This is a genomic window from Dickeya sp. ws52, assembly GCF_007210685.1.
Taxonomy (GTDB): domain Bacteria; phylum Pseudomonadota; class Gammaproteobacteria; order Enterobacterales; family Enterobacteriaceae; genus Dickeya; species Dickeya chrysanthemi.
Genome location: NZ_SZVX01000004.1, coordinates 230687 through 272404 on the forward strand (window position 1 = coordinate 230687; position 41718 = coordinate 272404).

At 53.1% G+C, this 41718-nt stretch carries 33 protein-coding genes (1 of these 33 running past the window's edge); 4 read left to right on the forward strand and 29 right to left on the reverse strand.

The genetic code is table 11. From position 1 onward, the window contains the following. Nucleotides 1–785 carry the 5' portion of a hemin-degrading factor gene (locus tag FDP13_RS05710; RefSeq protein ID WP_143838976.1) on the reverse strand. The gene continues 247 nt to the left of window position 1, outside the view, so 785 of the gene's 1032 nt are visible here — the first part of the coding sequence; it begins with the start codon at nt 783–785; its stop codon lies beyond the left edge, outside the window. Nucleotides 786–1851: 1066 nt separating this feature from the next. Between FDP13_RS05710 and FDP13_RS05715 the strand changes: the two genes are divergently transcribed. Continuing rightward, the gene (locus FDP13_RS05715) at nt 1852–2802 is read left to right on the forward strand and encodes a VirK/YbjX family protein (protein WP_143838977.1); all 951 of its coding nucleotides are present in this window, start codon (nt 1852–1854) and stop codon (nt 2800–2802) included. A 37-nt stretch (nt 2803–2839) separates the two neighbouring features. On the opposite strand, the gene FDP13_RS05720 is transcribed toward FDP13_RS05715, so the two are convergent. Further along, nucleotides 2840–3601: an SDR family oxidoreductase gene (locus FDP13_RS05720; RefSeq protein ID WP_143838978.1), complete on the reverse strand. Its 762-nt coding sequence runs from the start codon at nt 3599–3601 to the stop codon at nt 2840–2842. A 167-nt stretch (nt 3602–3768) separates the two neighbouring features. Then, a complete protein-coding gene (locus FDP13_RS05725; RefSeq protein WP_231578144.1) occupies nt 3769–4230 on the reverse strand; it encodes a hypothetical protein in 462 nt (153 codons plus the stop codon). Between the two features lie 572 nt (nt 4231–4802). Between FDP13_RS05725 and FDP13_RS05730 the strand changes: the two genes are divergently transcribed. Then, a complete protein-coding gene (locus tag FDP13_RS05730) occupies nt 4803–5699 on the forward strand; it encodes a GntR family transcriptional regulator (RefSeq protein WP_143838979.1) in 897 nt (298 codons plus the stop codon). A gap of 25 nt (nt 5700–5724) precedes the next feature. Here the strand turns inward: FDP13_RS05730 and FDP13_RS05735 are convergent, their stop codons facing one another. After that, entirely contained in the window at nt 5725–7239 is a 1515-nt protein-coding gene (locus FDP13_RS05735) for a hypothetical protein (RefSeq protein WP_143838980.1), read from the reverse strand. A 551-nt stretch (nt 7240–7790) separates the two neighbouring features. Between FDP13_RS05735 and FDP13_RS05745 the strand changes: the two genes are divergently transcribed. Then, entirely contained in the window at nt 7791–8900 is a 1110-nt protein-coding gene (locus tag FDP13_RS05745) for a hypothetical protein (protein ID WP_234424386.1), read from the forward strand. Between the two features lie 103 nt (nt 8901–9003). Here FDP13_RS05745 and FDP13_RS05750 read toward each other — a convergent pair whose 3' ends face one another. From FDP13_RS05750 to FDP13_RS05870, 25 genes are all read right to left on the reverse strand, one after another. Next, nucleotides 9004–11148: a YjbH domain-containing protein gene (locus FDP13_RS05750; RefSeq protein WP_143838981.1), complete on the reverse strand. Its 2145-nt coding sequence runs from the start codon at nt 11146–11148 to the stop codon at nt 9004–9006. Further along, nucleotides 11148–11927: a capsule biosynthesis GfcC D2 domain-containing protein gene (locus FDP13_RS05755; protein WP_012770520.1), complete on the reverse strand. Its 780-nt coding sequence runs from the start codon at nt 11925–11927 to the stop codon at nt 11148–11150. The genes FDP13_RS05750 and FDP13_RS05755 overlap by 1 nt, the downstream gene beginning before the upstream one ends. A 9-nt stretch (nt 11928–11936) precedes the next feature. Beyond that, entirely contained in the window at nt 11937–12557 is a 621-nt protein-coding gene (locus FDP13_RS05760) for a YjbF family lipoprotein (RefSeq protein WP_304506123.1), read from the reverse strand. A 127-nt stretch (nt 12558–12684) separates the two neighbouring features. Then, nucleotides 12685–12930 carry a hypothetical protein gene (locus tag FDP13_RS05765; RefSeq protein WP_143838983.1) on the reverse strand — a complete coding sequence of 82 codons (246 nt, stop codon included), beginning with the start codon at nt 12928–12930 and terminating at the stop codon, nt 12685–12687. Between the two features lie 376 nt (nt 12931–13306). Then, nucleotides 13307–14713 (reverse strand): NADP-dependent phosphogluconate dehydrogenase, encoded by a 1407-nt coding sequence (gndA, locus tag FDP13_RS05770; RefSeq protein ID WP_027712663.1) that lies wholly within the window; start codon nt 14711–14713, stop codon nt 13307–13309. Between the two features lie 278 nt (nt 14714–14991). Beyond that, complete coding sequence (locus tag FDP13_RS05775; RefSeq protein ID WP_143838984.1) at nt 14992–15891, reverse strand: sugar phosphate nucleotidyltransferase; 900 nt, start codon at nt 15889–15891, stop codon at nt 14992–14994. Nucleotides 15892–15974: 83 nt separating this feature from the next. Continuing rightward, nucleotides 15975–17141, reverse strand: a complete 1167-nt coding sequence (locus tag FDP13_RS05780) for a nucleotide sugar dehydrogenase (protein WP_143839002.1) — start codon at nt 17139–17141, stop codon at nt 15975–15977. A gap of 196 nt (nt 17142–17337) precedes the next feature. Continuing rightward, the gene (locus tag FDP13_RS05785; RefSeq protein ID WP_143838985.1) at nt 17338–18345 is read right to left on the reverse strand and encodes an NAD-dependent epimerase; all 1008 of its coding nucleotides are present in this window, start codon (nt 18343–18345) and stop codon (nt 17338–17340) included. A 106-nt stretch (nt 18346–18451) separates the two neighbouring features. Continuing rightward, nucleotides 18452–19825 (reverse strand): phosphomannomutase CpsG, encoded by a 1374-nt coding sequence (gene cpsG, locus FDP13_RS05790; RefSeq protein ID WP_143838986.1) that lies wholly within the window; start codon nt 19823–19825, stop codon nt 18452–18454. A 14-nt stretch (nt 19826–19839) separates the two neighbouring features. After that, nucleotides 19840–21270, reverse strand: a complete 1431-nt coding sequence (locus tag FDP13_RS05795) for a mannose-1-phosphate guanylyltransferase/mannose-6-phosphate isomerase (RefSeq protein ID WP_143838987.1) — start codon at nt 21268–21270, stop codon at nt 19840–19842. A gap of 425 nt (nt 21271–21695) precedes the next feature. Next, complete coding sequence (locus FDP13_RS05800; RefSeq protein ID WP_012770529.1) at nt 21696–22532, reverse strand: glycosyltransferase family 2 protein; 837 nt, start codon at nt 22530–22532, stop codon at nt 21696–21698. A gap of 176 nt (nt 22533–22708) precedes the next feature. Beyond that, the gene (locus FDP13_RS05805; RefSeq protein ID WP_143838988.1) at nt 22709–23980 is read right to left on the reverse strand and encodes an oligosaccharide flippase family protein; all 1272 of its coding nucleotides are present in this window, start codon (nt 23978–23980) and stop codon (nt 22709–22711) included. Next, complete coding sequence (locus FDP13_RS05810; RefSeq protein ID WP_143839003.1) at nt 23977–24897, reverse strand: glycosyltransferase family 2 protein; 921 nt, start codon at nt 24895–24897, stop codon at nt 23977–23979. Before FDP13_RS05810 ends, FDP13_RS05805 begins: the two co-directional genes overlap by 4 nt. 79 nt (nt 24898–24976) lie before the next feature. Next, complete coding sequence (rfbD, locus tag FDP13_RS05815; RefSeq protein ID WP_143838989.1) at nt 24977–25834, reverse strand: dTDP-4-dehydrorhamnose reductase; 858 nt, start codon at nt 25832–25834, stop codon at nt 24977–24979. Continuing rightward, nucleotides 25831–26367 (reverse strand): dTDP-4-dehydrorhamnose 3,5-epimerase, encoded by a 537-nt coding sequence (rfbC, locus tag FDP13_RS05820; protein WP_012770533.1) that lies wholly within the window; start codon nt 26365–26367, stop codon nt 25831–25833. The genes rfbD and rfbC overlap by 4 nt, the downstream gene beginning before the upstream one ends. Nucleotide 26368: 1 nt before the next feature. Next, complete coding sequence (rfbA, locus tag FDP13_RS05825) at nt 26369–27238, reverse strand: glucose-1-phosphate thymidylyltransferase RfbA (protein WP_033577826.1); 870 nt, start codon at nt 27236–27238, stop codon at nt 26369–26371. A 25-nt stretch (nt 27239–27263) separates the two neighbouring features. Then, entirely contained in the window at nt 27264–28328 is a 1065-nt protein-coding gene (gene rffG, locus FDP13_RS05830; RefSeq protein ID WP_012770535.1) for a dTDP-glucose 4,6-dehydratase, read from the reverse strand. A gap of 24 nt (nt 28329–28352) precedes the next feature. After that, nucleotides 28353–29759 (reverse strand): undecaprenyl-phosphate glucose phosphotransferase, encoded by a 1407-nt coding sequence (gene wcaJ, locus FDP13_RS05835; protein WP_033577827.1) that lies wholly within the window; start codon nt 29757–29759, stop codon nt 28353–28355. A 25-nt stretch (nt 29760–29784) separates the two neighbouring features. Further along, nucleotides 29785–30702, reverse strand: a complete 918-nt coding sequence (locus FDP13_RS05840) for a glycosyltransferase family 2 protein (RefSeq protein ID WP_033577828.1) — start codon at nt 30700–30702, stop codon at nt 29785–29787. Between the two features lie 63 nt (nt 30703–30765). Beyond that, nucleotides 30766–31788 (reverse strand): glycosyltransferase family 1 protein, encoded by a 1023-nt coding sequence (locus FDP13_RS05845; RefSeq protein WP_143838990.1) that lies wholly within the window; start codon nt 31786–31788, stop codon nt 30766–30768. A 110-nt stretch (nt 31789–31898) separates the two neighbouring features. Beyond that, nucleotides 31899–33101 carry a glycosyltransferase gene (locus FDP13_RS05850; protein ID WP_143838991.1) on the reverse strand — a complete coding sequence of 401 codons (1203 nt, stop codon included), beginning with the start codon at nt 33099–33101 and terminating at the stop codon, nt 31899–31901. Nucleotides 33102–33402: 301 nt separating this feature from the next. Continuing rightward, complete coding sequence (locus tag FDP13_RS05855) at nt 33403–34551, reverse strand: glycosyltransferase family 4 protein (RefSeq protein WP_143838992.1); 1149 nt, start codon at nt 34549–34551, stop codon at nt 33403–33405. Nucleotides 34552–34735: 184 nt separating this feature from the next. After that, on the reverse strand, nt 34736–36907 hold the full coding sequence (gene wzc / locus FDP13_RS05860; protein WP_143838993.1) for a tyrosine-protein kinase Wzc: 2172 nt from the start codon (nt 36905–36907) through the stop codon (nt 34736–34738). 16 nt (nt 36908–36923) lie between these two features. Next, a complete protein-coding gene (locus FDP13_RS05865; RefSeq protein ID WP_012770542.1) occupies nt 36924–37358 on the reverse strand; it encodes a protein-tyrosine-phosphatase in 435 nt (144 codons plus the stop codon). 19 nt (nt 37359–37377) lie between these two features. Continuing rightward, entirely contained in the window at nt 37378–38514 is a 1137-nt protein-coding gene (locus tag FDP13_RS05870; RefSeq protein ID WP_012770543.1) for a polysaccharide export protein, read from the reverse strand. Between the two features lie 1372 nt (nt 38515–39886). Here FDP13_RS05870 and FDP13_RS05875 point away from each other — a divergent pair. After that, nucleotides 39887–41476 carry a TerC family protein gene (locus FDP13_RS05875; protein WP_033577833.1) on the forward strand — a complete coding sequence of 530 codons (1590 nt, stop codon included), beginning with the start codon at nt 39887–39889 and terminating at the stop codon, nt 41474–41476. Nucleotides 41477–41718 lie beyond the last annotated feature (242 nt).

Here is a 41718-nt window from a genome sequence, read left to right on the forward strand (position 1 = left end):
GTCACGTTTTCGATCACGCCGGTGAAGATCTGCACGCAACCGCGGTTGCCGACAAAAATCATAATCTCATTACCCGCCTGCTGGGCCTCGTTCAACAAGGTTCCCAGCGCCTGGTTACTGACCTGACAAGCCAGATCGTCGCTCACCGCACGAAACGCCTGCGGACGCGTAAGCCGATGCCGCTTGAGCAACGGGAAGAACTGGTGAACATCGGTCATCGCCCGCCACTCCTGCTCGAGCTGCGCCGTATCGAGTGCGTCAGCCGGCGTTTCAAGCGGCACAGGCTGTAGCGCCAACGGCGGATTGTCCGCCAGCGTGACGCGGTCAGTCAGCGCCTGCCAGACGGCCAGCTCGGTGTTGTCGGTGGCATAAACCTTCAGCACCGCATCGCCATGACGATCAAAAAACTGAATGCTATGACGTTCGCCGCGCGCGGTCTGTTCCGTCAACGCAAATGCGCTGTCCCACTGCTCGGGAAACAGGCGCAGGTCCAGCCCGCGGGGGTTGAGCACCAGACCGACGTGTTCGCCGATGCGCTGGTTATGGTAAACCCCAACCTGTTCATGCACCGCGTACTCATTGCGGGTGATGGATTTGGTTTCACCGACGGCCTCCAGCCCGGCCAGCAGTGAGCGCATGTCGCCGGATAAACGTCGGGCATCATGCCCGACGCGCAGCGATGCCAGTTCCGCTTCACGAAGCCCCATCATGTGGGCCAAATCACGGGCATACTTGCGTGGATGTTCAACTTTCAGTTGCAGGTAGTGTGTGTAGTGATGCTGCATATGCCAAAAACTCCCTCGACAGCGCCGTCCGCTGGCTACGGTATTGATGTGTGAATAGCTTACAAATATTAATAATAATTATTATCATTAACATCAAATGAAAACAAGACGTATTCGTAACAAAGGCATTACCAAATCATTACACTTAACAGGGATAAATCTGGGGTTACCCGGTTTCGGGATGGGAAATCAGCGAGGTGTGCAAAAAAAATATCTGCGGTTTTCAAATTGCGGTTTCATTATTATGGAATAATAGCATTCAGATACCCTAAATAATTCGAGTTGCAGGACAACGCGCATTGCGTGTTGAACAACGCAACGCGTTGGCCCGTCAGGGCAAGGTTCATAATGAGCCTTGTAACGCGGCAAGAGAGAGACAAATTCGTCGGGAACGAATTTGACCAGCCAAAGGCTGGCCTCTGGTGAGAGACAGGATGTCTCTCATTTCATCCCGGTGAGCTTACTCTGGTAACCATGAATACGGCACGCGAATTATTACAATCCGCCGATGCGCCGGGTGGAAAGCATTTTATTATTGTCGCCATGAATAATGAAAACAGGCTCCATCTCTGCACTATTTTTTATAAATAAGCTTTTTATAAATAAGCGCTGAGTTTATCAATAAGCACCGACAGAAAAATCGCCCTGATAATAAACGGCACGACCAGCAAGCACACTTGCCGACCTGCTTGCTGATGCCACCTTTCGAACGTCCACCATCATCCTGCAAGGCATCCGCTTCATCAGGCTCAAATGTACCATTTTTGTGCGATCCCTTATTATACCCCCCTCCCAGGGATGAATTCTAAATCAATCCAAAACAAAGCCGAGATATATCGGGGTTTATTATTTTTACTCAATCAATGCTCAACAACACAGGGGTTGTTATTTTTATTTTCCTTACCACCATTATAATCCGCAACCAGGTACATCACGAGACAGGAAATAACACCTTTCATCTGTTAGCGTGACGAGAATTTTCTAATCCGAGCTTTTCGGCAATACATTACTATCGAAAACCGCTCCCCTGCGGTTATTTTTCATCACTATACAACGGGGAATTAAAATGGAAAAAACATCTGCATTATCGCTTTTTTACCACCTGCTAAGAGACGATTTTTTCTCTGAAAAAATTTGGTGCCAGCACAATATAAAAACCAAGTTTTTATTGCGCTCACTGTTAATGCCATCAATTACCTTAGGTTATCTGAAGAGTATTATTGATATTCCCGCTATGCAGAAGGCGGTGAGAGTTTGCCCGATGCTACCGACCAAAATTCACCGCCCTTATCTGTCCGCCACACTGCGCGCGGCTGAACGCGCCGACGCCATCCGTACCCATTACACTTTCGTGGAGCAACTGGCCAACCCGTTTCTTAAGCAGGCGTTTCTCAGCCTGGACGACTATTGCCTGGCACGTTTTTCCGGCAAGAATGGCGAAAGCTTTTCACTGACTTGCAGCACCTCGCGTTATGACAAAGAGGGCGAAGCGACGTTACGTATTCGCTTCAACGATGTGGTGCTGGCATCGCTGACGTTTTCGGTGATACGCCACCAGCACCAACTCGCCATCATGATTGGCGGCTTGCAGGGAAAAGGCCGTGACCAGACGCGTGAGCTGACCAAAGACGCGTCGAAAGCCTGCTTTGGGCTGTTTCCCAAACGCCTGTTGTTGGAATGCCTGCTCACCCTCGCGGCTCTCACCGGAATCAACCGTATTTTGGCGGTTGGCGATGACAACCATGTTTATCAGTGCCTGCGCTACTGCTACCGTAAAAATAAGGTGCGTTTTTCCAGTTACAGCGAGTTTTGGCAGTCAATCAACGCAGACAAAAACGCGGAGGGGGTGTACCAACTCCCACGGACGATTACCCGTAAAACGCTGGATGAATTGCCGAGTCGAAAACGCGCTCAGTACCAGCGCCGTTACCAGCTACTTGACGACATCAACGCGCAGATTCGACACAATCTCGGGCACAACGCTTCATCCGACACGCTGCAACGTATCGCCGGTTAATACGGGGAAAGCCGCGTTCCCCGCTGCGCCGTTGCCATTACGCAAACCCGCCATTGCTGCGAACCACCTGACCATTGATCCAGCCCCCTTCCGGCCCGACCAGAAAAGCCACGACATTGGCGATATCCTCTGGTTCCCCCAGCCTTTCCAGCGGCGTCATAGCAGTAATGGCCGCCACCTGCGCATCCGTCTTACCGTTAAAAAACAGTTCGGTTGCCACGGGTCCCGGCGCGACGGCATTTACCGTAATCTCGCGGCCACTCAGCTCATTCGCCAGTACCCGCACCAGCCCTTCCACCCCGGCCTTCGACGCGATATAAGGGCCATAACTGGGCAGCGAACGGGCGATTACGCTGGTAGACAACGCAATAATTCGCCCACCCGTTTCCACCTGCCGGGCCGCTTCCCCCAGCACAATGAACGCACCACGCAGATTGGTCGCGATCAGCCTGTCAAACTGCGCCAGATCGCCATCGGCAATCGGTGTGTTCGCCATCACCCCGGCGCTGTTGATCACCGCGTCGATACGCCCGAATTGCGCTTTCGTCTGCAAAAACAGCGCCGCCACCTGCTCGGGCTCCTCTACCTGCGCCTGAATCGCCAGCGCACATCCTCCCAGCTCGTGAATGCGACTTACCACCTCGTCCGCCTGCTGACGTTGCCGGGCGAAGTTCACCACCACCCGCCATCCTTGTTGCGCCAGCTTGAGGGCAATCGCTCTGCCGATGCCCCGCGACGCGCCGGTGACTATCGCCACATGAGCATCCTGATCGCGCTCTTGTTTGGTGTGTTGCTGCATACGCTTCTCCTGTTGTATCGGAATGAAAACGGGCGGGTTTGCTGCGGCCTTGCCTGTTGCGGAAGATCCTATCCGGATGCAGATGAGGGATAAAGATGGATAAATGGATATGATTATTCCATTTTTACCAACAGTAATGCCGACACGGGCACTATAGCTATAGCCGCTTAACCATGCAGCGGATAGCGGTGAGCCACGGCAAATGTCGCCGGCAATTGCACAGGAAGATAATCGCAGGCAATCGTATCAGGCTGTAATGCCGCCTGGCTTATCGCTCGTTCAACCGAGGCGGCGACGCCGCGCCGCCATCCATGTCGACCGAGTACCGCAAACCGCAGCGTACAGCCTGAGCCGTCCGGTTGGCTGTCGATCACCACCAGTTGGCTGTGCTGCGCGCTTTCTCCGATATAGCGCGATAGCGCTGCCGCGCCAAAAATGCGAACCGTTTCCCATGTCCCCGGTGGTGCCTCGTCAGCCGGCACCCCCAGGTACGACAGCGCATCAGCGGATACCAACATGAGCGGCGGCTGGTGGCGCAGAAAAGTACAGGCGACCCGCCCCAGGCCGGGAATAGCCAACCATTCAAAAGGATGACCGGTAATCAGTAAAGGGTGTGCGGATGGCGTCACTGACCGTCTCTTCATATTTCAACTGGATGTTCACTATGCCGCCATATTGCATTTTATTGTCAAAAAATACAATTAATGAAATCGCATTACTTCACGTTATATACCCAAAATAATTCGAGTTGCAGGACAACACGCATTGCGTGTTGAACAACGCAACGCGTTGGCCCGTCAGGGCAAGGCTCGTTAGAGCCTTGTCACGCGGCAAGAGAGAGACAAATTCGTCGGGAACGAATTTGACCAGCCAACGGCTGGCCTCCGGTGAGAGACAGGATGTCTCTCATTTCATCCCGATGAGCTTACTCAGGTAAGTGATTCGGGTGAACGACAAATTGGCAAAGCCGATTTGAACGCTGCTTGCAGCGGCCCGAAGGGCGAGGCCCATGAAGTGGGCCGAGTAACGCAGCCAACGCACCTGCAGCTTGAAGTATGACGGGTATAAAGTTAAAAACGATCGTTTATGAATGCCATAGTCGCTTTTTACGTTGATAAAAGACAATTTTTGCGTACAACACTGCCAGCCCGACGGGTAACAGGTATAATCACCGACTGATTATTCAGGCAGGTAAGGAACCATGACGACCCTCACCCCCTTGCAGGCGCGTATCGTGCGCGATGTCATCAGCTATGTCAGACGCGAACAACTCGCGGTGGGGCATCATCTGGTCGAGTCGGCGCTGGCGCAGGCGCTTAGCACATCGCGCACACCGGTGAAACAAGCGATGCACTATCTGATGGATAAAGGCATGGTGACTTATGACCGCAATCGCGGTTTTTTTCTGGCGCAACATGCCTCTCAGTTGGGTGAACTGGTTGCAGAAGTCCTGGAGCAGGCGGAAGACCCGCTCTATCGCCAGTTGGCGGAGCGCCGCATCACCCGCCAACTGCCGGAACAATTTTCAGAAATGGAACTGATGCTCGAATTCGGCGTTACCCGCCCGGTGTTGCGCAAAGTGCTGCTGCGCTGCCAGCAGGAAGGTTGGCTGGAGCATATGGCGGGTCAGGGGTGGCGCACACTGCCGTTGATCGATTCCGTAGAAGCGTACGAAGAAAGCTACGCGCTGCGCGCTATCATCGAACCGGCGGGCTTGTTATCGACAACGTTTCATATTACGCCGCAGATGCTGGCACGTTGTCGCAAACAGCAGGAATATCTGGCCGAAGACGGCTACCTGACGATGACGGCAATGGAGATGTTTGATGTCAGTTCCGAATTCCACGACACGCTGGCCGTCTGCTCAGGCAACCGTTTCTTGCTGCAAACCATCCGCCATCTGGCGCGATTACGGCGGCTGGTGGAGTACCGTAAAGAGAGATTTCGCCCTCAGCGCAAACATCAGGCGGAGGAGCATCTGCAAATTATTCACTATCTGGAGCAAGGCGATCGGTTAAGCGCCGCCGACTTTATGCGCACGCATCTGGAACAAGCGCGGCGTCAGGCAGTCAACCCTACGCTGTTTACGCCGCTTTAGGCTACCCATGTCTGACTCCTGACGTTCAGCAACTGACCAGTTTCAACTCACGCATATCCAGATAATCGCCGACATTGGCCGTAGAAAGATTGAATGACAACGCAAACAGCCAGGCACTGCGCGGAATTTTCCAGATAGTGCCCGAGCTGCCCTTTTGCAATCGGTCACTGCTTTGAATGTAATCTTTGCCGTCACGAGTCAGGTCCATCATGACCGGCCCCGGACCGTTTTCGCCGTAAGCATGGAGTGTTTTGGTAATCGCCACCTTGCCGACGACGGAGGTTTGCGCCTGCCAGACAACCCCGATTTGGTCATGCCCGTTCACCGGTATCAGGAACTGCACCTGCACGTTATCGCCGGCGGCGATTTTCACAAATCGGCCGTTATCTTCTTTAATGTGCGCCGGATCGTAACGACAGGCGCAACCCGCAGCCCCAGGGTAAACCAGCGTACTCCCGCTGTCGTTTAGCGCTATCAGCTCTGCCATCTGATTGGTAAAGATGAGATTATTTTTCCAGCAAGGGCGATTGGAGATCACACAGGAGGTGACATTGATACCGTCGGTGGCAAAGCGAATGTTGGCCAGCGTGGTTTGATAATCGAACGCTTGATCAAAAATAAGGTAGGGTTGTTCCGGATTCTGGCGTACAAAAATCGCCCCGCCGTTGAATACAAAGCTGGCGTTTTTTTTCCTGAGCACCACCGCAGGCTGCTTACGCCTGACGTATTCGAAATGGCCGTTGATTTCGACATGTCCTTCGTTAATCAAGGCGATCCCTTCGCAATAATCAAAACTCCCCGCCTGCCAATACACCACGCCGTCCGGGTTATCGATCTCAAAAGCGTAGCCGCCGTTTTGCCAGATACAGCCGATAAACGTAAAACGCTCGTAGGAATCCGGCTGACGCGTCAGGTACAGCAAGCGATCACAGTTATTAAATCCACAGGAGAACCAGTTCCAGCCCCAGCCGCCGGCACCATTGGAAAATACCTTTCTGAACCCGGTAAAACGGCAGGAATAAATACTTAACAAACAGGACGCGTTACGGTTGGAATTATTTTCCGGGTTGTAGGCGAAAAACAGGTCTAAGGTTCTCTTTTCAGAAATAAAATGCACACCGGAAAAAAAACTGTCTACGATATTACTGTACGCCGCATCCACATCCGGATCCCCGGTCACGACAATCGCATAGTTATCAAAATTACCTTTTTTAGTAAAAATAATTGTCAGCGGACCATGAATAGACACTTTTGACGCATCTATTTTTATCGTAGAAGAGACCAACACCACACCCTGCAACATTAACCTGACTTTTTGCTGAGCATTTGATAAGGATTTAGATTGCCCCAGCATATCATTAAGAAGTGTCTGAAAAGATTCGGTAGAATCCGTCTTTCCGGAAAAATCGATATTGTAACGCGTAAGATCATTGGTAAACGAAATAGTATTATTATTCTGGGCGTTATTATCCTGCGGCGCAGCCGTAGAGTTCACTGCCAATGATGCCAGGCTGCCGGCCAGGAAATCTCTTCTGTTCATAGCAATCTCTCCGATATCAATATACCCGTCATACTTCAAGTTGCAGGTGCGTTGGCTTTATTACTCGGCCCCTCCCTGGGCCTCGCCCTACGGGCCGCAGCAAGCTGCGTTCAAATCTGCTCCCGGCAGATTTGTCGCTCACCCCAGTCACTTACTTGAGTAAGCTCCCGGGGATTCGCTGCGTCGCCGTCTTCCTGCAACTCGAATTATTTTGGGTATAAATTCATTACATTAAGAATAAAATCGGCATAATGGACGGTCGATGCTTGATAACAAGCAGGATAAACAACCTCATCAATAAATGTCATAAACTTTCTGAAAAAATAATTAAAAATTCAATTCAACCTGCTTTATCATCGCTCACAATAAACATCAACTGAGATAGGGAGAGTTGAAAATTGAAAGCCGCCATAAAGCATGAACCTCTTTACTGGACAATGCTTTGCATTTTCCTGATGCCACAGTTTGTGTTTGTATTTTTGCAACAATCTTCACTGGCGCCGGGTATGATGGTAGCAATCGTCCCCATTTATATTTACGGCCTTCGTCATATGAAAAAGTTGGCATTTTCCAGTGGAAAAATCTTACTTTTTTCGATGGCGATATTTATATTACTGGCACAATCCGGTTATATCGCTGCGATGTATGACAATTACAAACCACTATTTACGTTACCGGCGCTCACTATTATTTTCCTGGGCGCCATACTGTTATCTAATCGCCTGTTGACCGTTCCTCCCGCCAGGCTGGCTTCGGCTTTTCGCGCCGTGACTTATACCTTGCTGCTACTCGGCTGGATTTCGGTGATCCACCGCATTGATATCGGCAGCTATGCAGCCAGACCCAAAGCGGTATTCCCTTTCTCCGAAGAGAGCCATTACGCGTTGACCGTGGGGATCTTCGTCTGTGCCAGCGGCATTCTGATGAAAAACCGGGAGCGCGTGGTGTTGCTGGGCAACATGCTGCTGCAGGCGCTGATCTTCCCCAGCCTGACATTACTGGTGTTCTGCATGATGGCGATTTTCGTCTTCTGGATGGCGCGCCGCATCACGCTGATGCTGACCATCATCGTGATATTAATCGCGGCGGTCTACGTGATGCTGACCTATTTTTCCGACCTGCCGGCCATCGCCTATTTTGGGTCGCGGCTGGCTATCAGCGACGATACCGACAACCTCACGACACTGGTCTTCCTGCAGGGGTTGGACGATGCGAAAAACGCCTTGCTGGAGAGCCAGGGGATCGGGCTGGGGCTGCAAATGGCCGGAACCAACAGCGTCGGCAAATACGGTTATGTTATCCAGTCGCTTGCCGGCAGTGATTTCAACCGTAACGACGGCGGCTTTTTAGCATCGAAAATCGTCAGCGAATTCGGCGCCATAGGCTTGCTGCTGAGCACCGGCTATCTGTTGATACTGAAAAAGGCCGTCAGTACCATCAACCGCATCCGTGATAACACCGATACTGAATCGACGCTGCTGAAGATCGCCATGGCGGTGGTGATCGCCTACGCCGTCGAATTCTTCCTGCGTGGTTACGGGTACTTCTCGCCCGGTTTATTCCTGTTCGTCACCATGATGATGGTCAGCAGTACCTTGTATCGTCGGCAAAGCCGTGTAGCGCTCCCGCCGGCGTCATCTCCACTCCCGCATCAGCCCTGACTGAGCCGCGCCGCCGGCAAAATCGGCGGCGCGGCGTGTTAACGGGTGACGTTTATTACAGCGCTGATGCTGGCGTGGTCCGCCATTATTCCCGTTCAACCCATTATTCTCGTTCAACCATGTTGTACAGCACATCGCGCCGATCCAGCATCTGGCCGCCATCGCGGGTCAGCGGCACCCAGCCGATGGAACCGCGGCGAGTCGTCGGCGAACTGAACAGCACATCAAACGGAATGGTAAAGTAGATCCCTTTGGTGAAGCTGCCTTCACCGTACTCGCTGGCGCTGACATTGGTGACGGTGGCGAAAGCGCCGGCGACAATCCCACTGTCGAAGCGGCGCGACAGATCCAACGTAACGCCTTTATCGCCCGCCAGATAGCGCCCGACGCTGATTTTCGCCAGCCCGCCTTTGATAAACGGCAGCGACCAGTAAGTCGTGAGGTGGCCGGTGGTGACGCTGTAATCCCTCAGGCTCTGCGGGGAGTCCCAGTCTCGCTGCTTGACGTAGTTAACATCCATCCCCACCGCCCAATTGCTGCCGAACGGCCGATACAACACTTCGCCACCGACCCCGGCGTACATCATTTCCAGATACCCGCCATAGACCTGGGTATACCAGTCGCGCGCGGGGTGATCGTAACGAGACAATTGCAGATTGGTCAGCAAGACATCCGATGCCGTAACATACTCGCGAATATGGGTACGAACCCTCGGCAGCGCCGCGCCATCCTGCGGCGGCGATGTGAAGTTGAACCGATCATAGTTGTTGAGCAGGTTGACGTTCACCGTGCCGCCCAATCGCCAATTATCCGTAATGCGGTAATCCGCACTGGCGTTGGCCGACAACTGGTACATATAGAACGATTCCGGGCCGCCGAACGACTGCTGCAACGCAGGATCGATGCCGTAGGAGAGGCGCGGCGGTTCGGTATGCAGCACCTGACGACCGTGTGGTGCCGACAATGGCTCCGTACGATACGGATTCGGCTCATCCAGCCCCAACGGCGTGCCGCCGGATTCCAACTGGCGGAACCCTGCCGCATCGACATGGGTGCTGGCGGTCGTCAGCGGGCCGCTACGCGTCACGATATGGTAGTCGGTGACGTTGTCCGGCAGATTATTCGCCAGCACCGTCGCCGCCCGGCGGCTGGCGTCGGCGTCATCGGGGTATTTGTACTGATCGGCCACCACCGTGACTTGATTATCGTCCGCATAAATATCCGGCTGTGCAAAACCGGCTTTGTCATCCAGTTCGCGGGAAATGCGCTGCCAGTCTGTACCGCTCTGGCTATTGTTCGCCGGCAAGTACACCGGCGGCTCATCATCCGGGTGCTGTGGCCGGATATGATTGAAGTTGGTACGCAGTGTAAATCCCCACATCAGCGTATTGCCGCGTTCCCACGACAGCGAGGTATCCAGCCAATCGGTAGCGCGGTACACCAGCCCGACGTTAATCGGCGAATCCTGCTTGATACGCTGCGATACCGGTCGCGTCAGATCCGCCGCCTCCTGACTATAATCATTGCCGTCATACTCCAGCTTGACGCGTAACGGATCCCACGGCGTTTGGTATTCCAGCCCGGCAAACAGCGCCGCCGGCCCGTGGAAAAAGTTCTTCACCGCGAACTGTCCGGTGGTGGTCGAGGCCGTGCGGGTACAGAATCCCGACGCCAGCCGACAGGCCGGGTTGGTGATATTGCCGCTCTGCGCCATGTTGCCCCACCCCATACCCAGCGTGAAATCAAACGGCCCCCAGCGCTTGCTGGCTACCAGATATTCGCTGTCGAACAAGCCGGTACCGGCGATATCGCGCAAACCAAGCGACACCTGCGGTAGCCAGCGGCTTTCCTGCCACAGACGCGCTTTGACGTCAAAGCTCTTATCTTTGTAGGTCTGGTTGCCGCTGAAACCGGGCGAGTTGCTGTAAGGCCGGGTACGGATATCGGTATAACGCAGCGTCGCCTCCAGCCAGTCGAGCGGCTGCAACGAAATGGCATAACGGCGATACTCCTGATTATCACGATAGCTGGCGCTAAATTCGCCGTTATCCGCCATACGCGCCGTCGGCATCTGCCACAACCCGACGCCGCCAAAATCCATCTGCGATACGCCGGCGGGCTGATAATAACCGCTGCGATTCGCCGCATCCTGGTTATCCGCTTCAGCCGCCCATATCGGCGACGCCCCTAATGTGCCGCCAATCGCCAGCGACAGACAGCTCAGTTTAAACGTTCTGTTGTTAGCCATTAGTGTGGAATCCGGTTGGCAAGATAGTCGGCGATCTGCTCATTCAGAGAGGTGAAACCCTCAGGCAGAATGGAAGGGTCAAAACCGATAAACAGAGTTTCTCCCGCCGCCGGTTCATGGTGCCGGCTGTTCCAGACAGCCAGCGGGACTTTGCGCCAGTGACCCTCACCCGAGATGAGGTAACCGTCGCGGCTATCGCCGCCTGGCAAAAAACGCCGTCTGCCGATGTACTGTTCGACTGACCAGCCGGGTTGCAGATCAATATCCTTGAACACATGCGGCGTGCCGATATCGATACCTGTACTGATTAACCCAAACAGAAAAAACTGCTGACGGTAAGGGGACAGGTAGAGGGTATAATTCCCCACCAATGGGCGATTATCCCGCTGAGAAAGGCGCACGATCTCCGGGTCGATACTGGCGCGGATCCGGCCGACGGTGTTCACCTGTTTCAGTGCCTGCGCCATATACCAGGCCGCGATCGCCCAGTCGCCATCGCCCTCGACCTGCCAGACCAGTTGCAACTGATAGAGCCGGGCCTGCAATTTTTCGCCCTTTTCTCTGACTTTTTCCGTCACACGTTCGTTGGTGAGTAACGCAGTTTGCCAGTTAACCTTATCCGGAAAAGCCATCTGACCGTAGAACTGATCCAGACGGGTGCCGTCCTTCAGCACCACGGCAGGCAAGGTTTCGCCTGCATACTTTATCGTTAACTGCGCCGCCCCTGATGTTCCGGCCACCAGCAATAACAAGGCGGCCAATCGATTGAATGACAACATAAAATGACCTTATTGACTGTATGGCTTAAGAACAGTGAGCTGCACCAGAGCCATGTTTGGCCCCATATACTGATAGCTTTGGATGACCTGACCGGAAGTCGGGTCCAGCCAGTATTGATTGGTATAGCGTTTGCCCAGTGCCGGCACGGTTACCTGCTCGTCGAAACGTACGGCTTGTCTCGGCGTGTTCAGTATCGTTAGGGTCTCTGTGCCCTTATTCTCGAATACCGATTGCAGGTCATAGCCGCCGCGCAGTACTTGCGACCAACTGACGACGGTGCGCCATTGCTTCGGGGTAGCGGGTTTCAGCAAACCGAGGCTGAGCGGGTCGGTGTCCAGTTGGGTGACCTGCTGAATGTCTTCACCCAACCCTTGCGTTTTCACCAGCCGGCCAAAATGGGTGGTCACGCTACTTTTATCCGCCGTCACCCACTGCAATTGCTGATTGTCGGCAAACGCCAGCACCACAAACACGCGCGGCGCCTTACCCACTTTTAGATACGCTGAAGCATAGGGAAGCTGCGCGACCTGTTGCGGCGTCATGCTGACGTCTTGCCTTCCCCACAACGCCAACCGAAAGTCCCGGCCCAGTTGACTGAGTTGCTGAGAACACCCTGTGAGCCCTGGCATACAGAAAACGACCACCAACATCCGAAACAAAGTTAACTCAAGGATTTTTTTCATTGTTCGGGTTCTCGCCTGAACATCCTGAAGCAGAAAAAAGGCCACCGGAGTGGCCTTGGTTATTAGCCCATCATTAACCGCGCGTTGACGTCACGGTTGAGGTGCCGGTTCCAGTGGTGCTAGTGGCAGTGCTGGTCACAGCAGAAACAAGGCCTGACACGATTGCACGACCAGACGTGTACCCATTGTGGCTTACCGACCCGCGAGCCGCGTTGAACGCCTCAACACCCGCAGTTTTGGCAGGCGGATCAGCGGCAAGCGCAGCCACAGGTAGCACGACAACAGCCAGCACCAGGGTTGCTAACGTTTTCTTCATCATTACCATTTCCTTTATTTCCCGTTAAGGACATCGGGCAAGGAGCCGCTGAGAATAAGCTCCTGCCCACGACTGGCTGAATTAATCAGCCAGGTTGGATCTTCCTCATCGCTTGTGAAGTAATTATTTCAATTTATCCTTTATGAAATAATCGCCAGCGAACAGGAAGGCTCCGAACCAAGATTCGGATAAAGAATAAGAAAAGCAAGATTGTGCGAGTAAGGAAATAAGACAAGTCGCAAGAGCGTTATATTTTCCTCATTAGTTATAATGAGATAAAATATTCTCGGAAAAGTCTTAGTTATTTACGGTGAGATATTGAGAAAGAAAAACCGGATATTTCCATCCGGTTTTGAGATAAGGAAAATATTTCAGAATATTATTCCATCCATTCGGTATGGAATACGCCTTCTTTATCAATACGTTTATAGGTATGCGCGCCGAAATAATCGCGCTGAGCCTGAATCAGATTAGCCGGTAATACCGCTGAACGATAGCTATCATAATAAGCAATCGCCGCCGAGAAGGTTGGCGTCGGGATCCCCTGTTGTACCGCATAGGACACCACATCACGCAACGCTTGCTGGTATTCGTCGGCGACCTGACGGAAGTACGGCGCCAGCAGCAGATTGGCGATGTCGGCATTTTCGGCGTAAGCATCGGTGATCGTCTGTAAGAACTGCGCACGAATAATACAACCGGCACGGAAGATCCTGGCGATTTCGCCGTAGTTCAGATTCCAGCTGTTTTCGTCAGACGCAGCTTTCAACTGAGAGAAACCCTGCGCGTAGGAGACGATTTTGCCCAGATACAGCGCGCGGCGCACTTTTTCGACGAACTCGGCTTTATCGCCGTTGAACGCCTGCGCGACCGGGCCGCTCAGCACTTTAGACGCTGCAACGCGCTGGTTTTTCAGCGAGGACAGGTAACGCGCAAATACCGACTCGGTAATCAGGGACAGCGGTTCGCCCAGATCCAGCGAGCTCTGGCTGGTCCATTTACCGGTGCCTTTGTTGGCGGCTTCATCCAGAATCACGTCGACCAGGTATTTCCCTTCTTCGTCTTTCTTGGTGAAGATATCGGCGGTGATTTCGATCAGGTAGCTGCTCAGCTCGCCCTTGTTCCACTCGGAGAAGGTGCTCGCCAGTTCTTCGTTGGAAAGCCCCAACGCCTGCTTCAGCAACGCGTAGGCTTCAGCGATCAACTGCATGTCGCCGTATTCGATGCCGTTATGCACCATTTTCACGTAGTGGCCGGCACCGTCTGCGCCAATATAGGCCACACAAGGTTCGCCTTCGGCGCGAGCAGCAATCTGCTGCAGGATAGGCGCCACCAGCTCATAGGCTTCTTTCTGGCCGCCCGGCATAATAGACGGGCCCTTCAGCGCGCCTTCCTCACCGCCGGACACGCCGGTGCCGATGAAGTTAAACCCTTCGGCAGACAGTTCACGGTTACGACGGATAGTGTCTTTATAGAACGTGTTACCGCCGTCGATCAGGATGTCGCCTTTTTCCAGATACGGTTTCAGTGACTCAATCGTTTTATCCGTCGCTTCACCCGCTTTAACCATCAACAGGATACGGCGCGGTTTTTCCAGAGATTCAACAAACTCTTCAACGGTGTAGCACGGCACCAGTTTTTTCCCCGGGTTCTCGGCAATCACCTCATCCGTTTTGTCTGCGGAACGGTTAAAGATGGAAACGGTATAGCCGCGGCTTTCAATATTGAGCGCCAGATTGCGCCCCATGACCGCCATACCGACAACGCCAATTTGCTGTTTGGACATTAAAACAACTCCTGTCTGAAGGTAACCTGCCTGCGGCTGCTTGCGCCCCAGGCAACAAAAAGCAGGCCGACATGGTAACCCAGCTAACGGCTGAGTGGGTAGTTATTGGTGCGACAAGGGATCTGGTAGGTGTTCGACCACAGAGGATAATTTTGCGCGAATCAAAAAAAACAAAAGCAATACAACAAATTATCTAACTATTAATGATTATGCTAACAATGTGCGGTAGTCAGAAAAAACCCGATAACACCAGCGTGTTATCGGGCATCAGGCACGGATTAATATTTCTCCAGCAATGCCTTGATTTTGGTTTTGAAGGCATCGCCCAGTTCCGGATTACGCAGGCCGTAGGAGACAAACGCCTGCACATAACCCATCTTCCGGCCGCAGTTGAAGCTGCGTCCCGCCATCTGAACCGCATCCACCTGCTGGGTTTTGATAAGCTCAGCGATAGCGTCGGTCAGTTGGATACGACCCCACGCGCCCGCCACGATGTTTTCCAAAATCGGCCAGGCTTCGGCAGTCAGCACATAACGGCCAACCGCCGACAAATCGGAGCCTTCCACCGGCGCCAGTTCCGGTTTCTCAATCATGGAGGTGATCGCCGACGCGTCGCCCGCCTGATTCAGCGGCTTCTCGCACTCCACGATGGAGTATTCCGGCAAGACTTCGTAAGGGCGGTGTTTTACCAGCACCTGGCTGTGGCCGGTTTCTTTAAAACGGGAAATCAGCAGCGCCAGATTGTCTTTCGACTGATCGGCGGAAGCGTCGTCCATCACCACATCCGGCAGCACCACCACAAACGGCGCGTTGCCGACAATCGGGTGAGCGCAGGACACCGCGTGCCCCAGACCCAGCGTCTGCCCCTGACGCACGTTCATGATGGTCACGCCCGGCGGGCAAATGGACTTAACTTCCGCCAGTAACTGACGTTTGGCGCGCTCTTCCAGCATCGACTCCAGCTCAAAAGAGGTATCAAAATGGTTTTCAATGGCGTTTTTAGAGGCGTGCGTCACCAGCACTATCTCTTTAATCCCCGCATTGACGCATTCGTTGACAATCTTTTCGATGACCGGCCGGTCAACCAACGGGAGCATCTCTTTTGGAATCGCTTTGGTAACCGGTAACAAGTTCATCCCTAAACCGGCAACGGGGATAATCGCTTTTAATGCTGTCATTTCGTGTTCTCTCAAAAACATGCTGCTGTTTAGCGCGACGACAAAGACCGCGTCACATTAATTTTTCTGGCGCCAGAATACACCTAATCGGCGCCGAAGAGATCGCGGGTATACACTTTTTCCATTACATCAGACAATTCCGGCGCCATTCGGTTCGACAGAATCACGTCGGACATCCGTTTAAATTCATCCAGATTATGAATCACGCGGGAGCGGAAGAATTCCGATTCTTTCAGCGCCGGCTCATACACCACCACATCGATACCTTTGGCCTTGATGCGCTTCATCACCCCCTGAATCGCGGAGGCGCGGAAATTGTCAGACCCGGTTTTCATCACCAGCCGGTAAATCCCCACCACCTTCGGATTACGCCTGATAACCGAATCGGCGATGAAATCCTTGCGGGTGGTATTGGCGTCGACAATCGCCCGAATCAGGTTGTTCGGCACCGATTCATAGTTAGCCAGCAGTTGCTTGGTATCTTTCGGCAGGCAGTAACCGCCATAACCGAACGACGGGTTGTTGTAATGCTGACCGATACGCGGATCCAACCCGACGCCTTCGATGATCTGCTTGCTATCCAGCCCCAGGGTCTGGGCATAGGTATCCAGTTCGTTAAAGTAGGCCACACGCATCGCCAGGTAGGTATTGGCGAACAGTTTGATCGCTTCGGCTTCGGTCAAACCGGTAAACAGCACCGGAATATTGGTTTTGATGGCGCCGTCCACCAACAGGCGAGCAAAACGCTCGGCACGTTCGGAACGCTCGCCCACCACGATGCGGGACGGATACAGATTGTCGTACAGCGCTCGGCCTTCACGCAGGAACTCCGGCGAGAAGATGATATTTTCGGTGCCGAACTGCTCGCGAACCTGAGCGGTATACCCCACCGGGATAGTAGATTTGATGATCATCACGGCGTCGGGATTGACCTCCAGCACCTTACCGATCACCGCTTCCACCGAGCGGGTGTTGAAGTAATTGGTTTTCGGATCGTAATCCGTCGGGGTGGCGATAATAACGAACTCCGCGCCCTGATAGGCGGACTCGGCATCCAGCGTGGCGCGAAAATTCAGCGCCGGGTTGCGCAGATAAGCTTCGATTTCCTTATCCACAATCGGGGAGATGCCTTTGTTCAGCATGTCCACTTTTTCGGCGACGATATCCACCGCGACCACTTCATTATGCTGCGCCAGCAGCATGGCGTTGGACAAGCCAACATAACCGGTACCCGCAATTGCAATTTTCATCATCTGTCCATCATCCTACCGGGTAACACACTGTACCCGTTCCAGAACACCGGCAAAGCCGCGAAGACGCCGGCCGCCTGATGCCGTCTTCCCCCTCAACCTTAGGTTGTGCACTTAGGTTGCAGATGCGTGGTTCAACATGCCGACGCAGCCCGGCACCCCGAACACGTGGGGGATTCTCTTTAATTTATTTCGTTCAGGCCTGATAGAAATCCCGATACCAGTCTACGAAAGCGCGCACCCCTTCATTCACACCGACCTGCGGCCGATAGCCTGTCACCGCAAACAAGTCGCTGGTATCGGCATAAGTCTGATAAACGTCGCCGGCCTGCATCGGCATGAAATTTTTCACCGCCTCACGCCCCAACGCCGACTCCAGCGCCGTGACAAAATCCATCAGCCGCACCGGGCTACCGTTACCGATATTGTAAAGGCGGTATGGCGCGGAACTGGTGGCCGGCGAGCCGCTTTCCACCGTCCAGTCGGCGTTACGCGTCGGGATTTGGTCCACCACACGCAGCACCCCTTCCACGATATCGGTGACATAGGTGAAATCACGCCACATGTCGCCCTGATTGTAGATATCGATCGGTTCACCAGCCAGAATGCGGCGGGTGAACTTGAACAGCGCCATATCCGGACGTCCCCACGGCCCATATACCGTGAAAAAGCGCAAACCGGTGGTCGGCAGGTCGTACAGGTGCGAATAGGAGTGCGCCATCAGTTCATTGGATTTCTTGGTCGCGGCGTACAGCGAGATCGGATGATCGGTCGAATCGGCGGTGGCGAACGGCGTTTTGCCGTTCAGCCCGTACACCGAGCTGGAAGAGGCGTAAATCAGGTGACCGACGCCGTTATGACGGCACCCTTCCAGCACATTCAGATGTCCGATCAGATTGCTTTGTGCATACACCATCGGGTTTTCCAACGAATAACGCACCCCGGCCTGCGCGGCGAGGTGGATAACGCGCTCGAATTTTTCCGCCGCGAACAACGCCGCCATCGCCTGGCTATCCGCAATATCTATCCGCTCGAAATGGAAACCGGACAGCGCGCGCAGTTTCGCCAGACGCGCTTCCTTGAGCGATACCTCGTAGTAACTATTGAGGTTATCGATCCCCACCACCGTATGCCCGGCGGCGCAGAGTGACTGACAGGCATAGAAGCCGATGAAGCCGGCCGCGCCGGTAACAAGAAATTTCATTCAGGAACTCTTAATGTGACTTGAATGGCGGAGATAATACCATTCACCGCCTTAATTCAGCACCCGCTAACCACGGAAAACATGCGAGAGAGTGCCAGAAATCACCTCAACATTGACGCAACAGCGCCAGAATCGTTCGGGTTTTCTCCTCCATTAACCGGACATTCTGCCGTGATTCGACGTTAAGGCGCACCACCGGTTCCGTGTTGGAACTGCGCAAGTTAAAACGCCAGTCGGCGAATGTCAGGCTAATACCATCGGTTTCATCCACCGTCAGCGCCTGCGGTTCTAAGGCGGCACGCACACGCGCAATCGCCGCGACCGGATCGGTCAACAGAGAATTGATCTCTCCGGAAGCCGGATAAGCCTGCATACGTTCGCTCACCAGTTGCGACAGGGATTGTCCACGTACGCTAATCAATTCCGCCACCAGCAACCACGGGATCATGCCGGAGTCGCAGTAGGCGAACGAGCGGAAGTAGTGATGTGCGCTCATTTCACCGCCATACACGGCGTCTTCCTTACGCATCCGCTCTTTGATAAAGGCGTGTCCGGTCTTCGACATCACCGGATTACCGCCCTGGCGGGTGACGATATCTACCGTATTCCAGGTCAGGCGCGGATCGTGAATGATGGTGGCGCCCGGTGCTTTATTCAGGAAAGCCTCCGCCAGCAGCCCGACAATGTAGTACCCCTCGATGAACCGCCCTTGATGGTCGAACAGGAAACAACGGTCGAAATCGCCGTCAAACGCCACCCCGAAATCCGCCTGATGTTCCCGTACCGCGCGGGCGGTATCCGCCCGACACTCATGCAGCAACGGATTAGGAATGCCATTGGGAAACGTCCCATCCGGTTGGTGATGGAGCTTGATAAAGGTCAGCGGCGCGCCGTGGCGACATAGCGCCTCTTCCAGCGCATCCACCACGTGACCGGCGGCGCCGTTACCGCTATTGATGACAATTTTCATCGGCGTCAGGTTACGCGGATTAATGTACGACATCAGGTGCTCGACATACGGCCGCAATACCGCCAGCGTTTCATAACGCCCACGGTGATGCGGGTCTGCCGGTACGAAGCGGTTTTCCTCCGCCCGCCGTTGGATATCTTTCAGACCGCTGTCGCCGCTGATGGGTTGGGACCCCGCGCGCACCAGCTTCATACCGTTATAATTAATCGGGTTGTGGCTGGCGGTGACTTCGATGCCGCCGTCCATGCCAAAGTGGAAGGTCGCGAAGTAGACCTCCTCCGTGCCGGACAAACCGATGTCGTAGACATCGACCCCGGCATCGCGCAGGCCATCAGCCAGCGCGCGTTTTAACGATTCGCTGGTGAGCCGGATATCGCCCCCCACGACGACGCGCCGGGGTTGAATCACCTCGGCGTAAGCCCGGCCGATGCGGTAAGCAATCTCTTCATTGAGCTCGGCGCCCAGCTCGCCGCGAATATCATAGGCTTTAAAGCAGGTTAATGCGGACATCGCTCCTTCTCCCTTCATACCCGACCATAGCGGTCATGCAAGCGGACGATATCGTCCTCTTCCAGATAGCGTCCTGAACGTACTTCAATCATCACAAGGTCAATCAACCCGGGGTTTTCCAGCGTGTGTACTGCGCCTGGCTGAATAAACGTGGATTGGTTTTCCGACAGAAAATAGGTGTTGTCATCGACCTGAACCCTGGCGGTGCCGGACAGCACGATCCAATGCTCCGCACGGTGAAAATGCTGCTGCAACGATAATCCCTGCCCCGGGCGCACGGTGAGTTTCTTCACCTGATAGTGCTCGCCGGCGTCGATATTGCGGCTCTTACCCCAGGGGCGGAACGACTCGGTATGGTCGCGAAACTGGTGTCGGTTCTGTGCTTTCAGGCATTCCACGATCTTTTTGACGTCCTGCGCCCGATCTTTGGCCGCGACCAGCAAGGCATCCCCGGTGTTGACGATAATGGCGTCATCTATGCCGATGGTGGCGACCAATGATGAAGAGGAGGCGGAAACATAGTTGTTATGACTATCCAGCGCGATGACATCCCCCAGCGTCACGTTACCCTGCGCATCTTTCTCCGATACCTCCCACAGCGACGACCACGACCCGACATCGCTCCAGCCGGCATCGAAAGCGATCACCACCGCGTCGCGGGTTTTTTCCATTACGGCGTAATCGATGGAATCACTCGGGCAATCCATAAACGCACGCGACTCGACGCGGATAAAATCCATATCACGCTGGCTGCGCGCCATGGCTACGCGGGTCAGTTCGTAAATATCCGGCTGATTTTTTTGCAGTTCATCGAGGTACTTGGCGGCACGAAACAGAAACATGCCGCTGTTCCAGCAATAATCACCGGATTTGAGGTAATGCTCGGCGGTGGCCAGATCCGGTTTTTCCACGAATTCATCAACCGTAAATCCGCCGTCGGACAACGACGCACCGGTCTTGATATAGCCATAACCGGTCTCCGGCGTGGTCGGGACGATGCCAAAAGTCACCAATTTGTTTTCATAGGCATACGGCAGCGCCTGCTGAATGGCCTGATGGAAGTTCCCGGTTTTCTTGATCAGATGGTCGGCCGCCAACACCAGCAATAGGCTGTCGGGGTCGGTTTTCACGCTCAGATGGGCTGCCAGCGCAATAGCCGGCGCGGTATTGCGCCCAACCGGCTCCAGAATAATATTGCTCCCCAGTTGCTGTTGTTCGCGCAACTGCTCGGCGACCAGAAAACGGTGATCCTCATTGCAGATGACCAACGGGCGCTGCGTCGTGAGAAACGGTAACCCCTGTAATCGCGCCAACGTATTTTGCAGCAGGCTGTAACGGCCCTCATCGCCCAATGGCAAAAACTGTTTGGGAAATAATTCCCGGGATAACGGCCATAACCGGCTGCCGCTGCCGCCGGCCATAATGACAGGAATAATATTGGACATAATCGCACCTTGATGAATAGGGTGGCATACCCGTCATACTTCAAATCGCAGGGTATTGCCCCTGTCATCTGAATTATTTGGAGTGAGTGGATTTTATTTAGGAATAAAAAAATAAGATAAAGTCAGTCGGTTTTATGATTCGACAATTATCAAAAATAAAAATCTGGCAAATCGACAGCATGACGATCATCGATAAAAACCACATCGATAAAAACTATACCCAAAATAATTCGAGTTGCAGGCAGGCGGCAATCGAGCGACAAATTCGTCGGGAACGAATTTGACCAGCCAAAGGCTGGCCTCTGGTGAGAGACAGGATGTCTCTCATTTCATCCCCAGGAGCTTACATAAGTAAGTGACTGGGGTGAGTAAGGGCAGCCAACGCACCTGCAACGTGAAGTATGAAGGGTATACATCGATAAAAACTAACTACAGCGCGGATGCTTACCACGAAAAAATGCCTGCATGGTAACCACAACCGTTTTAAACCGTAAGCGAATGAATTGTTTTAACAACCGCCAGCCAAGATGGTAATACAAATGAAATTGAGGGTAACGGCGGGCGGAAATCGCCAGGTCGATCAGATTTTCCGCGATGCGAAACTCGCTTTCTTTTTTTTCAGATCGGGAAAGGCCATGCTCCAGATAGCAACTGCTTTTCAATACAAATTTTTCGCCGCCGGCGCTGAGGCGATGAATACGGCGGAACACGCTGACATCCACCCCGTATAACGCATAGTTTTCATCAAACAGCGACAGGTTATGGCGCTCAAAAACATCCCGGAGTCGACGGTGGATGATCAACCCGGAACCGATAGAAAACGCAGTTGCCGGGTCCAAGTCCTGATAATTGAGCACAATTTCCCCTTTTGATACCGGATAATAGGTTTTGTAATTAATACTGGAGATAATCCGTGGGCACTCGATATCCGCCTGCGTATGTTCTACTGCAAACCAGAATGATTCGTTAATGGTGGTATCATCATCCAAAATAACCCACCGTTCCACCTGTAAATTATTCGCGACAAATTGATTATATACCTGACTCAACGGTTTGTTTTCCAGACAATTAACCAACTCAACCTGTTCATAAATGGTTTTCAGACGAAGAAAGAAGCTGTCCTCTTCAGATATACGAAAAGGACCATTATTATGAATAGTAAGTTTAATCTGTTTAAACGGATGTTGAATCAGCGTCTGCAAGGTTGTGGACGATTCCAGTCCCTTATTATACAACACCACCAGAATTGCATTTTTAATCATGACGTTCTCTCCTGGGAAAACAGGGTTGCAGTGACGATTCCATTCTGATGCCCGGCATTATCGCTGTATTATCCCTTTCATATTTCAGGTTACAGGTGTGTTGGCTGCATGACTTGAATTATTCAGCAGCGACCTCGAATGCCGGCACCGTATCGGCTTTATGTTCAGTATTGCTATTATTCAGGCATCCCTGACATTCGGGTACCCAAAATATTTTTTTTCATTACCATAAAAAAGAAGATCACCGTAATGATGAACTCCGTCGCCCCGACCGCAACGGCCACACCATACATGCCCCACCATTGCGTAAAGAAAAACAGATAAGAGCAATGGCACAGCAGGCCGATGAAATAGACCCGCTTCAAATACACGCTCAATCCGGCGGGAATAATGATCAAGTTAACCAGAATAATCGACAACGAGATCACAAACTGCGTGACAATCATGATGGTCAGCAGGTGACTAATATCGTACTCCTTGCCGAACACCCAGTGTATCAACGGCGCCCCCATCAGCAGATTGCCCAAAAACGCGCTGGCGGTCAGCAATGAAAACATCGTGAGTACCTTCATCAGCTGCGCGCGAATAGCGCTGTACGCCAGCCGGTTGTACAAACTGCAAATATGACTGAAATTGCCTTGTACTATCGGGTTATACAATTGGCGCAATACCGATGCCAGCCTATCCGCCACCGCATAATGACCGAGCGCGGCGTCGCCGAACATAAATTTGATCACCACAGGATTCAGATAAGTGAATCCCAACGTGAACAATGAGGCGGAAAAATTGTGAAAACTTTCCCTGATTTCGGCCATCACCCCGTGCAGATTGATGCCCGCCAACCGCCAGCGTATCGATTCACGGCGCTGCAAGTGGTATTGAATCACCAGCCCGACCAACACCGGTGGGAACAGTTGGATAATCGCCGCCAGATAAATATCCGCCGGTGAACTGACCAACAGGAAAATCAACCCCAGCGCCAGTATGCGGAAAATCAGGTTCAGAATAGCCAGATGGGAGTTTTTCCCCATCCCCTGAAATAACCAGGCAGCCGACAGCAATGAACTCAACGACGACACCAGGCCGATAAAGAACAGGATGGCGTCCGTTTCCGACTGCGCCGTCAGCAGGTCCACAATGGTTCCCAACACCATCACCAACACCAACAGTATGGCTTTGGCGCATTGCACATTCGAGTACAGGGCATTAATGGCGGCGATGTCGCCGGCCTGGGCGCTGACTTTTCTGGCCGCAGAAAAGTTAAAACCAAAATCGACAATAAATAACGCGATAAAGCTGATGGATTGCGCGTAACTGAGTTTGCCGAAAAACTCCGCGCCCAGCACTCTGGCAAGATAGGGAAAGGTCGCCAGCGGCAACAGCATATTGGAAATCTGGATAATATAGAGATAGATAACCTCGCGCTTTATTGCCTTTTTATCACTCATACCATCCACCAGATCGCACAACTCAGTAGTTTTCGCTCGCCGTTGTGGGCTCGCCGCATCAGCGACAGCTTGCTTAACATGCCGGCTTCTCCGCGGATCACGCGCAGAAAATCGGTATGTTCGGACGGATGCTGCTGACAAAAATGCGTCAGGGCGTTCAACATGGTGCGGCTGTGCCGCCGGGTCACCGAATAACTCCTCAGACACAGCACGCTATCCGGCAACAGGCGCTTTCGCAGAATACCGGGCGCGCCGACGGTATTATTGCCATGCTGGCGGTACTTAATCAGCGGCTTATCGATATAGGCTATCTTCCCGCTATGAGCGGCGATTATCGCAATCCACCAGTCGTGCATACGAATATCGTCCGGCATCGGTTCTATCAGTTGTTTTAAGGCACGATTGAACAGCATGGCGCAACCCGGGATATGATTGCTGACGACGAAATCCTCCGGCTGGCGAGCTGCCGACGATTTAATGGAGGCGCGATAAAAGGAGGGAAACAGCGGCCCCAACACCGTATCCACGATCTCCAGATCGGAAAATGCCAGTACCGGCGTTTCCCGGCCCTGTTCATGAGATTTGACCTCATGCAGCAGCAGCTCCAGCTTCTCCGGCACCCAATAATCATCCTGGTCGCACAGGGCAATATAGTTATCTTCGCAGCAGGCAATCGCGCGACGGAAATTTTTCATTGCCCCCAAACCGCCGTTGCCAGGATAAATACGGATTTTACCCTGCTGATAAAGCTCATGACTCCGCACCACCTCCAGCGTGTTATCACGGGAACCGTCGTCACACACATGAATGATAACGTCCTGATGCGTCTGATGCTGGATGGAATCCAGTTGTTGTCTGATATAGCGCCCACCGTTATAGGTGGCCAACGCGATACTGATCCGATCGTGACCTGTCATCTCTGCCAACCGAAGATAAGGAAATACGGGAATGATGTGCGGTAAATCCATCAACAGGATTTACCGCGCCTGATAATCATCAGACCAATTTGGGAATGATCACGCTCAATGCCGCCCGCCAGGCGGATGGCGATATGCCTAAACGGGCGATTTTAGTGCAATTCAAGGTAGAATACGCCGGCCGCGCTGCCGGCGTCGGGTATTGCTCGGTGGTGATCGCATTCACCGTCGGCACGTGGCTCAATAGCTGTTGCTTATCGGCCACGGCGAAGATCGCATCGGCAAACGCGTGCCACGACACTTCTTCATCGCCGCAGAAGTGATACAACCCCCCTTCCGCCTGCTGCTGCAACACGCCGATGATGGCGTCGGCGATATCGCCGGCATAGGTCGGACAACCACGCTGATCGGCCACCACGCCAAGGCTATCCCGCTCGCGGCCCAGCCGCAGCATGGTTTTGACGAAGTTGTTGCCGTACTCGCTGAATACCCAGGCCGTACGCACAATCTGCGCGGCCGGGTTCACCTTTAATACCGCCCGTTCGCCATCCAGCTTGGTCTGACCGTACACGCCCAGCGGGTGGGTAGCGTCGGTTTCGATGTAGGGACGGGTCGCCGTACCATCAAACACATAATCAGTGGACACGTGGATAAAACGCGCGCCTTGCTGACGCGCAGCCCGAGCCAGATATTCCGGCCCGGCGACATTGATGCGCGCCGCCAGTTCGGGTTCCGATTCCGCCTTGTCCACCGCGGTATAGGCCGCGGCGTTAACAATCGCATCCGGTTGCCAGGATGCCACCGTCGCCTGCACTTGCGCTTCATCAGTGATATCCAGCGAATCGGTATCCGTTGCCAGTACCGACCACCCTTGCGGCAACCGATCCTGAAAGCAACGACCTAACTGACCGTTAGCACCGGTTAACAACACTTTCATGCCCATAGCTCCTTAAATGTTTTACCTTTGCTATCTTTTTCCGATAACAAAGGCGAGGCGATCGGCCAATCGATGCCGATATCCGGATCATTCCATAACAGGCACCCTTCGTGAGCCGGGTTGTAGTAGTCGGTGCACTTGTACTCGAAATCCGCCAGGTCGGAGAGCACCACAAAACCGTGCGCCAGACCGGGCGGGATCCAGAACTGGGCCTTATTCTCCTCCGACAGGAGAACCCCTTCCCAGCGACCGTATGTCGCCGAGTCGGGCCGAATATCCACCACGACGTCAAACACTTCGCCACGCACCACGCGCACCAGTTTCCCTTGCGGATTGACGGTCTGAAAATGCAGCCCGCGCAACACGCCTCTGGCCGAACGGGAGTGGTTGTCTTGCACAAAATCCAGGTCGATATCCAGCATCTCCTGGTAGCGCTTTTTCTCAAACGTTTCCAGAAAAAAGCCCCGTGCATCGCCAAAGACCTTAGGTTGGATGATTTTGACGCCCTGAATGGCGGTATCACGAACTTGCATATCACATCCCCGTTAATAACTGGGCCAGATACTGGCCATAATGGGTTTTAGCCAGATAACGGGCTTCATCCGCCACCTGTTCACGCGTCAGCCAGCCTTTGCGGAACGCGATTTCCTCCAGACAGGCGACCTTGAAGCCCTGACGTTTCTCGATAGTGCTGATGAACTGGGAAGCCTCCAGCAGGCTGTCGTGGGTGCCGGTATCCAACCAGGCAAAACCACGCCCCAGCACTTCCACATTCAGGTTTCCCTGTTGCAGGTACATTTCATTGAGCGTGGTGATTTCCAGCTCGCCGCGAGCGGAAGGTTTCACCTGCTTAGCCATTTCCACCACGTGTCGGTCGTAGAAATAGAGCCCGGTTACCGCCCAGTTGGACTTCGGATTGCTGGGTTTTTCTTCCAGCGAGATAGCCTGATTGTTTTTATCGAACTCCACTACGCCGAAACGCTCAGGGTCCATCACCTGATAACCGAAAACGGTAGCGCCTTCGGTGCGGGCGGCGACGCTTTCCAATTTTTTACCAAAACTCTGACCAAAAAAGATGTTGTCGCCCAGCACCAGCGCACACTGATCGCCGTTGATGAAGGTTTCGCCAATCAGAAACGCTTGCGCCAAACCATCCGGCGACGGCTGCTCGGCGTAACAGAGATTAACTCCAAACCGACTGCCGTTGCCCAGCAGCCGACGATATGCGGGCAGGTCGTCCGGCGTGGAAATGATCAAAATATCCCGGATACCGGCCAGCATCAGTACCGAAATCGGATAGTAAATCATCGGCTTGTCGTAAATGGGCAACAGTTGCTTCGATACCCCGCGGGTAATCGGATACAGTCGCGTTCCGGAACCGCCTGCCAGTACAATGCCTTTCATTGAACTTTCCTTAACTAGAATACGATTAAAGGGGTAAACCTAAGCGTTCACCGGTATAGGAGCCATCCTTAACGCTACGCCACCAGATCTCGTTCGCCAGATACCATTCCACTGTCTTACGAATGCCGGACTCAAAGGTTTCCAGCGGCTTCCAACCCAGTTCGCGGTAGATTTTCGACGCGTCGATCGCATAACGCAGATCGTGCCCCGGTCTGTCGGTTACATGGGTGATAAGCTCGGCGTAATGGCGGATGCCGGCCGGTTTCTCCGGTCTCAGCTCATCCAGCAACGCACAGATGGTTTGTACCACTTCAATATTTTTCCGCTCGTTATGCCCACCGATGTTGTACGTTTCCCCAACTTCGCCGCTGGTCACGACGGTGTAAAGCGCCCGGGCGTGATCCTCGACGTACAACCAATCCCGAATCTGGTTGCCTTCGCCGTAAACCGGCAGCGGTTTGCCTTCCAGCGCATTGAGGATCATCAATGGGATCAACTTTTCCGGAAAATGATACGGCCCGTAATTATTGGAACAGTTGGTCACCAGCGTCGGCAAACCGTAGGTTCGAAGCCAGGCGCGCACCAGATGATCGCTGGCGGCTTTGGAGGCGGAATACGGGCTGCTCGGCGAATAGGGCGTGGTTTCGGTAAACAGATCGTCGGTGCCGTGCAGATCACCGTAGACCTCATCCGTCGAAATATGGTGGAAACGAAATGCCGTCTTACGCGCTTGCGGCAACGCCGACCAGTACTGTCGCGCGGCTTCCAGCAAGGTGTAAGTCCCGGTGATATTGGTTTCAATAAAGGCGGATGGACCGTCAATAGAACGATCAACGTGGCTTTCCGCCGCCAGATGCATCACCACATCCGGCTGAAAGGTCGTAAACACGCGATCCAGCCCAGCCCGGTCGCAGATGTTGACTTTCTCAAACAAAAAACGGGGATCGGCCGCCACCTCTTTCAACGACGCCAGATTGCCGGCATAGGTCAGACAATCCACCACCATGACCCGGTCCTGCGTATGCTGAATGATATGACGCACCACGGCTGAACCAATAAACCCAGCCCCACCCGTTACCAGAATATTCATGAATAATGACCTTTCAGAAATGAGTTAATACGCTGATTTTCCCACAAATCCCTTGAAAATCGTCAGAAAGATGATCTTGATATCCAGCCAGACGCTCCAGTTTTCGATATAGAAAAGATCGCACTCCACCCGCTTTTCCATCTTCTCCAGCGTGTCGGTTTCACCGCGCCAGCCGTTAATCTGAGCCCAACCGGTGATACCCGGCTTCATTTTGTGCCGCAGCATATAACCCTTGATCAGCTTGCGATACTGTTCGTTATGGGCCACGGCATGAGGACGAGGCCCGACTATCGACATTTCGCCGCGGATCACATTAATGAATTGCGGCAATTCATCCAGCGATGTGCGGCGTAAAAACGCGCCTACCGGCGTGATACGCTTATCGCCCTTACTGGCCTGAATCACGGTGTCGCCGTTTTCCATCACCGTCATACTGCGAAATTTCCACACTTCTATCGCTTTGCCGTCCATGCCATAACGCGTCTGCCGGAAAATCACCGGCCCTTTGGAGGTCAGCTTGACCAACAACGCAATACCCAATAACAGCGGGGAAATCAGCACAGTAATCACCGACGCGACCACGATATCTTCCAGCCGTTTGAGCAAGCGGTTCACACCGCTCATCGGCGAGTCATACAACGACACCACCGGAATGCCGTTGATGATGTCGCTGCGCGATTGCAGCACATTGAACGTCAGGATATCCGGCACCAGCATGACGGTGCAGGTGGTATCCGCCAGTTCCGACATCAGATGGTGGATAAGCTCAGCTTCCTGCAACGAGAACGCAATATAAATCTTATCCAAATCCCCTTTACGAGCCCGTCGTACCAGTTCCTCCACATCACCCAGACAACGCACGCCATTGCGCTCATAGCTGTACTGAAACTGGCTATTTTCAGAAAAATAACCCATGATGCTCAGCCCCAGCCAGGGTGCCTGTTTAATGCTTTCCGCCAGATAAGGCCCGGCAGGTTGCGCGCCAATAAACGCCACGTTGACTTTGTTGTAACCCAATTTTCGCAAATATTGTATCACGACCCGAATCAGGGTGCGTGATATCACAAATCCCACTATGGTAAATAAAAACCAAACCGCATGAAAATGATAACCAATATATTGATTCGGCACTAAAGATAAAATACCCGCGCCAAACGTAATGCTGAGCCCCCAATTAATAATCAACGTACGAATTTCCGTATAAAGCCCCACTCCGCGCCACGAACGATAAAAATGAGTGAAACCCGCCAACAATTGAAAAACAGAAAAGCTAATCAACGCGATTAAATAAGACGCTGTTGATATCTCTTTTTTTGTTACCAGACATGCCAATATTACGCTGATAAAGATTACCGTCATATCAGAAAAACGCTGAAATACTGAAACCAGCGAGGGAATCGCATAAACTACACTTTCTTTCTTCCTGACCATAGTCGTTCACCTATACACGTAGAGATTATTGCCAGAATCTTTTATGCATACTCAGTTTCCTGATTAAGCCCTGAGGTATTTTTTGATAATGCTGCCCTAATTTATATCCCGCAATTTTCAGGGCATTGTGCACACAAGCACGAGGTATCCACCGATAGTGATTTTCTTTCATCAGATAACGGAGCTCGGAGAAAATAAATCGTGTTCCTTCACCGCCAGCACCGCCAAATTCCTCCCTAATCCATTTTTCATCGCAATGAAATACACCGATATCAAAATAACGTTTGAACTCTTCCACCGGCGTGTAATTGTGCGAATGCTTAACCGCCGCCTCCGCCACATACGCCACCCGATATCCCGCCAGTACCGCCAGTGCCGCCAGATACATATCCTCGCTAAGGATCGTGTCGGACGGAAACCCGCCCAACCGGCGAAATACCTTCGCCCGATAGGCCGCAAACGAATTCGAGGTAAACACCGTTTTAATGCCGTAGAGCGGCTTATCGCTGATCCCCATCACATAGCTGCGGGTACTGTAGTTGAAGCCGCGAGCATGGCGCGCCAACGGATTTGCATCGTCATGGGGTAACTGGCGGCCATAGGCGACCGCGACCTGTTCGTCGTCGAACGCCGACACGATCTTGCGAATAAAATCGGCCTGGGGAATCGCGTCCTGAGTCAGAAATACCACGACGTCGCCGTCGCTCATTTCCACCCCGAGATTACGCGTACCACCGTGGTTGAATTCAGCCGATGTAATCGTGCGGCAACGAAAACCGTAGCGCGCCGCCACATCACGCGAGTTATCCCGCGACGATGAATCAATCACCAGCACCTGCTGTGGCGACAGTTGCTCCGCAACCAGGCAGTCATGCAGCGCGGCTGCACACTGTTCCCAGATCTTGCCGCCGTTATAAACCGGAACCACAAAATTGACGTTCATATCGTTTCTCTTGCACACCTGAAAAGTGAAAAAACTGTCGATTTCGTTACGCCGTACGCGGCTTTAGCGCTCCAGTACACGTAACGTTTCAGATGCACATCGCTTCCATGTCAGCGATCGGGCGAACGCCTCTCCCTTCTCCCGCATCCCAACCGGCCCCTGACCGTTCACCAGTTGATGAATGCCTTCGGCGATAGACTCCACCGACAGCGGATCAACTAAAATCGCCCGCTGTTCACACAGTTCCTTCATCGAGGAGGAATCGCTGGTCAATACCGGCAGCCCGTAGCTCATCGCCTCCAGCGGCGGTAATCCAAAGCCTTCATACATCGAGGGGTAGCAAAACCCGCGCGCATGTCGGTACAAACTCACCAGTTCGTCATCGCTGACATGACCGGTAAACGTCACGGCATCGTTGTCGGCCAGTGCCGCGGACCCGTCATCGCCAAAAACCCGCATCACCCCTTTCTTACCCACGATCACCAGCCGAATGTCGCTCCCACTTTCCTGCCTGAATCGTAAGAATGCGTTAATAAGTCGAGGAATATTCTTACGCGGCTCCAGTGACCCCACCGACAGTAAGTACTCTGCATCGATGATCGGCTTGCCGCTCTGCGCCGTTCCCGTCGTGGAATCAGATTGCACGTCCACCCCGTTGTAAATGACCGACACTTTGCTTGCCGGCACCCGTAGATGGTGCATGATGCGTTCCTTGGAAAACTCGGAAATGGTAATGATGTGATCCACTTTTTTCGCCAGACGCGGCTGCATAAATTGATACCAGGCAACGAACTTTTTATTCAGCCATTCCGGATGATCAAAAGGCACGGTATCGTGAATAGTGACAATCTGTTTTTTAATCAGGAGCGGCCCGGTATTACAGGGCGACCACAATATCTCCCTTGAAGCCATTTTTCGCGGTAATAAAAACTGCTCCCATAAATGTCCTTTCATCCCATAGATATTATTTTCAGGTTGTATTGGCTCCACCCTGACACCCACAGCGGAAATATAATCAACAATCTTTCTGGTATAACGTTGCACACCGGTAGTATGCCCCAGCAAATTACGTGTATTCACATACATGAATGACATCCCCTTCCGGTTACATCGGATGATGTAACCGTTCAAATAAAAGAAAATGATTATTTTTGGGATTCCTTCTCCAAAAACCTGCCAATCAACACTTTACGAGTTTATTTTTCCCCTTTTGCAGGCGATAAATTATGCCCATAGCATTCAGGCATCAGCATTTTCACATAAACCTTTTCAAATTCTCCGGCAATGATATCCGGCGTAAAAGAATTCACTATTTCCGGGCTGAGTGGTTGTAACGGTTTTCTGATAACCTCTTCCAGCGAACAGGTTTCCATGAAATAAATATTCGGCAATAAGGTCGATAATTCACTGACCGCCCCCATCCGGTTAGTCAGTACACGTTTGCCATAAAAGAGACTTTCCACCAGCACCCGGCCGAACGGTTCATGCCATTTCACCGGCAATACCACAATATCCACCTGCCCCATGAACGCTTCCAGGCTGGCAAAACCCAACAGCGTCACGCCGCTGCTTGTCGCCTCTTCCACCAACGGATTACCCTGGGTGATGCGCCCTGCCGCGTAAAAGGCATAATCCGGATGATGGCGATAATGCCGCGCCAGCAGGCAAAATTCGTCAAATCCCTTATCTTCCGCCAGCTTGCCGATAAAACCGATACGCCAGCGTTTTCCGTTGCTCGTGGCCGCGGCTGCCGGTTCGGCGTCCTGCACTGCAGGCAGCACAATGTCATAAATAAATGACTGGTGTACGCCGGGAAAAAAGCCAGCCTGACGATGGCGTTCTAAAATAAACTGGCTAATCCCTACATAACCGTCCACCAGACGGCTGTACCGTCGTTTCAGAGCAGACAGCAGACGAATACTCAGTGCGTTCGGCTCCTGATTTCGGCCGCGGCTAAATAACGTCGCATTATGGTGGAACAGATAATAATCCCGGCTGGTGTGCAGAATCTTCACGCCGCAGGCTTTCGCCGCCGACCAGGCCGATACGGAAAACCCGGCGATATTGTTGGTATGCACCAGGTCAGGTGCAAACTCCCGGATAACCTCCATCACCACGGTGCGCATCTCGACGTTGTAATAATCTTTCAGATGCCACCGCGCCTTCTGGTAAAAAGACTTTTTTTCACCATCAAACGGCCAGTAATCGTTCGCCAGCGGCACATAACACACGGCAACGCCATTGATGACGTCGTCGCTGCGCTGCCTTTCCGGCGTCAGGCACAGTACCTGTACCTGATGGTGTCGCCGTACCAGTGCTTCCGCCATTAACTGCACGGACACTTCGGCGCCCCCCACCTTGTACGGGTGATACAGCGTGTTGATAATCAGAATTCGCATAGAGAGTTGTCCCTGGCAATTACGGGGTGCCTCGTTCAGGCACCAGGCGCGACGTCCGCCCTCTCCGCATTAAGTTAATAGTGATAATAATCAAAGTGATAGCCATACTAACCCAGAGCATATAAAGCAATGCGTTACAGACCACATCCTTGATTACGACACTATGACTACCAGTGCGGCTTATGCGTTTCCCTCTTTCAGTTCCTACCGTTCAACCAGCGAAATCGCCGATTATCGGTATCAACGACTCAACACGGCCCACCTCATCCTGAGTGAAACGGGCCTGAATAACGTGTCCGTATCAGGCGCCAAGTACGTTGCGGTAAGCCTGCTCGTACTCCTGAGCAACCCGGCCGGGGGTAAAATGCGCCAGCATATCGGGACAAAGCGGCTCGGCACACGCATCCACGTTGTCTACCGAGATGTCTTCCATAAAGTAAATATTCGGCAACATCGCGGCCAGCTCGTCGATGCCGCCCATGCGGTTGGTTAAGACCACTTTTCCATGGAATATGCTTTCCACCACCACCCGACCAAATGGTTCATGCCATTTCACCGGCAGCACCACTACATCGACCTGCTGCATAAACGCTTCCAGGCTGACAAACCCCAGCAGCGTCACGCCGCACCGGCGAGCTTCCTCAACCAACGGGTTATCCTGCGTGATGCGGCCTGCGGCATAAAAAACATAGTCGGGCCGATGCTGGTAATGCCGGGCCAGTGCGCAAAAGTCATCAAATCCTTTCTCTGACGAAAGTTTGCCAATAAAGCCAATGCGCCTGACTCCCGTGTTGGTCGCTGGGTTTTCTCCACCACACTCGACGGTCGGCACCGTGTTATAGATGAAGGAATGATGAGCGCGGGGAAAGAAACCGGCATCCCGATGCATCTCGCAGATAAATCGGCTGATACCGACATAACCGTCCACCAGCCGGCTCAGGCGTTTTTTCATCATCGACATCAGACGAATGCAGACAGCATCGGGATCCTGGTTCTGCCCGCGGGCGAACAGGGTTGCATTATGATGAAACAGGTAATAATCCCGGCTGGTATGCAGAATTTTCACCCCACACGCTTTTGCCGCCGACCAGGCGGATACCGAAAAACCGGCAAGATTATTGGTATGCACGATATCGGGTGAAAACGCCTGAACTTCACGCATGACCGCCTTACGCATATCGCGATTGTAGTAATCCTTTAGGTGCCAACGCATTTTCTGAGCGGCGGAGCGCGTTTTACCGTCAAACGGCCAGTAGTGGTTCGCCAACGGCAGATAACACACCCCGACGCCACCAATCAGCTGCTCGCTGCGCTGTGTATCCGGCGTCAGGCAGAGCACCCGCACCTGATGCCCGCACTGTACCAGTGCTTCAGCCAACAGTTGGACTGAAACTTCAGCACCTCCAACTTTATATGGATGATATAAAGTATTGATAATCATAACCTTCATACTGGCTGTCCTTATTTTTACTCTTTTATGCCCGCCATACTACCGATGCAGAAGCATTGGCTTTGCTTGTTCCCCCTGTCCCTGACTGATGCGTCGGGGGAATGGCAGCGGCACCGTTGCCCTGCCGTTCGAAGACTTCCGTTACGCCATAAAGCGGTGTGTCATACCGACCATTCACTACCACTTATTTTTTATCCGAACCGTAAGAATATTGATATGAATCATAACCATAGCTGTAATAGCTCAATGCCCGGCGGATCACCGCATTCAAAATCACGCCCTTGATCGGCGCACCATTCTGCTCAAAACGTCGGATACTGATTTCCACTTCTTTCGGCGTGTTGGTTTCGAACCGCGCCACCAGTAGCGATGTCCCGGCCTGACGGCTAATGATCGCCGCATCGGTGACCGCCAGAATCGGCGGCGTATCCAGCAGCACGATATCGAATTGCTGCGTGGCCCAATCGACAAAGGCCGTAAAGTTACTGTGCATCAGCAGTTCCGACGGGTTGGGCGGAATCTGGCCGCGCGGGATGAAAAACAGGTTTTCCACGACTGTCGTGCGTAACGCCTGCGGTGCCTCGATCTGGCCGGACAGGACATCCGACAATCCTTTTTCAGGCGCGGCCCCCAGCAGGTGGTGGGCATACCCTTTGCGCATGTCGCAATCGACGATCAGCACCCGCTGCCCGGCCTGCGCAATCACCGCGCCCAGGTTGGCGCTGATGAAAGATTTACCGATCCCGGGGCTGGCGCCGGAGATCATCAGGACATTGTTTTTGGCTTCCATCATGGCGAAATGCAGGCTGGTACGCAGACTGCGGATCGCCTCGATCGCCAGATCAGCCGGATTGCCAACCGCCAGCAGCGAATCGGAACGGGCATTGCGTTTACGGTTTTTGCCGGCAAATTCCCGATCTTTCTTCTGTTGCCATTCCGACAACGGCACGCTGGCGTAAACATTGATGCCGAGCTCTTCCAGTTGCTCTGGGCTTTCGATGCCGCGATGCAACAGGGTTTTCAGCAACACAAACCCGATGGCCGCCACCCCGCCCAGAATAGCCGCCAGCACAATCACCAGCGTTTTCTTCGGTTTCACCGGCTTCAGTTGAACCACCGCCGGGTCGATAATGCGCACATTGCCGACGGTACTGGCTTTGTTGATGCTCAGCTCCTGCTGCTTATTCATCAACTGGACGTACACTTCCTGCCCAACACTCACATCCCGCGTCAGCCGTACGATTTCCTGCTGGGTTTTCGGCATACCGCTGACGCGCCGGTTCAGGTTGTCGCGCTCCTTTTCCAACGTGGCGCGCTTTTCCATCAATGCCCGATAAGCCGGATGCTCACGGGTATACAGCTTAGAGATCTCCGCCTCGCGGAACGTCAGTTGGTTAAGCTGCGACTCGACATCGACCATGGTGTCCAGCACCGACTTGGCCTCCAGCGATAAATCCACCGAGTCTTTCTGCTGACGGTACTTGTTCAGCTTGTCCTCCGCCGTTTCCAGCGATGCCCGTACCAACGGCAACTGCTCTTTCAGGAAGGTCAGGCTCCTGGCCGCCTCTTCCGACTTGCGATCCACATTCTGTTGCAGGTAATTGTCGCTGATGCTGGTCAGCGTCTTTTTCACCAGCGCCGGGTCGCTGCCTTCCAGCGTGAGCTGCAATACGCCGGTATCTTTTCCTTTATCCGCCACCGCCAGTTCGCTCAGCACGTCGTTGATGGCGGTCAACGTGTTTTTCTTTCTGACTGAAAACACCGTTCCCGGCGCCGCATTGGTATCGCTCACCAGCAGACTGAAACCACCGTGAGACGCCATCTGCCCGATACGACCGATAAACTCCGCATCCTTACCGGCGGTAAAACGATAGATACCGTCTTCCTGAATCGTCACCGTCATTTTTTCATCCAGCCAGCCGTCCGGCACCGACAGCCGGGACACCACGATACGGGCGGGTTCTTCATCCTTCAGACGGGCGAGGCCTTTCCCTATCAGCGGGAAATACCGTTGCTCCACCTCGGTATCCAACCCCAGATCCTGCACCGTCTTCCCGACGACCATCCGGGATCGGAGCAACTCGACTTCCGGCGCAGACTGCGGTTTGGTATCCGGCAAGACTTTGGAAATATCGCTCATCAGCGAATCGCTGACGTTCTGTTCAACCTGCACCATCGCATCCGCCTGATACACCGGGGTTGCCAGCAGTGCATACAGAATGCCCAGCATGGTAAAAATGGTGGTGATGCTGATAATGAGCCAGCGGTGATCCAGCACAGTCCCCAGTAAACGCCCCAGGTCAATTTCATCCGCCTTGTCCGCTTCAAGTGTTTTCACGGCAATTCTCTCTGACATCGTAATCCCTGACTGGTTAACGGCTCAGCGCCTGCGCCCACTTGCGGGCAGATTGTTCGAGTTGGGTATAAACACATTCAAAGGCTTCCCGGCTTTTGCGGTACGGGTCGGTAATTTCCTGCTGATTGACCCAGTGCCCGAACAGCAACGTTTTCCCACGGACTTCCGGTGCGAAACGGCACACGGCATCAATGTGCGCCTTTTCCATCACCAGAATCAGATCGTAATGCCGACACAGCGAACCGGTTAACTGACGGGCAACGTGTCCGTCCAACGACACACCGTGATCAGCCGCTACCAGGCTGGCGGTTTCATCGGCGGGTTTTCCTTCCATCGCCCGCCAACCGGCAGAGGCCACGTTTTTCCCCGGCAGTGCCTGTTTCAGCAAACGCTCACCGGTCGGAGAGCGGCAGATATTGCCCTCGCAGATGACAAGAATACGGTTAAACATCAACACCACTCCTCTACCATTACGGCCAGGTACGAACGCGCAGGCTGCCTTCGCTCAGGTCATTAAACCCACTGATGGTCGGCACCAGTTGCGAAATCAGGCGGTTCCAGCGTGCAATCGGCGCTGAAGTGACATACACCACGTCATACGGTTGCAACGGGAATTCCGATCCCATCACCAGTGCGGTGGCGTCTTTGGTGTTGAGCTGATAAATGTTGGCCAGTTTCGGCCCTTGCGTACCGCGTAGCGGACGAATAACGAAGACCCCGGTGGCATCGGCGACCATCTGGTTTATCCCTTCGGCGCTGCCCAGCGCTTCGGTCAAGGTCATGCCGCTGCGGTCCATTTTGAGTGTGGATTGTTTGTTCACTTCCCCCATGACGAACACTTTCAGGTCGTCGTTACGCGGTACGAACAGAATATCGCCGGGGTATAACAAGCGGTTTTGCGACAGATCGCCGTTCTGCATCAGCGCCTGCAGAGAAATCCGTTCATCTTTGCCGTTATGCGTCAGCACCAGATTGCGCCAGTCGGCAAACTCGCTCAGCCCGCCGGCATTATTGATGGCATCCAGAATCGTCAAGGGTACGTTGGTGATCGGCTGCTGGCCCGAGCGCACCACTTCCCCGGTGACATAGGCTTTCTGCGAACGGAAAGCGGCCACGCTCACTTCCACCTGCGGCGACTCGATGTACTGCGCCAGACGGCGCATAATTTCATCGCGTACCTCGGTCAGGGTTTTGTCCACAACATGCATCTTGCCGATGTAGGGATAAAAAATGGTGCCGTCGGAGTGAACCCAGTTACCGGTGTCGGCGGCGGTGCGGTAAGTCCCCGCCGGGGTGGTCAACTCCGGGTGATCCCACACCGTGACCATCAAGACATCGCCGATACCGATGCGGTATTCGTAGCGTTTCAGTTCATCTTCCAGCGACGGATTGTTTTGGGCGATCGCCGGTCGCAAGCGCATTTTGTCTATCAGCAGCGGCGTAACCGGGTAAATATTAACCAATTTATTGATATTAAAATCATCATCCGGTTGCTCTACGACCTCTTTTCCACCGGTAGACAGGTGCGTGCCTGGCACCAGCGTACAGCTCGCCAGGAATGTCGCCGACAACATCAGCGGTATAACTTTCAGTGTTGGTTTTAACATCCTTTATGCCATCGCTTTGAGTAAAGTAAGAAACAACAGAGCAGTATTGTCTGGCCGATACTGCCTCGGGCGATCGGGCCGCCTTTTTCTAAGGCATTGATCGGTAATAATTTGATGAGATGTATATTCTTCACGCTCCCGTCCGTCGGTTTATAACCCAAAACACCGTTTTTATTTTTTAAACGCTAAAATCGGCATAACAACATCGGCATAACAACAGGACCAGAGCAAGTACGCCGCCGGCAGCAACGCTTCCGGCCCGCAAAACGGGGATCGCGTCGGATAGCAGCACGGCGTCGTCAGGCTGTGTGTCGTTTGGAAAGGGAAGGAAAGTGTTGGCACAGGTCGGTCGAGCGCGACCTATGTCGTCAGGCTGTGTGGTTACATCGCTGTGGGCGGAATAGGGCGACGCGAGCGCATACCATGCGCCGGTCAGGGGGAATGTCGCCGGTTGAACCGACGGTACAAATCGCAGTGTCAGGGTTAACATCCTTACGCCATCGCCTTTCAGTCAAGTGAGTAACAGGCAGCCCACACGCCATAAATTCAGGGTGGACCCATCGACGGTTGTTGCGTTTCGCATAGCCAGACCGGCAAGTAATACCGGTAATCTGGCTGCTGAACGGTTTCAACGTCCTGCCGGACATGCACTGAAACACCAGCTTGCCGCTGTCGGGGATATCGCCTCAGGTACGCTACCGCCCTTGGCTTGTAGCTACCAACTCGCTGTCCCGTTGTTGTTTCAGACTTGCCCAGCTATTGCTGTGACTCGTCATTAACTGACTCGTAAAAATGGCTCGTAAAAACATTAATGACACTAAAGTTTCGAATTAAATATTTTTAAAGTTGTGTCAATATCGCCACACCGGAGAGTAGTAAAAAATATTTGCTTATAACAAGACAAATATCTTCCTGATGTTTTTTTTCGGAAAAATACTAACATTCCATGCAATTTCTCTTATGATCAAAGATATTTTTATTGTTTAAAAACAACAAATTAAATATATCAGAGACATCTTAATAAATATTTCATTTTCATATAATAATGCTGTTAACACATCAATGCGCTCATAATAGAGTCATCGAATGCCCCTTTTTTCCGGCCATAATCTTAATGTGGCATATAATGCACCGCCTTAATGAGACTGGTTACTTTTTGACCTCTCTCCGTATTTTTCCGCTTCACAATACGCGCTGCAATACATTCCATCTTGCTGAAAGTCTTGTGATCTCTCTCACATAGAAAAACGGAATCTCAGCAGGCTGTAATTTGATATCCGTCAATGGCAATCGGTCGCGTTATGGTTGAGCAACGCAACGCCTGATACGCTATGCGCATACAAACTGATAGAGAAAAAGGTGAACTCAGCCTATGGAATGGATCGCGGATCCGACAATATGGGCCGGCCTGGCTACCCTGGTGGTGCTGGAGCTGGTTTTAGGTATCGATAATCTGATCTTCATCGCCATTCTGGCGGAGAAATTGCCGGAAAAATCCCGTGATCGGGCACGGGTCGTCGGGTTATTGCTGGCGCTGTTGATGCGATTTGTACTGCTGTCGTCCATCTCCTGGCTGGTTTCGTTGACCCACCCGTTATTCGTCATTTACGGGCACCCGTTTAGCGCGCGCGACCTGATTATGCTGGTGGGCGGGCTATTCCTGCTGTTCAAAGCCACCACGGAACTGAATGAACGGCTGGAAGGCAAAGATCAAGCGCAGCAGACCCAACGTCAGGGTGCGCGTTTCTGGCCGGTAGTCGCGCAGATTGTGGTATTGGATGCGGTATTCTCGCTGGATTCGGTGATCACGGCCGTCGGGATGACCGAGCACCTGCCGGTGATGATGGCGGCGGTTACTATCGCCATCGGCCTGATGTTACTGGCCAGCAAACCCCTGACGCGTTTTGTTAATGCCCACCCGACCATTGTGATCCTGTGTTTGAGTTTCCTGCTGATGATCGGCTTTAGTCTGGTGGCGGATGCGTTTGGCTACCCGATTCCAAAAGGTTACCTCTACGCTGCCATTGGTTTCTCCGTCATGATCGAAATGCTCAACCAGTTGGCACAGTTCAATCGTCGACGTTTTCTCTCTTCATCGACCCCGTTACGCCAGCGTACCGCCGAGGCCGTGCTGCGATTACTGCGCGGTGAGCATGAAGAAGCCGAGCGGGATAAACCGGCGGTCGATCGGGTCGCGGATAATATCGGCAATGCCAGCCAGCCGGTATTCAACCGGCAGGAACAACGCATGATCGAGCGCGTACTCGGTATGTCGCAGCGCTCCGTCAGCAGTATCATGACCATCCGCCATGATATCGAACACGTGGATATCAACACCGATCCGGCGGATTTCCCGGCGCTGATGGAAAAAAATCAGCATACCCGGCTGGTGATGTTCGACAGCCATGTGTCCGACGAGCCGCTGGGCGTCGTGCACGTTATCGATCTGCTACGTCAGCAACTACATGGGCAAGCCCTGGATCTGCGGGCGTTGATCCGCCAACCGCTGGTGTTTCCGGAACAATTGTCGCTGCTCTCGGCGCTGGAGCAATTCCGTGAAGCACACACGCACTTTGCTTTTGTCGCCGATGAATTCGGCTCTATTGAAGGGGTCGTCACCCTCAGCGACGTTATGGAAACCATCGCCGGTAACTTGCCGCTGGAGGGGGAGGAACTGGACGCTCGCCATGATATTCAGGAAAACGACGATGGCACGCTGACGGCTAACGGTTACCTGCCGGTCGAGGACCTGCTGATGTACATCCCGCTGCAACTCAATGAAAAACGGGAATACCACACGCTGGCCGGCCTGTTGATGGAGTACGCGCAGAAGATCCCGCAGCAGGGCGACGAAGTGCACATCGACAATACCCTATTCCGGGTACTGACGGTGGAAAGCCATCGGATTATGAAAGTGCTGATCATCCCTGAGTCGGAACCGCAGCCGGATTATGAAGTGTGATTTACGCGGCGTGCCGCCGCGTATACAGCGACAACATGTGTAATGGCAATCAATATATGTAATGACAACAAAGGCGACTTACGTCGCCTTTCAGACTGCTGACAAACGCATTAACTACAGGATGAAGCATCTTTCCGGCGTCAAAAACTGCGCTGAGGCGAGCGACTTCGCCGGGTGAGCCGCATGGACGATGAAATGGACGCTCCTACTTGACGGCATCGAATGTGCCAAACTGAGAGCAT

What these genes read in the sequence shown, in the direction of transcription:
- FDP13_RS05715 (WP_143838977.1), top strand. Translation starts at nt 1,852, where the DNA reads ATGGAAAAAACATCTGCATTATCGCTTTTTTACCACCTGCTAAGAGAC.
- FDP13_RS05720 (WP_143838978.1), bottom strand. Translation starts at nt 3,601, where the DNA reads ATGCAGCAACACACCAAACAAGAGCGCGATCAGGATGCTCATGTGGCG.
- FDP13_RS05730 (WP_143838979.1), top strand. Translation starts at nt 4,803, where the DNA reads ATGACGACCCTCACCCCCTTGCAGGCGCGTATCGTGCGCGATGTCATC.
- FDP13_RS05735 (WP_143838980.1), bottom strand. Translation starts at nt 7,239, where the DNA reads ATGAACAGAAGAGATTTCCTGGCCGGCAGCCTGGCATCATTGGCAGTG.
- FDP13_RS05745 (WP_234424386.1), top strand. Translation starts at nt 7,791, where the DNA reads ATGAAAAAGTTGGCATTTTCCAGTGGAAAAATCTTACTTTTTTCGATG.
- FDP13_RS05750 (WP_143838981.1), bottom strand. Translation starts at nt 11,148, where the DNA reads ATGGCTAACAACAGAACGTTTAAACTGAGCTGTCTGTCGCTGGCGATT.
- FDP13_RS05755 (WP_012770520.1), bottom strand. Translation starts at nt 11,927, where the DNA reads ATGTTGTCATTCAATCGATTGGCCGCCTTGTTATTGCTGGTGGCCGGA.
- FDP13_RS05760 (WP_304506123.1), bottom strand. Translation starts at nt 12,557, where the DNA reads ATGCCAGGGCTCACAGGGTGTTCTCAGCAACTCAGTCAACTGGGCCGG.
- FDP13_RS05765 (WP_143838983.1), bottom strand. Translation starts at nt 12,930, where the DNA reads ATGATGAAGAAAACGTTAGCAACCCTGGTGCTGGCTGTTGTCGTGCTA.
- gndA (WP_027712663.1), bottom strand. Translation starts at nt 14,713, where the DNA reads ATGTCCAAACAGCAAATTGGCGTTGTCGGTATGGCGGTCATGGGGCGC.
- FDP13_RS05775 (WP_143838984.1), bottom strand. Translation starts at nt 15,891, where the DNA reads ATGACAGCATTAAAAGCGATTATCCCCGTTGCCGGTTTAGGGATGAAC.
- FDP13_RS05780 (WP_143839002.1), bottom strand. Translation starts at nt 17,141, where the DNA reads ATGAAAATTGCAATTGCGGGTACCGGTTATGTTGGCTTGTCCAACGCC.
- FDP13_RS05785 (WP_143838985.1), bottom strand. Translation starts at nt 18,345, where the DNA reads ATGAAATTTCTTGTTACCGGCGCGGCCGGCTTCATCGGCTTCTATGCC.
- cpsG (WP_143838986.1), bottom strand. Translation starts at nt 19,825, where the DNA reads ATGTCCGCATTAACCTGCTTTAAAGCCTATGATATTCGCGGCGAGCTG.
- FDP13_RS05795 (WP_143838987.1), bottom strand. Translation starts at nt 21,270, where the DNA reads ATGTCCAATATTATTCCTGTCATTATGGCCGGCGGCAGCGGCAGCCGG.
- FDP13_RS05800 (WP_012770529.1), bottom strand. Translation starts at nt 22,532, where the DNA reads ATGATTAAAAATGCAATTCTGGTGGTGTTGTATAATAAGGGACTGGAA.
- FDP13_RS05805 (WP_143838988.1), bottom strand. Translation starts at nt 23,980, where the DNA reads ATGAGTGATAAAAAGGCAATAAAGCGCGAGGTTATCTATCTCTATATT.
- FDP13_RS05810 (WP_143839003.1), bottom strand. Translation starts at nt 24,897, where the DNA reads ATGACAGGTCACGATCGGATCAGTATCGCGTTGGCCACCTATAACGGT.
- rfbD (WP_143838989.1), bottom strand. Translation starts at nt 25,834, where the DNA reads ATGAAAGTGTTGTTAACCGGTGCTAACGGTCAGTTAGGTCGTTGCTTT.
- rfbC (WP_012770533.1), bottom strand. Translation starts at nt 26,367, where the DNA reads ATGCAAGTTCGTGATACCGCCATTCAGGGCGTCAAAATCATCCAACCT.
- rfbA (WP_033577826.1), bottom strand. Translation starts at nt 27,238, where the DNA reads ATGAAAGGCATTGTACTGGCAGGCGGTTCCGGAACGCGACTGTATCCG.
- rffG (WP_012770535.1), bottom strand. Translation starts at nt 28,328, where the DNA reads ATGAATATTCTGGTAACGGGTGGGGCTGGGTTTATTGGTTCAGCCGTG.
- wcaJ (WP_033577827.1), bottom strand. Translation starts at nt 29,759, where the DNA reads ATGGTCAGGAAGAAAGAAAGTGTAGTTTATGCGATTCCCTCGCTGGTT.
- FDP13_RS05840 (WP_033577828.1), bottom strand. Translation starts at nt 30,702, where the DNA reads ATGAACGTCAATTTTGTGGTTCCGGTTTATAACGGCGGCAAGATCTGG.
- FDP13_RS05845 (WP_143838990.1), bottom strand. Translation starts at nt 31,788, where the DNA reads ATGTATGTGAATACACGTAATTTGCTGGGGCATACTACCGGTGTGCAA.
- FDP13_RS05850 (WP_143838991.1), bottom strand. Translation starts at nt 33,101, where the DNA reads ATGCGAATTCTGATTATCAACACGCTGTATCACCCGTACAAGGTGGGG.
- FDP13_RS05855 (WP_143838992.1), bottom strand. Translation starts at nt 34,551, where the DNA reads ATGAAGGTTATGATTATCAATACTTTATATCATCCATATAAAGTTGGA.
- wzc (WP_143838993.1), bottom strand. Translation starts at nt 36,907, where the DNA reads ATGTCAGAGAGAATTGCCGTGAAAACACTTGAAGCGGACAAGGCGGAT.
- FDP13_RS05865 (WP_012770542.1), bottom strand. Translation starts at nt 37,358, where the DNA reads ATGTTTAACCGTATTCTTGTCATCTGCGAGGGCAATATCTGCCGCTCT.
- FDP13_RS05870 (WP_012770543.1), bottom strand. Translation starts at nt 38,514, where the DNA reads ATGTTAAAACCAACACTGAAAGTTATACCGCTGATGTTGTCGGCGACA.
- FDP13_RS05875 (WP_033577833.1), top strand. Translation starts at nt 39,887, where the DNA reads ATGGAATGGATCGCGGATCCGACAATATGGGCCGGCCTGGCTACCCTG.